The organism is Kitasatospora sp. NPDC041917 (assembly GCF_055589745.1).
On the sequence record NZ_JBVJBI010000001.1, the window covers coordinates 324,486 to 380,612 of the forward strand.

The window sequence follows — 56,127 nt, forward strand, 5'->3', positions numbered from 1 at the left end:
CTGCTGCAACACCGCCGCACCAGGCGCGATTAGCTCAGCGGGAGAGCACTACCTTGACACGGTAGGGGTCACTGGTTCAATCCCAGTATCGCGCACAGTAACGGCCGGGGCCGCGATCCATGAGGATCGCGGCCCCGGCCGTTTGTCGTCTCGTTCCGGTGGTTCCCCGGGCCCGGACGTCCGGGACAACCAGGGCGGCCGGCGGGAGCAGGGGCGGCCGGCGACTCGGCCGGCGGGAGCAGGGGTGGGAAAAGAGAAGAGCCGCGTACGGACGCCCTCACCGACGTCCGTACGCGGCGTCTCCGCCTGCCGGGGCGCTCTGCGCACCGCTCTCGCCCGTCCGCGTGTCATCGCGGCCGCGGCCTCCCCGGCGGCACCGCTCCCCGTCCCCAGGGGATCGGTGCCCGTCTTCGACCGGCCTCGGGCCGGTGTCCTTCTTTCCCCGCTCAGCGGGTGATCAGATCGGCGACGGCCTGGGCCTGGTTCGCCATCTGCTCCCACCCGCCGAACAGCAGCACCAGGAGCACGGCGCACGGCAGGGCCATGGCCAGCGCCACGGCGGGGTGCCGCGTGGGCTGCTCGGTGGACCGGGACTGGACGGAGGCCGGCCGACGGCGGGGGGTTCCCGTGATCTGCGGTGCCATGTCCTTGCTCCTGATCCGGTCGAGTTGGCGCGGTGGACGGCTTACCTCGGGGGACGAGCTCCCCGTCCACCGCTGGACACAACGCTATTGGCCGGAGGGTCCTCCGGGCGTCATGCCGTCGTACTGTTCCTCGGACGTCCGGGAGGATGACGATCCGACTCGGGGCCTACTACCGCAGGGGGACGGAAGGCTCATCCGACCCCCGAGGGAACCCTGAGGGGCAACCCCGAGAAGCCCTTCGACGTCCTTGTGACCTGCAGGTCAACGCAAGATCCGACAATCGCACGGTGGCTTCAGGTGTTGCGTATCAGCACACCGCAGCGGGCAGTCCGTAAGCTGTGCCAGACAGGAACTGACGATGGCCCAACCGACGGGGCCTCACCCACAGGCTGACGGGGAACGAAACATGGCGATGATGCGGCTGAGGCGTGAGGACCCCCGCATCGTCGGGCCGTACCGCCTGCACCGGCGACTGGGCGCCGGCGGCATGGGCGTCGTCTACCTCGGCTCCGACCGCCGCGGGCAGCGCGTCGCCCTCAAGCTGATCCGCGCCGAGCTCGCCGAGGACCAGGAGTTCCGCACCCGCTTCGCCCGCGAGATCGCCGCCGCCTCCCGGATCCGGGGCGGCTGCACCGCGCGCGTGGTCGGCTCGGACATCGAGACCGAACGGCCCTGGCTGGCCACCGCGTACGTGCCGGGGCCCTCGCTCTACAAACGGGTCGGCGACGAAGGACCGCTCAACTGGCCCGAGGCCGCCCGGATCGGGGCCGCGCTCGCCGACGGACTGGTCAAGGTGCACGAGGCGGGAGTGGTCCACCGGGACCTCAAGCCGTCCAACATCCTGCTCTCGCCCCGAGGCCCGCGGATCATCGACTTCGGCATCGCGTGGTCGCGGGGCGCCAGCACGCTCACCCACGTCGGCACCGCGGTCGGCTCCCCCGGCTTCCTCGCGCCCGAGCAGGTGCGCGGGGTCGCCGTCACGCCCGCCACCGACGTCTTCGCCTTCGGGGCCACCCTCGCGTACGCACTCACGGGGGACACCCCGTTCGGCTCCGGGGCGTCCTCCGAAGTGATGCTGTACCGGGTCGTCCACGAGGAGCCCGACCTCTCCGCCGTACCGCCGCAACTGGCGCCGCTGATCCGGGCCTGCCTGGCCAAGGAACCCGCCGAACGCCCCGGAGCCGCCGCGCTGCACGAGCGGCTCAGCGAACTGGCGGCGCGCGGTGCGGCCGCCGGGAACGCCGGCGGCGCCCGCGGCACACGACCCGGACGGGCCGCCCCCGCACCCGCTCCGGCCCAGCAGGAGAACGGGCGGCAGAGCGTGCCGGCCCCCGGACGCCCGCCCGAGCCGCCAGCCGCGGCACGGGCCCGGGCTGCGGCGGGCCGCCCCGGCGCGCAGGCCGCCGGGGCCGCCGGACGGCGACCCCAGGGACCGGCCGCGCCCGCGCCGCGGCCCGAAGCCACGCCGGTGACCCGCCCGCTGCGGGCGCGTCCGGACCGTCCGCAGACCCCGCCCCCGGGCCGCCCCGGCCCCCACGACCGGGCACGCCCCCGGGACCGCCAGCACACCCCCGCCCCCGGCGGGCGACCCGGCACCGCCCGGCAGCGGCTGCTCCGGCAGCGGCTGGTGGTCTTCGTCACCGTGACCATCGGGGTGGCGCTGGCCATCGCGGCGGCGCAGGGCTGCGAGAACCGGGACAACCGGAGCGTGCGGCCACCGAGCGCGGTGGTGGTGAATACGGGCTCCGGCGGCGAACAGGCGGTGCCGGGGACCTCGGCGGACGTCGTGCCGCAGTCCTCGACCGCGCCACAGGCCTCGACCGCGCCGCTCCCGGCGGCGGCGCGCAGTGGCGCGGACAGCGGGCTGACAGCCCCGCAGGCGCCCGTGCCACCCGTGGACTGGCCCAACCGCAGCTACCCCGACGGGGCCGGCGGGCCGGCCGTCGCCCTGCAGAACGGGCACTCGGTCGGGGCCGGACCGCAGGTCACGCTGAGCGCGGTGCTGCCGGCCCGGTACAAGGGCCTGCCGGCCGCGGTGGTCGTCCTGCGGCGGGCGGAGGGTTCGACCCAGGTCGACCTCGTCCAGCTCTACACCTTCACCGGGGACACCCCGGTCGCCACCACCTCCCGCACCTCGGTGGCGGACCCGCAGGCGGCGGCCACCTGGCGACTGGACGGCAGCACGGTCGTCCGCGAGGAACGCTCGGCCGTCACCGGCGCCGTCGCCTCCACCCGCTACACCGTCCGCCCCGACGGCACCCTCGACGAATCCTGGCCCGGCGCCACCACCCCGCCCCCCGCCGCCGCCCCGGCCCCACCCACCTCCCCCACCGGCTGAAGCCACCCGGGCCCCGTCCGCACCACGACGGCCGACGCGAGAAGTCGGGCGGGCCGACTTCCGCGCAGGGCGGTCCCGGAGCCCACTGCGGCCGAGCGCCTGGAAGGCGGTCTCGGCAACGCCGGCGAACTCTGGTGCAGCGCCGCACTGATCCTGCGAGGGTCCGGATCGCCCCGGTTGCGGTGGCTGGGGCGATCCGGTGCAGGTCGGGCGTCAGTTCTGGATCAGCACGGTCGCGTGGCTGGAGAGAGCGGTGTTGACTCAAGACCGGACAACCGTTGCAGGAGCAGCGCGGCGCTGCACGAGAAGTCGGATCGGCCGACTTCTGGCGCGGCTCCGGAGGCCGCTGCGGCCCGGGGGGTCGGTGGGGCTCCGGTGAACCGGGCGTGCGTGAGGAGTCGGGCGGTCAGGGGGTGGGGGTGGTGACGGCGTAGAAGGCCACGGCTGCGGCGGCGCCGACGTTGAGGGAGTCGATGCCGTGGGCCATGGGGATGCGGACGGGGTGGTGGGCGGCGGCGATGGCGCGGGGGGTGAGGCCGTCGCCCTCGGCGCCGAGCATCAGGGCGGCCTTGGGCAGGCCGTGCGGGGTGAGGGTGTGGAGGTCGACCGCGGCCTCGGCGGGGGTGAGGGCGAGCAGGGTGAAGCCTGCCTCGCGGACGGTGTCGAGGGCGGCGGGCCAGGGGTCCAGGCGCGCGTACGGGACCGCGAAGACGGCGCCCATGGAGACCTTGACCGCGCGCCGGTAGAGCGGGTCGGCGCAGTCGGGCGAGAGCAGGACGGCGTCCATGCCGAGGGCGGCGGCGCTGCGGAAGATGGCGCCGAGGTTGGTGTGGTCGACGAGGCCCTCCAGCACGGCGACCCGGCGGGACCCGGCGAGCACCTCGGCGGCGTCGGGGAGGGGCTTGCGCTCCATCGAGGCGAGGGCGCCGCGGTGCACGTGGTAGCCGGTGACGGCTTCGGCGAGCGCGGGCTCGACCACGTGGACGGGGGCGTCGGCCTCGGCGATGACGTCGCCCATCACCTCCAGCCACTTGGGGGTGAGCAGCATCGACCGCATCCGGTAGCCGGCGGCCAGGGCGCGGCGGATGACCTTCTCCCCCTCGGCGATGAAGAGGCCCTCGGCGGGTTCGCGGCGGCGGCGCAGTTCGACGTCGGTCAGGCCGGTGTAGTCGGCGAGGCGGGGGTCGGCCGGGTCGGTGATGGTGCGGGGTTCGGACACCCTGCGATCTTGCCAAGCCCGGGCGGGGAAGGCCAAACGGCGGAGGGAGCGGGGTGGTCCCCGGCTGGTCGTAGTGCAAATATGACCGTATGGCCCGAAATCCGGGCCGATCCTGGGCTCCGTCGGCCTCTGGCGCCACTGGCTCCGCCGGCTCCCCCGGTGGGCGCCCACACGGTCGGCCACAGCTGCCGCACGCGAAGCGGCGGTGGCCGGTGTGGCACCGGTCGGTGGCGGGGCAGGTCTTCGCACTCCAGGTGCTGGTCGTGCTGCTGCTCGTGGTGGCGGCCGCGGTGGCACTGGTGGTGCAGTCACGCAACGACGCCACGCACGAGGCCCGCAACCGTTCGGTGGCGGTGGCGCAGACCTTCGCCAACTCCCCGGGCATCGTCGCCGCGCTGCGCTCCCCCGATCCGACGGCCCTCCTGCAGCCGAGCGCGGAAGCCGCACGGGTCGCCTCGGGCGTGGACTTCATCGTCGTGCTGAACGACCAGGGCATCCGCTACACCCACCCGAACCCGGCCCGGATCGGCCAGAAGTTCGTCGGCGTCTACGAGCCCGCCCTGCACGGTCAGGTGGTGACGCAGCAGGTCTCGGGCACGCTCGGCCGCCTGGTGCAGGCGGTGGTCCCGGTGTACGCGCCGGACGGCTCGGTGGTCGGGGCGGTCTCGGCGGGCGTCACGCTGAAGAACATCAGCAGCGCCAGCCAGCGGCAGCTGCCGGTGGTACTGGGCGCGGCGGCGGCCGCGGTGGGGCTCGCCACGCTGGGGACGGCCCTGATCAGCCGGCGGCTGCGGCGCCAGACGCACGGGCTGGGCCCGGTCGAGATGACCAGGATGTACGAGCACCACGCGGCGGTGCTGCACGCGGTGCGCGAGGGCGTGATGATCATCGGCGGGGACGGGCGGCTGCTGCTCTGCAACGACGAGGCGCGCCGGCTGCTGGACCTGCCGCCGGACGCCGAGGGCCGCCCCGTGACCGGGCTGGGCCTGGAGCAGGCGCCGCTGGAGCTGCTGACCGCCGAGCGCCAGGTGACCGACGAGGTGGTGCTGGCCGGGGAGCGGCTGCTGGCGGTGAACGTCCGGCTGATCGACCGGCCGGGCGGCCTGCCCGGATGCGTCGCCACGCTGCGCGACTCCACCGAGCTGGCGGCGCTGTCCGGCCGGGCCGAGCGCGCGCAGCGGCGGCTGCGGCTGCTGTACGACGCCGGGGTGACGGTGGGCAGCACGCTGGACGTGACGCGGACGGCGGAGGAGCTGGCGCAGGTCACGGTGCCGCGGTTCGCGGACTTCGTCACGGTGGACCTGGCGGACCAGGTGCTGACCGGCGAGGAGCCGCCGCCGGGCCCGTCATTGGGGCGGATGCGCCGCGCCGCGGTGGCGGGCGTACGGGACGACGGGCCGTTCTACCCGGTCGGCACGGTGCTGGACGTGGTGCCCGAGACCCCGCTGGCCGGGGCGCTGCACAGTGGTGAGCCGGGCATCGAACCGCATCTGGCGGAGGTGGACGAGTGGCGGGACCAGGACCCGGAGCGGTCGGCGCAGGTGCTGGCGTACGGGGTGCACTCGCTGGTGCGGGTGCCGCTGCGGGCGCGCGGGGTGCTGCTGGGGGTGGCCCGGTTCTGGCGGGCGCAGCGGGCCGAGCCGTTCGAGGCGGACGACCTGGCGCTGGCGGAGGAGCTGGTCGCGCACGCGGCGGTGTGCATCGACAACGCCCGCCGCTACACCCGGGAGCACACCATGGCGGTGACGCTCCAGCACAGCCTGCTGCCGCGCAACCTGCCGGAGCAGACGGCGCTGGACGTGGCGCACCGCTACCTGCCGGCGCAGGCCGGGGTGGGCGGGGACTGGTTCGACGTGATCCCGCTGCCGGGTGCGCGGGTGGCGCTGGTGGTCGGGGACGTGGTGGGGCACGGGCTGCACGCGGCGGCGACGATGGGCCGGCTGCGCACGGCGATCCACAACTTCTCGACCCTGGACCTGCCGCCGGACGAGCTGCTGGGGCACCTGGACGAGCTGGTGAACCGGATCGACCAGGACGAGGCGACGGGCGGCGAGCGCGCGGAGCTGGCCGGGGCGACCTGTCTGTACGCGATCTACGACCCGGTGTCGCGGCGCTGCACGCTGGCCACCGCCGGTCATCCGCCGCCGGCCGTGGTGGACCCGCAGGGCCGGGTGGTGTTCCCGGAGCTGCCGACCGGGCCGCCGCTGGGGCTGGCGGTGCTGCCGTTCGAGACCGCCGAGCTGGAACTCGCCGAGGGCAGTCGGCTGGTGCTGTACACGGACGGGCTGGTGGAGGACCGGGAGCGGGACATCGACGAGGGGCTGGAGCTGCTGCGGGCGGCGCTGACCGGGCCGCCGCGCACGCCCGAGCAGACCTGCGCGGACGTGCTCGGGGCGATGCTGCCGGTGCACCCGCAGGACGACATCGCCCTGCTGGTGGCCCGGACCAGGGTGCTGGCCCCGGACCACGTGGCGCAGTGGGAGGTGCCCACCGACCCGGCGGCGGTGCGCGAGGTCCGGGCCGCGGTGGCGGAGCGGCTGACGGCGTGGGGGCTGGAGGAGGCCGCGTTCGTCACCGAGCTGATCCTGAGCGAGCTGGTGACCAACGCGATCCGGTACGGCTCCGGGCCGATCCGGGTGCGGCTGCTGCGGGACCGTTCGCTGATCTGCGAGGTGTCGGACGGCAGCAGCACCTCGCCGCACCTGCGGTACGCGGCGACCGAGGACGAGGGCGGGCGCGGGCTGTTCCTGGTCGCGCAGTTCGCGGACCGCTGGGGGACGCGCTACACGGCGACCGGGAAGGTCATCTGGACGGAGCAGCCGCTGGAGTAGCCGCGGAACGGCCGCGGAGTGGGAGGTCGGACCGGCCGACTTCCCGCTCCGGCGCGTTGGCTGCGGCGCGTCCGCTCCGGCACGTTCGCCCCGGCGGGTCCGCCCCGGCCTACGGCTGGAAGGCCGCGGCCAGCACGTTGACGACGTCGCCGATGACGATGACCGCCGGGGGCTTGACGCCCTCGGCCTCGACCACCGCGGCGACGGTGCCGAGGGTGGCGTCCACCCGGCGCTGGGCGGCGGTGGTGCCCTCCTGGACGACGGCGACCGGGGTGTCCGCCGGCCGGCCGTACTCGACCAGCCGGGCGGCGATCGCACCGATCTTGTCCACGGCCATCAGCAGCACCAGGGTGCCGCTCATCCTCGCGGCGGCCTCCCAGTTGGTGAGCGAGCGCTCGTCGTCCGGGCCGACGTGGCCGGAGATCACGGTGAACTCGTGGGTCATGCCGCGGTGGGTGACCGGGACACCGGCCGCCGCGGGGACGCTGATCGAGCTGGAGATCCCGGGCACCACGGTGACCGGAAGCCCGGCCTCCGCGCAGGCCAGCAGCTCCTCGCCGCCGCGGCCGAAGACGTACGGGTCGCCACCCTTGAGCCGGACCACGAACTTGCCGGCCTTGGCGTGCTCGACCAGGGTGCGGTTGATCGCCTCCTGGGCCATGAAGCGGCCGTACGGGATCTTGGAGGCGTCGATCACCTCGACGTGCTCGGGCAGTTCGGCGAGCAGCTCGCGCGGGGCGAGGCGGTCGGTGACCACCACGTCGGCGTCGGCGAGCAGCCGGCGGCCACGCACGGTGATCAGGTCCGGGTCGCCGGGGCCGCCGCCGACCAGGGCCACGCCGGCGCCGTGCGCGCGGTACTGGCGGGCGGCCAGCGAACCGTCCCGCAGGCCGTCGACGATGGCGTCGCGCAGGGCGGCGGAGTGGCGCGGGTCGCCGGTGAGGACGGCGACGGTGGCGCCCGCGTCGCGGCCGCTGGCCGGGGTCCAGGCGGTGGCCGCGGCGGCGTCGTCGCTGCGGGAGCAGAACACCCGCTCGCGCTCGGCCTCGGCGCTGACCGCCGCGTTGACGGCCGGGTCGTCGGTGGCGACCAGGGCGTACCAGGTGCCGGCCAGGTCGCCGTCCCGGTACGGGCGGGCGTGCCAGGTGAGCTCACCGGCGTCGGCCATCGCCTGGACGGCCGGGGTGGTGGCCGGCGATATCAGGTGCAGGTCGGCACCGGAGGCGATCAGGGCCGGCAGCCGCCGCTGGGCGACCTGGCCGCCGCCGACCACGACGACGCGGCGGCCGGCCAGCAGCAGGCCCACCGGGTAGGGGGTACGGCCCTCGGTGCTCGGGTGCGGGGTGGGCGCGCTCATCGGCGGTGCTCCTGATCGGGGGTGAGGGTGTGAGGACGGTACGGCACCGCTCCGCGGTCCGGCGCGCCCTCGGGCCGGTCCGCGGAGCGGTGACGGGGTGCGTCAGGCCTTCTCGGTGACCCCGGCGGAGTCGAAGGTGGCTACATCGTGCATCGCCCGGGCCGCGCTCTGCACCAGCGGCAGGGCCAGCAGGGCACCGGTGCCCTCGCCGAGCCGCAGGTCCAGGTCGATCAGCGGGCGAAGGCCGAGCTTCGCCAGCGCGGCCTGGTGGCCGGGCTCGGCGGAGCGGTGGCCGGCGATGCAGGCGGCCAGCACCTCGGGGGCGATCGCCTTGGCGGCCAGCGCGGCCGAGCCGGCGATGACGCCGTCCAGGACCACCGGGGTGCGCAGCGAGGCGGCGCCCAGCAGGAAGCCGGCCAGGGCGGCGTGCTCCAGGCCGCCGACGGCGGCGAGGACGCCGACCGGGTCGCTCGGGTCGGGCCGGTGCAGGGCCAGCGCGGCGCGGATGACCTCGATCTTGCGGGCGTGGGTCTCGTCGTCGATGCCGGTGCCGCGGCCGGTGACCTCGGCCGGGTCGAGGCCGGTGAACACCGAGATCAGGGCGGCCGAGGCGGTGGTGTTGGCGATCCCCATGTCACCGGTGACCAGTGCCTTGTTGCCCGCCGCGACCAGGTCGCGGGCGGTCTCGATGCCGACCTCGATGGCCTTGAGGGCCTCCTCGCGGGTCATCGCCGGGCCCTGGGTCATGTCGGCGGTGCCGGGGCGGACCTTGCGCGGCAGCAGGCCGGTGGCGCGGCCCTGCTGGACGGCGTCCGGCAGCTCGGCGGCGACGCCGACGTCGACCACGCAGACCTCGGTGCCGATCTGCTTGGCGAAGGAGTTGATCACCGCTCCCCCGGCCAGGAAGTTGGCGACCATCTGGGCGGTCACCTCCTGCGGCCAGGGGCTGACGCCCTGGGCGTGCACACCGTGGTCGCCGGCGAAGATCGCCACGCAGGCGGGCTCCGGGATCGGCGGCGGGCACTTGCGGGACAGCCCGCACAGCTGGGCGGAGATGATCTCCAGCATGCCGAGCGAGCCGGCCGGCTTGGTCATCCGCTTCTGACGGTCCCAGGCCTCGCCGAGCGCCTTGGCGTCCAGCGGCCGGATGCCGCGCAGGGTCTCGGCGAGCAGGCTCTGCGGCTCCTCGCCGGGCAGCGCGCGGTTGCCGTACTGCTCCTCGTGGACGACCCAGGACAGCGGGCGCTTCTTGGCCCAGCCCTGCTGCTCCAGCTCGGGCTCGTCCGGGAACTCGTCGACGAAGCCGACGCACAGGTAGGCGACGACCTCCAGGTGCTCGGGCAGGCCGAGTTCGCGGACCAGCTGCTCGTCGTCGAAGAAGCTCACCCAGCCGACGCCCAGGCCCTCGGCGCGGGCGGCCAGCCAGAGGTTCTCGACGGCCAGGGCGGCCGAGTACGGGGCCATCTGCGGCTGGGTGTGCCGGCCCAGGGTGTGCCGGCCGCCGCGGGTGCGGTCGGAGGTCACCACGATGTTGACCGGGGTGTCGAGGATGGCCTCGATCTTGATTTCCTTGAACTGCTTGGCCCGGCCCTTGGGCAGCGAGTCCGCGTACGCCTCGCGCTGGCGCTCGGCCAGGGCGTGCATCCGCTTGCGGGTCTTCGCCGAGCGGATCACCACGAAGTCCCAGGGCTGCGAGTAGCCGACGCTGGGCGCGGTGTGGGCGGCCTCCAGGACGCGGATCAGCACCTCGTGCGGGATCGGGTCCGGGCGGAAGCCGTTGCGCACGTCGCGTCGCTCGCGGATCACCTGGTGGACGGCCTCGCGGCCGGCCTCGTCGTATCCGGGGGCGGCCGGGCCGCGCGGCTCGGCGGGCTCCTCGGGCTGCTGCTCGGGCTGCTCCTGAGCCTCCTCGGCTGCGGTGCCCTCAGGGGCCTCCGCGGCCTCGGTGACCTCAGCGGCCTCGGCGGCGGGCTGCTCGGTCTGCGGCTGCTCGACGGCTTGGGCGGTCGCCTCGCCGGCCTGCTCCCGGGCGGGCTCCGCCTCCGGAGCGACGGCGGTCTCCGCGACGGCGGCGGCCTGCGCGACGGCGGCGGCTTCGGCCTCGGCCGGCACCTGCGCCGGCTCGGCGGCCGGCTCCGCGGGGGTCTCGGCCTCCGCGACGGCGGCGACGGGCTGCTCGGCGGCGCCCTCGGCAGGGACGGCCTCCTCGGCCTCCTCGGCCTCTCCGGCCGGCGCGACGGCCTCGGCCACGGGCTGCTCGGCGGCTTCGACGGGCTGCGCCGCCGGAGCCTCGGGAGCGGCCTCGGCCGGAGCCTCGGGGGCCGGCTCGACGGCTTCGACGGCTTCGGCGGCCTCGGCCACCACGGGCGCCTCCACGGCCTGCCCTGCGGGTGCCTCGGCCTGGACCTCGGCCTGCTGCTGCGGCTGCTCGGCCTCCGCCGCGGCCTCGACGACGGCCTGGCCGGAGGGCATCTCACCGGTGCCCGCGGCGGTCTCCGCGACCGGCTCGGCGACGGCCTCCGGCGCGGTCTCCGCCGGGTGGGCCTGCTCGGCGGCCTCGGCCACCACGGCGACCGGGCCGGACTCGGCGCCCGCGACGGCCTCGGCGGGCTGCGCGGAACCAACAGCCTCAACGGCTTCGACGGCTTCGACGGCTTCGACGGCTTCGACGGCCTCGGCCGCGGGCTGCGGCGCGTCGGCGGCCGCTATCGGCGCGGGCTGCTGCGGAGCCGTCTCCTCGACGACCTGGGCCTGCCCGGCCTTCTCGACCTTGGGCAGGCCGTGCGGGGTGGGAGCGGCCAGGAAGGCGGAGATCCGGCGCGGCTGGCCGGCCGGGGCCGCGGCCTCGGCCTGCTCGACGGGCACGGCGGCAGCACCCTCGGCGGCGACGGCCTCGGCGGCAACGGGCTCGACAGCGACGGGAGCGTCGGCCGTCCCGGCCACCGGCTGGGCGGACTCGGCCGGGGCGGCCTGCGCCGCCACGGCGACGGCCTCCACGGCGGGCGCGGTGGCCTGGGTGGCCTGGGTGGCCTGGGTGGCCTGGGTGGCCTGGGTGGCCTGGGTGGCCTGGGCCGTCACGTCCTGCGCGGGCTGGACCGGGTCGGCGTGGACGGCCTCCGGCGCCTCGACGACCTCGATCACCTCGATCGCCCCGACCGTCTCCACGGCCAGCACGGCCTCGACCGGCGGCCCGGCCAGCGGCACCTGCTGGGCGTGCTGGACCTGCTGGACCTGCTGGACCTGCTGGAAGTCCTGCGCCTGCGGCAGCTGCTGCCCGTCCACGACCGGAACCCCGGCAGCCGCCGGGACGACCGGCGCCGTCGGGACGGCCTGCGGGGCGGCGGCGTGCGCCGGGGCGACGGCCTCGGCCATCGGCGGGCGGCCGACCACCGGGATGCCGTGCGCGGGCGTTCCGCCCTGCGAGGGGCCGCGGTCGGCCAGCGAGCGGACCGGCACCTGGCCGGTCATCAGCGACGGGTCCGGGATCGGCGGGCCGGCGTGCAGCGGCCGGCGCGGCTGCTGAGCCTGCGTCATCGGCTGCTGCGGCTGCGTCTGGACGGGCTGCTGCGGAACGGCGTGCTCGGCGCCGAGCACCGGCGGGTCCACCGGCGGCCAGGACGGCTCGACCGGCGTGCCGTCCTGCTGCGGCGCGAGCGGCATCTGCTCGGTCGGCACGGCCGGCTCGCCCCAGGAGCCCTGCGGGCCGGGCATCAGCAGCACGTCGTCATCGTCGTCCAGGCCGTCCGGCGTGTCGGGCTGGTCGAGGAAGTGGAAGGCCGGCCGCGGGGCGCCCTGGTCGACGGCCCAGCCGTCGCCGGGGTGGCCGGGCTGGGGCACGCCGTAGCCGTGCTGGCCCTGCGGCGGGATGACGCCCGCACCCGGGGGCATCGCGCCGGGGACGCCGCCGACCGGAGCCGGGTTCGGGATCGCACCGCCGTCCGTCGCGACGCCCTGGAGGGGTGCAACGCCCGCGACGCCCTCCGGTCCGCCGAGCGGGTCATGCCCGGCGTGCAGGTGCTCCGGCAGTCCCTCGCCCGGGACGTGGCCGCCATCGGTCATTGTCAAAGCTCCTTCCAGGCCGCTGCCGCGCCCTCGGCGACACGATCACCGATCGCAGCGCCCATCCGCACGGGCCGCACCAGCACCGGCCCGCCCCTAACCACACGCGGCCGCCGCGCCGTGGCGCTGCGGCCCAAGTCCATCCGGCGCACTGCGGCACCCCGGCCCGGCGCGCCGCCCGTACGGGGCGGCACATCGTCTGAAACAACGACAACCCGGAGCAACCGGCACGACCGCACCGGACCCTACGGCATTCTCCAGGTCCGGCACGCGGCCCGTCGAATTGCCCACACTCCGAGCGGAATCGGATTGCACCGCGTCAAAAAGGTGACAAACCGACCGAATCAGGTGGGTCGCCGACCGATACGGCCGTCCAGGACGTCACACTACCGGCACGGCGCGGTCACCTCTCGAATCGGTGTCCGGATGCGACCTGGATCACCGTCGGCGCCACCGGACGGCCCGGCACGCGCCCACGGCCTTCACACGATCTGCTCACCCCAGAGCACCAGCGCGCCGGTTCCGCCGGTCCCCAGCGCCAGACCGTCGCCCTCCCCCACCGGCCGCAACGGGGTCGCCTGGAGCAGCGCGCCGTCCGCCCGGTAACCGGCCCCGGCGATCGCCCGGTGGACCTCCTGCGCCTCGGCGAGGGTCCGGGGCAGCGCGACGAACCGCTCGGGCCGGCGGGCCAGGACGGCGCGCACCACGTCGAGTCCGCCGGACTCCACCACCGCCGCGTCCGGCTCCGGCAGGCCGCCCAGCACCTCGGGGCCGCTCCCGTACACCGTCTCCACCTCGACGCCGTAGCGGCGGGCGTTGACGGTCAGCCGGGCGCAGGCCGAGCGGGAATCCTCGACCGCGACGACGGCGGCGCCGAACCGGGCCGCCTCCACCGCGAGGGCGCCGCTGCCGGCGCCGACCGACCAGACCAGGTCCCCGGGGCGTGCGCCCAGACGGGCCAGTACCAGGGCGCGCACGTGGGCGGGGAGCGCCTCCGGTGCGCCCGGCTCACCCTCCGTGCGCCGGGCGCCCGCATAGGCGTCACCGGGGAGCGCCCAGCCGCGTTCCGCGCCGGGGTAGCCGACCGGGCGCCCCGCGAGCCAGCCGGCCGCCTCGTCCACGGCGGAGGCCTGGGCGCCGCCGCCGATCACCAGCACCACGTTGGGGTCGCGCCACACGTGGTCGGCGATCCGGTCGGAGGTGAGGACGGTGACGTCCTCGTCCGGGGTGCCGAGGGCCTCGCAGACCACGAAGGTCCGGTGCACCCCGCGCAGCATCAGGGCGAGTTCGGCGGGCCCGGCGCCGGGCGCGGTGAGCACCGCGACCTTGGGGTGGGCCCGGCAGATGTTGGCCGCACGGCGCAGCCGTCCGCCGTGGACGCTGACCACCTGGGCGTCCTCCCAGGGCATGCCGGCCCGGGCGAAGGCGGCGGCCACCGAGGAGACGGCGGGCAGCACCTCCAGTTCGAGGCCGTACTCGGGGCGGCGCAGGGTGCGCACCACCCCGAAGAAGCCCGGGTCGCCCTCGGCGACCACGACGGCGGCGCCGCGGTGCTCGGCGATCCGGCGGGCGGCCTGCCTGACGTTGCCGAGGGTGATCCGCTCGGCGGCCTCCGGCACCGGGAGGGCGTTCAGTTGGTAGGGGGCTCCTGCCACCAGGGTCGCCGCGGCCAGGGCCGCGCCGGCGGCCTCGGTCAGCGGTGTGCCGTCCCACCCGATGACCGTGATCCGGTCAGCCATCTGCGGCCGTTCTCCCTCGCCTCGGTGCGCCACTCGATCCGCCGTCGTGCGGTGCCGGTCCAGAGGCTACCGGGTGCGGTACCCCGGACCCCGACATCTCGCACACATGTCCACGCCGGGTCAGGGGCTTCGGCGCTCAGTCGCGGAGCACGTAGCGCTGGTCGCCGTGCCAGCCCCCGCGGAGCGGCTCGGGCGACTCCAGGTCCTCCGGGAGCAGGCTCCACAGAATGAGGTCGCTGCGGCTCTCTCCCCCGGTCCGGCCGCCGGGAGATGCCTCCGGCACCGCCTCGCCGGACTCTCCCCGGACTATCCAGGCGCTGCGCAGCACGCCCTCGCTGATGCCGCCGATCTTCTGGGCGACCTGCTGGGCGGCGGTGTTCCCGGCGGCGGTGCGCAGCTCCAGGCGCAGGAAGCCGCGGTCCTCGAACAGCCACTGGGCGACGCCGAGGACGGCCTCCGGGGCGTAGCCCTCGCCGCGCGCCCAGACGGCGGTGACGTAGGAGATCTCGGTGCTGCGCAGCCGCCAGTCGGTGTTGCGCAGCTCGACCAGGCCGACCAGGCGCTGGGTCAGGTTCTCGGTGACGGCGAAGACGATGCCGCGCCCGGCGGCCCGGTGGGCGGGGGCGAGGGTGCGGGCGAGCTCGGCCGCGTACTCCTCGGTGAAGGGGTGCGGCAGGTCCGTCCAGGCGAGGACGAGGTCGTCGGCCATCATGGTGGCCAGCCCGGGGGCGTCGTCCTCCGCCAGGGGCCGAAGCAGCAGCCGTTCGGTGCTGATGGCGGTCTCGGGGAAGCTCGCTGCCATGCCGTCTCTCCTCGCCGGGTCGTGAACACAACACCGTACGCCTCCGTCGTGCCCCGGGTGCCACGCGGTGCGCTGCCCGCACGACGGTACGTCAGAACGCGGTCGGCCGGAGTGTCCCTGCCGCATACTGCCCGACCGGGCCCCCGCCGAGGTGCGGCGGGGGCCCGGTCGGGATCAGGGTGTCGAGCGGACCGCGGCTCAGAAGGCCGGGACGACCGAACCCTGGAAGGTGTCGTTGATGTACTTCTTGACCTCGTCGGAGTGCAGCAGCTCGGCCAGCTTCTTGACCCGCGGGTCGTTCTCCTTGCCCTTCTTGACGGCCAGGATGTTGGCGTACGGGTTGCCCTCGGCCTTCTCCAGCACCAGGGCGTCGGTGGCCGGCTTCAGGCCGGAGTCGATCGCGTAGTTGCCGTTGATGACGGCGGCGTCGAGGTCGGCGACGGAGCGGGGCAGCTGGGCGGCCTCCAGCTCCTTCCACTTGAAGTTCTTCGGGTTGCCGGTCACGTCCGCCGGGGTGGCGGCGGTGGTGACGCCGTCCTTGAGGGTGATCAGCTTGTTGTCGGCGAGCAGCTTGAGCGCGCGGCCCTCGTTGGTGGCGTCGTTCGGCAGACCGATGGTGGCGCCGTCCGGCAGGTCGGCGATCGCCTTGACCTTCTTGGAGTAGACGCCCAGCGGCTCCAGGTGCACGGGCTCGACCGACACGATGTCGGTGCCGCGCTTCTTGTTGAAGTCCTCCAGGTACGGGACGTGCTGGAAGTAGTTGGCGTCGGCCGAACCGTCCTGCACCGCCGTGTTGGGGGTCACGTAGTCGGTGACCTCCTTGATGTCGAGCTTGAGGCCCGCCTTCTCCGCGAGGTTGTCCTTGACGAACTTCAGGATCTGACCGTGCGGGGTGGGGCTGGCCACGACCTTGAGCGGCGCGTTCGCGTCCGACGAGGAGGAGGACCCGGAGCTGCCGCAGGCGGCGAGCGAGAGGGCGACGCCGGCGGTGGCGAGGATGCTGGTGAACTTCAGAACGTTGCGCACGAAAAGTGCCTTTCTGCGTGGAACGGGGAGCCGCGCCCGGGTCGGACGGGGGAGGTCTAGGAGGCGACGAGGTCCTCGTCGGGAGTCGTCCGGGAGCGGCCGAGCAGCCGGGTCCGGCCGCCGGTGCGCCCGCGGTGGGAGAGCCGCTGGACGACGAAGTCGCCGATCAGCTGGACGGCGGTGACGATGATCACCAGCTCGGCCACGATGACCCACATGAAGGTGGTCTCGAAGCGCTGGTAGCCGTAGTTGACGGCGAGGGTGCCGAGGCCGCCGCCGCCGACCGTGCCGGCCATCGCGGAGTAGCTGATCAGGGTGATGACCGTGGTGGTGACCGAGGCCACGATGCCGGGCAGGGCCTCGGGCAGCAGGGTCTTGCGGACGATCGTCCAGGTGCTGCCGCCCATCGACTGGACCGCCTCGACCAGGCCCCGGTCGACCTCACGGACGGAGGTCTCGACCAGGCGGGCGAAGAACGGGATGGCGCCGATGGTCAGCGGCACGGTCGCCGCCTGCCAGCCGATGGAGGTGCCGACCAGCCAGCGGGTGAAGGAGATCAGCGCGATCATCAGGATGATGAACGGCACCGACCGGGCGAGGTTCACGACGAAGCCGATGCTCTTGTTGACGGCCCGGTTGGCCAGCAGGCCGCCCTTGTCGGTGAGCACCAGCAGCACGCCCAGCGGCAGGCCGAGCAGGACGGTGACGACCGCGGACACCCCGACCATCTGGAAGGTCTCCTGCGTGGCGGGCCCCATCAGGGCCCACATCTCGTCCCAGGTCATGCCACCGCTCCGTCCGTCGCACCGATCACGTCCACCTGCAGGCCCTGCTCGCGCAGGTAGCCGATCGGCACCACGTTGTCCTGGTGGCCGCCGGACAGCTCGACCCGCATCCGGCCGACCATCCGGCCGGCGATGGTCTCCACCGCGGCGCCGAGGATGTTGATGTCGATCTGGTAGGTGCGGGCGAGCTGGGAGACGAAGGGCTGGGCCGAGCTGTCGCCCTGGAAGGTGATCTCCAGCACGGTGGAGCCGGGGTGGCCGGTGCCGAACTCGCTGAGCGGGAACAGCTCGCGGGCCAGCTCGGAGCCGGGCCTGGCGAGCAGGTCGGTGAGCTCGCCGGACTCGACCACCCGGCCGCCGCGCATCAGGGCGGCGGAGTCGCAGACGGACTTGATGACGTCCATCTCGTGGGTGATCAGCAGGACGGTGAGGCCCAGCTGCTGGTTGAGCTCGCGCAGCAGCTTGAGGATCGAGCGGGTGGTCTCCGGGTCGAGCGCCGAGGTGGCCTCGTCGGAGAGCAGCACCTTGGGGTCGCCGGCCAGCGCCCGGGCGATGCCGACGCGCTGCTTCTGGCCGCCGGAGAGCTGGTTGGGGTAGCTGCGGGCCTTGTCGCCCAGACCGACCAGGTCGAGCAGCTCGGCGGCCTTGCGGCGGCGCTCGGTGCGGTCCAGGCCGATGATCTCCAGCGGGAGCTCGACGTTCTGCTGCACCGTCCGGGAGGAGAGCAGGTTGAAGTGCTGGAAGACCATGCCGATCCGGCGGCGGGCCTCGCGCAGCTCCTTGCCGGCCCGGTTCTCGCCGCCGGCCAGCGCGGTCAGCTCGACCCCGTCCACGGTGACCGTGCCGGAGGACGGGCGCTCCAGCATGTTCACGCAGCGGATGAGGGTGGACTTGCCGGCACCGCTGGTGCCGACGACTCCGTAGACCTCGCCCGGGCGGACGTGCAGGTCGACACCGGCGAGGGCGGTCACCTCGCGGCCTCGGGAACGGTAGACCTTCGTCAGGTCCGTGGTGGTGATCACAGCGGCTTTCCGTGGGTCGGGGGCGGGCGGCGCGGGTCGACCGCCCGACCTGCTTGCGGTCGGCGGGGCGACCTCACGGCGCTGCGCCAGGAGGGTCCGGACCTGGCGTCCCTCGATCGTGGCCGTTGGACGCCGGGGCCGCGCGACGGCGTGGCCCTAACGGGTCAACGCACCCGCGCGGATGCGGGCACGACCGGGGAAGGGGTCCGGGAGGAGGGGCGCGCTCGCACGGGCGGGAGCGCTGCCGGAGTCTCGCTTCGGGGCGCGAGGGGGAGGCGCCCTCAGCGGGGCGCCGGGGGCGGTGGCCCTCAGCAGTGACACATTCGACGACACATGGCACGCTCACCTGCCGGCAGGGTGCCGGTGGGGGTCCAGTTCGTCGTCGCAGTCATGTGAGCCAGTAAAACAGATGGGTCGAATTCCGCCCAATTGTTTGGCGGAGCTGTCCGCAATGCGGACACATACCCCTGTGACCTGCATGGATACGGCTCGGCGCCGCCACCGGTGGTCCGGATGGTGGCGGCGCCGGGAAACGTGCGCGGGGCGGCGGACTCAGGCCGTCGCCGCGAGCGGCGTCGCGGCGGGCTTCTCCAGGTGGACGTAGCTCAGCCGGCTGGTGATCTGCTCGACCCCGGTCTGGCGATACCCCTGTCGAGCGTACAGCCGCAGGTTGCCGAGGCTGCGGTGGCCGGTGGACAGCCGGTAGGCGCTCACCGGGCCCTCCTGGGCCATGCGGCGCTCCAGCGCGTCCAGCAGGCGGCCGCCGAGGCCGTGGCGCTGCATCCGCGGGTGGACGACCAGGCGCCCTATCCGGGCGACGCCGTCGTCGCCGACGCGGCCACGGACGGTGCCGACCACCTCGTCGCCCAGCCGGGCGACCAGGAAGTGGTCCTCGGACAGTTCGGCGCGCAGGCTCTCCAGGCTCTGCGTCAGGGGCTCGATCGCCCAGTCGCCGTACAGCTCGGCCTCGGGCTGGTAGCCGAGGTACTGGAGCTTGAGGATCTGCTCCGCGTCCTCGGCCTCCGCAGCCGAGATGATCACGCTCATGCCCATGTGGAGGGGCCTCCCCAGTCGTCGTGCCCGGCGCGCAGAGGGTGGCGCGCTCACGCTCAGTATCCGAGTGATCGCACCACCGTCAAGAGCTGCGTTCGCCAGCGCTCTACCCGGGTGTCAGCTCCGCTCAACCTTCGCGGGGGCGGACGTGAGCAGGGTCACCTCCCGTGCCGCACGGGTTCCGCCCGGTCGCACGGGCTGCTCAGGGGTGGCGCTCAGGGGTAGCGCTCCGCGTGGAGCAGCATCCGCAGGCAGGCCAGGCAGCGCGAGCGGGTGGGGCCGATCGAGCCGCGCGGCATGCCGAGCCGCTCGGAGAGCTCACGGTACGTGGGCGGCGGGTCCTCGGCGAGCGCGGCGATCAGCTGCGGACAGCGGCCGGGCAGGGCGGCGACGGTCTCGCGGACCGCGCGGCGGCGGGCTTCGGCGAGGTAGACGTCCTCGGCGGAGGGGGCGGGCGGGAGGGGGGTGCACACACCGTGCATGACGGCCCGGGGCGGGGCCGGTTACGCCCGGGCCGGGGCGCGGACACGGGAGGGGCGCGCCGGTCGGACCGCCGCGCCCCTCCCCCGTCGCACCGGGGGTCGATCCCGACCGTGCCGGGGGTCGACCCCTCGTCGGCGGACCGGCCGCCGGCGAGGGGTCAGCCCTGGACCCACTCCTGCTGCCGCGCCAGGTCCGCCTTCACCTCGGCGAGCTGGACCGCGACCGCCGAGGGGGCCGTTCCGCCGCGCCCGTTGCGGGCGGCGATGGCGCCGTGGACGCTGAGCACCGAGCGCACCTCGGGCGTCAGATGCTCCGAGATCGCGGCGAACTGCCCGTCCGTCAGGTCGGACAGTTCGATGCCCTCGGCCTCGCAGACCTTGACGCAGGCGCCGGCCACCTCGTGCGCGACCCGGAACGGCACGCCCTGCTTGACCAGCCACTCGGCGATGTCGGTGGCGAGCGAGAAGCCGGCCGGGGCCAGCTCCTCCAGCCGCTCCCGGTGCACGGTGAGGGTGGCCATCATCCCGGTGAACGCGGGCAGCAGCACCTCCAGCGTGTCGCAGGAGTCGAAGACCGGCTCCTTGTCCTCCTGGAGGTCCCGGTTGTAGGCGAGCGGCAGCGCCTTGAGGGTGGCCAGCAGGCCGGTCAGGTTGCCGATCAGCCGGCCGGACTTGCCGCGGGCGAGCTCGGCGATGTCCGGGTTCTTCTTCTGCGGCATGATCGAGGAGCCGGTGGAGAAGGCGTCGTGCAGCGTGATGAAGCCGAACTCCTTGGTGTTCCAGATGATCACCTCCTCCGCGATCCGGGAGAGGTTGACGCCGACCATCGCGGTCACGAAGGCGAACTCGGCGACGAAGTCGCGCGAGGCGGTGCCGTCGATGGAGTTGCCGACCGAGCCGCCCTCGAAGCCGAGCTCGGCTGCGACGGCCTGCGGGTCGAGGCCGAGCGAGGAGCCGGCCAGCGCGCCGGAGCCGTACGGCGAGACGGCGGTGCGGGCGTCCCACTGGCGCAGCCGCTCGGCGTCCCGGCCGAGGGCCTGCACGTGCGCGAGGACGTGGTGGGCGAAGAGCACCGGCTGGGCGTGCTGGAGGTGGGTGCGGCCCGGCATCGCGGTGTCCGGGTGCGCCTCGGCGAGGCCGACGAGGGCCTGCTGGAGGTCGAGCAGCAGGCTGCCGATGGTCTTCGCGTGGTCCCGCAGGTACATCCGGAACAGGGTGGCGATCTGGTCGTTGCGCGAGCGTCCGGCCCGCAGCTTGCCGCCGAGGTCGGGGCCGAGGCGCTCCAGCAGGCCGCGCTCCAGGGCGGTGTGCACGTCCTCGTCGGCGACGGTGCCGGTGAAGGTGCCCGCCCGGACGTCGGCCAGCAGCCGGTCCAGGCCGCCCAGCATGCCGGCCAGCTCCTCGTCGGAGAGCAGACCGGCCTTGTGCAGGACCCGGGCGTGGGCCTTGGAGCCGGCGATGTCGTACGGCGCGAGGCGCCAGTCGAAGTGGACCGAGGCCGAGAGCCGGGCGAGCGCCTCGGACGGGCCGTCGGCGAAGCGCGCGCCCCAGAGGCGGACGTCGGAGGGCTGCTCGGCGGTCATCGCGTGACTCCTTCATGCATGTGCAGTGGACGGCATAAGTATGCACGACGCCGTATGAAACACAAAACCCCGGCCGGAGGGTTCTCCGTCGGCCGGGGTTCGTCGGGGTCAGGCGCTGCGCGGCGCTACTGGGCCTTCGCCTGGGCGAGTTGCATGAGGTGGTCGGCGAGCGCCTGGCCGCCGGCCGGGTCACGGCTGATCAGCAGCACGGTGTCGTCGCCGGCGATGGTGCCGATGATCTCGAAGACCTCGGCCTGGTCGATCGCCGAGGCCAGGAACTGGGCGGCGCCCGGCGGGGTGCGCAGCACCACCAGATTGCCGGAGGCCGTCGCGGAGACCATGAGTTCGCCGGCCAGCCGGGCCATCCGGCCCTCACTGGCCGACTCCCCCATCGGCGCGCGCGGCGTGCGGTCGCCGCCCTCGGCCGGGACGGCGTAGATCAGCGCGCCGTCCCGGTTGCGGATCTTGACCGCGCCCAGCTCGTCCAGGTCCCGGGAGAGGGTGGCCTGGGTCACCACGAGTCCATCGTCGGCGAGCAGCTTGGCGAGCTGGCTCTGCGAACGCACGGGCTGGCGGGTGAGCAGGTCCACGATCCGCCGGTGGCGCGCGGTGCGGGTCTGCGGGACCTGCGGCGTCGGGCCGGCGGCGGACGAGCCGGAGCGGGAAGCGGTCATGTGATTATTCTCCCGGACGACGGTCAACTCGCATCGGCCGGGGCACTCTCGCGCACCGTCCGGAGGATGCCCGGCAGCGCGGCCAGGAAGGCGTCCGCCTCCTGCTCGGTCAGCACCAGCGGCGGGGCCAGCCGGACGGCGTCCGGGACGGCCGCGTTGACCAGGTAACCCGCCTCCTGGGCGGCGGCCTGGACCCGCGCCGAGACCGGCTCGGTGAGCACGATGCCGAGCAGCAGGCCCGCCCCGCGCACGTGCGAGACCAGCGGGTCGCCGAGCGCCTCGATTCCGTGCCGCAGCCGCTCGCCCAGCTTGCGGGTGTGCTCCAGCAGGCCCTCGGACTCGATGGTGTCCAGCACCGCGAGCCCGGCCGCGGCGGCCACCGGGTTGCCGCCGAAAGTAGTGCCGTGCTGGCCCGGGGTGAGCAGTTCGGCGGCCGGCCCGAAGGCGAGCACCGCGCCCATCGGCAGACCGCCGCCGAGCGCCTTGGCCAGGGTGACCACGTCCGGCTCCACGCCCTCGTACGCCTGGTGGGCGAACCAGTGGCCGGTGCGGCCGACACCGGTCTGGATCTCGTCCAGGACCAGCAGGGTGCCGGTGGCCCGGGTGATCTCGCGCGCCGCCCGCAGATAGCCCTCGGGCAGCGGGACGGCGCCGTTCTCGCCCTGGATCGGCTCCAGGAAGACGGCGGCGGTCCCGGTGGTGACGGCCGCGCGCAGCGCCTCGACGTCGCCGAACGGGACGTGGGTGACGTCGCCGGGCAGCGGCCGGAACGGGTCCTGCTTGGCGGGCTGGCCGGTGAGCGCGAGGGCGCCCATGGTGCGGCCGTGGAATGCGCCCTGGAGGGCGACGAGGTGGGTGCGGCCGGTCCGCCGGCTGATCTTGAAGGCGGCCTCGTTGGCCTCGGCGCCGGAGTTGCAGAAGAACACCCGCCCGCCCGGGCGGCCGTCCAGCTCCAGCAGCCGCTCGGCGAGGGCGATGGTGGGCTCGGCCATGAAGAGGTTGGAGACGTGGCCGAGGGTGGCGATCTGCCGGCTCACGGCCTCGACGACGGCCGGGTGGGCGGTGCCGAGGGCGTTGACGGCGATGCCGCCGAGCAGGTCGGTGTACTCCTTGCCGTCGGCGTCCCAGAGCTTGCTGCCCTCGCCGCGCACCAGCGGGATGCGGGGGGTGCCGTAGTTGTCGGTGAAGGAGTGCTGCCACCGCTGGGCGAGCTGCTCGTTGTGCGTCACGTCGGTCATGTCGGTCCCGCCGGTCATGCCAGTCCCCCGGTCACGGTCGCCTCGTCGTCCGGCACGACCATCGTGCCGATGCCCTCGTCGGTGAAGATCTCCAGCAGCAGGCTGTGCTGGACCCGGCCGTCCAGCACGCGGGCGGTGCCCACGCCGGAGCGGACGGCGCGCAGGCAGCCCTCCATCTTGGGGAGCATGCCGCTGGCCAGGTCGGGCAGCAGCTCCTCCAGCTCGCTCGCGGTGAGCTGGCTGATCACGTCGTCCGAGTTCGGCCAGTCCTTGTAGAGGCCCTCGACGTCGGTGAGGACGACGAGCATCTCGGCGCCCAGCGCGACCGCGAGGGCGGAGGCGGCGGTGTCGGCGTTGATGTTGTAGACGTGGCCGTCGGTACCGCGGGCGATCGAGGAGATGACCGGGATGCGGCCGTCGGCGATCATCGCCTTCACCGCGCCGGCCTCGATGTTGACGATGTCGCCGACCAGGCCGATGTCGACCTGCTCGCCGTCCACCACCGCGTAGCGCTTGACCGCCGTCATGGTGTGGGCGTCCTCGCCGGTCATGCCGACCGCGAACGGGCCGTGCCCGTTGAGCAGGCCGACCAGCTCGCGCTGCACCTGGCCGGCGAGCACCATCCGGACCACGTCCATGGTCTCCGGGGTGGTGACCCGCAGGCCGTTGGTGAAGCTCGACTCCAGGCCCAGCCGGTCGAGTTGGGCGCTGATCTGGGGGCCGCCACCGTGCACCACGACGGGGTGCAGACCGGCGTAGCGCAGGAAGACGACGTCCTGGGCGAAGGCGGCCTTGAGGCTCTCGTCCACCATCGCGTTGCCACCGAACTTGATCACGACGGTCTTGCCGTGGAAGCGCTCCAGCCACGGCAGCGCCTCGATCAGCGTCATGGCCTTGGGCAACGCGGTGTTGTTGCGGGCCTGTTCGCCCTTGGGTGCGATCTGCACGGGATTCCCTCGTCGATGGGGCTCCCCCCGGCCGCAGGCTGGGGGAGGATGTCGCGGATCAGGTGTCGCGGCTCGGGGTGTCGTGGCTCAGGGTGTCGCGGACGAAGTGACGCGGATCAGGTCGAGTAGGCGCTGTTCTCGTGAACGTAGTCGGCCGTCAGGTCGTTGGTCCACAGCGTGGCGCCCGCCGTACCGGCGTTGAGGTTCGCGGTGATGACGACCTCGCGGCCCTTCATGTCCACCAGGTCGCGGTCCTCGCCCACGCCGCCGGCCCTGCAGACCCAGACGCCGTTGATGGCGACGTCCAGCTCGTTCGGGTCGAAGGCGGCGGAGGTGGTGCCGATCGCGGCCAGCACCCGGCCCCAGTTGGGGTCCTCGCCGTGGATGGCGCACTTGAGCAGGTTGTTGCGGCTGATCGTCCGGGCGACCTCGACCGCCTCGTCCTCGGTGGCGGCGCCGGTGACGTCGATCCGGATCTCCTTGCTCGCGCCCTCCGCGTCGCCGATCAGCTGGCGGGCCAGGTCGGCGCTGACCGTGCGGACGGCCTCGGCGAACTCGGCCTGCTCCGGGGTGGTGCCGGAGGCGGCGGAGGCCAGCAGCAGCACGGTGTCGTTGGTCGACATGCAGCCGTCGGAGTCGATCCGGTCGAAGGTGGTGCGGGTGGCGCCGCGCAGCGCGGCGTCCAGGGCGGCGCTGTCCAGGTCGGCGTCGGTGGTGAGGACGACCAGCATGGTGGCGAGGCTCGGGGCGAGCATGCCCGCGCCCTTGGCCATGCCGCCGACCGTCCAGCCGGCCGGGCTGGTGTACTGGGCGGTCTTGTGCACCGTGTCGGTGGTCTTGATGGCGATCGCGGCGGCCTCGCCGCCGTCCTCGCCGAGCTCGCCGGCGGCCAGGGCGACCCCGGGGAGCAGGATGTCCATCGGCAGCCGCACCCCGATCAGGCCGGTGGAGGCGACGGCGACCTCGCCCGCGCCGAGGCCCAGCTCCGCGGCGACCTTCTCCGCGGTGGCGTGGGTGTCCTGGAAGCCGAGCGGGCCGGTGCAGGCGTTGGCGCCACCGGAGTTGAGGACGACCGCGGAGACCCGGCCGCCCTTGAGGACCTGCTCGGACCAGAGCACCGGCGCGGCCTTGACCCGGTTGGCGGTGAAGACGCCGGCGGCCGCGAGCGAGGGGCCGTCGTTGACCACCAGGGCGAGGTCGGGAGTGCCGGAGGCCTTGATGCCGGCGGTCACACCGGCGGCGCGGAAGCCCTTGGCTGCGGTCACTCCGACGTTGGTGGTCGTGCTCACGGTGCGACTCCGTTCACGGGAAGGCCGAGCTCCTCGGGCAGGCCGAGGGCGATGTTCATGCTCTGCACCGCGCCGCCGGCGGTGCCCTTGACCAGGTTGTCGATCGCGCTGATCGCGATGATCCGCCCGGCGGCGGCGTCCAGGGCGACCTGGACCAGGGCGGTGTTGGCGCCGTAGACGCTGCTGGTCTGCGGCCACTGGCCCTCGGGCAGCAGGTGGACGAAGGGCTCGTCCGCGAACGCCTCGGTGTAGGCGGCGCGCAGGCTCTGCGCCGTCACCCCCGGCCGGGCCTTGGCCGAGCAGGTGGCGAGGATGCCGCGCGGCATCGGGACGAGGGTGGGGGTGAAGGAGACGGAGACCGGCTCGCCCGCGAGCGGGGTGAGGTTCTGCGCCATCTCCGGGGTGTGCCGGTGGACGCCGCCGACGCCGTACGGGCTGACGCTGCCCATCACCTCACTGCCCAGCAGGTGCGGCTTGGCGGCCTTGCCGGCGCCGGAGGTGCCGGAGGCGGCGACCACCACGGCCTCCGGCTCGGCGAGCTGCGCGGCGTAGGCGGGGAACAGCGCCAGGGAGACGGCCGTCGGGTAGCAGCCGGGCACGGCGATCCGGTTGCTGCCCTTCAACGCGGCGCGGTGGCCGGGGAGTTCGGGCAGGCCGTAGGGCCAGGTGCCGGCGTGCGCGGAGCCGTAGAACTGCTCCCAGTCGGCGGCGGCCCTGAGCCGGAAGTCGGCGCCGCAGTCGATCACCAGGACGTTCGGGCCGAGCTCCTCGGCGACGGCGGCGGACCGGCCGTGCGGCAGCGCCAGGAACACCACGTCGTGGTCGGCCAGCACCTCGGGGGTGGTGGCCTCCAGGACGCGGTCGGCGAGCGGGAGGAGGTGCGGCTGGAGCGCGCCCAGTCCGGTGCCCGCGTTCGAGCCGCCGGTAAGCGCCCCGATCTCCACCTCCGGATGGCCGAGCAGCAGGCGCAGCACCTCGCCGCCCGCGTAACCGCTCGCGCCGGCGACGGCGACTCGCAATGCCATGGCGTTCCTCCTTAGTCGTGGCATGAATATACGCGTGGCGGAAAATTCATGCAAGGAGTGCGTGCCGGACCCCGTCGGGGCGAGGCGGCCCGGTCAGCGCTTGACGGCCCGCAGCACCACGAACTTGGGGTTACCGGCGACGAGTTGGCAGTTGCCGAAGAGGCGGCGCAGCTTGACGTGGTAACCGAGGTGGCGATTGCCGACCACCCAGAGTTCCCCGCCGGGCCGCAGCGCCCGCTTGGCGCCGGTGAACATCCTCCAGGCGGTGGCGTCGGTGGTGGCCTGGTGGGAGTGGAACGGCGGGTTGTTGAGCACCAGGTCCACCGAGCCGGCGGCGACCACGTCCGGCGCCAGGGCGTCGGCGGTCAGGAACCCGGCCGGGGCGTCCGGGCCCAGGTTGGTGCGGAAGGTCTCCTCGGCGGAGGCCACCGCCTGGTGCGACTCGTCCACGAAGACCAGCTCCGCGCCGGGCCCGGCCAGCGCGGCGGCCGTACCGACCACCCCGTTGCCGCAGCCGAGGTCCACCACCCGGGCGCCGGGGGCGGGCACGGGCAGGTGGGCCAGGAAGAAGCGGGTGCCGATGTCCAGCCGGTCGGCGCAGAAGGTGCCCGCGTGGTTGACGACCGTACGGCCGGAGGCGGCGCCGATGTCCGACGGCAGCGCGTAGCGGTGCGGCCACGGGTTGGGACCGGCGTCGAGCGCCCGGTCCGGGGTGCAGAGGATCAGCCGGGCCTTGCGCACGGCCAGTGAGGTGCGGGTCGGCCCGAGGATCCGCTCGAAGAGCTGGAGCGTGGAGGTGTGGATCTCGGTGACCATGCCGGAGCCGATCACCACGGTGCCCTCGTGGAGCGCGGGGGCGAGCCGGTGCAGCTGGTCCTCCAGCAGGGCCAGGCTCTTGGGGACGCGCACCAGCAGCACGTCGATCCGCTCCGGCGGGGCGTCCCGGGTGGTGAGCAGCCGGGTCTCGTCGACGGCGGCGCCGGCCCGGGCCAGATTGGCCAGGGTGGCCTGCCGGCCGAGGTGGGAGTCGGTGATCTGGACCGGCCGGTACTCGGCCAGCGCGGTGGTCAGCGCGCCCCAGCGGTCGCCGAGGACGGCGACCGTACGGCCGGCCAGCTCCGTCGCGGCGCCGGCCGCGCTGTCGGCCTCGCCCGCCAGGTGGCGCAGCAGGTACTCGTCGGCGGCGTCCCAGGCCCGCAGCCGCTCGCGCGGGTCCACGGGGAAACGGGTGAGCTCGAAGGCGCCCCACGGGGTGGCCAAGGCGGTGTCCGGCGGGGTCGCGGCGGGCGTGGTCTGGGGATTCATCGTGTTCTCAGGCTATCCGACGGCCCCCGGGAGCGATGACGGACGGATACTGGAAGAGCCCGACCGAGAGGGGTGAGGGCGATGGAGTGGAAACTCGAAGTCGTGGTGGTCCCGGTGTCGGACGTGGACCGCTCGAAGCTCTTCTACGAGGAGCAGGCCGGGTTCACCGTCGACCACGACACCCTGCTGCGGGACGGGATCCGGGTGGTCCAGCTGACGCCCCCCGGCTCGTCCTGCTCCATCGTGGTGGGCAAGGGGGTGATCGACTCTCCGCCCGGATCGGTCAAGGGGCTCCAGCTGGTGGTGCCGGACATCGAGAGGGCGCACGCCGAACTGGCGGCGCGGGGCGTGGCGGTCAGCCCGGTCCAGCACTTCGTGGCGGGGGGCCGGGCGGACGGGCACGGCGAGGCGTGGAACAACTTCGTGTTCTTCAACGACCCGGACGGGAACGGCTGGGCGGTCCAGGAGGCGCCGCGCGCCGCCCAGGGCTGACCGGCGGCCGGCCTTGGGTAGGCTCCGGGGATGGCTGAACACGAGGGAAGCGTGCGGGTGGACAGCTGGATCTGGTCGGTCCGGCTGGTCAAGACGCGGGCGCTGGCGGCGGCCGCCTGCCGGGCCGGGCACGTCAAGGTGAACGGCGAGCGGGCCAAGCCGGCCCAGGCGCTGAAGCCCGGGGACGAGGTGCGGGTCCGCGAGGAGGGCCACGAACGGGTCGTGGTGGTGCAGAAGCTGATCCGCAAGCGGGTCGGCGCCGAGGTCGCGGCGCAGTGCCTGGTCGACAACAGCCCGCCGCGGCCGCCGCGCGAGTTCGTCGCGGCGGCCGGGACGCGGGACCGGGGGGCCGGGCGGCCGACCAAGCGGGAGCGCCGCGAGCTGGACCAGCTGCGCCGGACCTGAGCCGCGCGGGCACCGAACCGTACGGGCGCCGGGCCGCGCGGGCACGGACAGGCCCGGGCACGGAGAGGCCCGGGCACGGAGAGGCCCGGGCACGGAGAGGCCCGGGCACGGAGAGGCCCGGAGCCGTTACACGGCAGCGGTGGCGAGCACCTTGGCGAGGAAGCCGCCGAGGTTGCCCACCGTCCGGTCGATCTGCAGCTCCAGCGGCAGCGATTCGTCGGGCCGGGTGACCAGGGTGGACTTCTTCAGCCCGCGCACGTAGAGGGAGCAGGCGAGGTCGGCGCAGATGTAGGTGCCGACCGTGTTGCCCTCGCGCCCGGCCGCCCCGGCCCGGCGGGCGGCGAGCAGCGCGACCCCGGACCCGGCGTGCGCGGTGATGCACAGCGAGCACACGTTGGTCTTGGTCAGGCTGCGCCGGATCACCGGCGAGCGCAGCGTCAGGCCGACCGGCTCGCCCTGGTACGGCGCCACCAGGTACGCCCGGTCGGGCGCGCCCTGGTCCCGCCAGCCGAGGAAGTCCAGGTGCTCCCAGGGCAGCTCCGCCAGGCCCCGGGGCAGGTTGAGCCGGCGGGCCTCGCCCTTGGAGCAGTTGACGAAGGACGCGCGGATCTCGTTCTCGCTCAGGGGTTCCATGTCGCGGAAGCTAACACCGGCCCGCCCGTCGTGTCGCGCCGATTTTCACCCGGTCCGCACCGGGTGGGCGGCCTGGACGGCGAGCCGCCGCGGGGCGTCCTCGCCGATCCGGGTGAGCAGGTCGTCCAGGGCGAGGAAGGCTTCCCAGCGTTCCTGCCCGCCGGCGGCGGCGAGGCGCTCGACCACCAGGTCCTCCAGGTCCGGGACCCGCTTGTTCTTCCAGGCCTTGTCGGCCAGGCTGACCAGCAGTGACTCGACGGTGACGCCGGGTCCGTCCCAGCTCGCGTGGCCGCGGGCGAAGCGGGCGAGGTGCTCGGGGACGCCGCGGGCGAGCAGCAGGGCGTATCCGGCGGGCTCGTGCAGGGAGCCGGGGGCGGAGAGCTCCTCGGGGTGGACGGTCTTGCCGATGTCGTGGGTGGCGGCGCCGTACAGGACGGCCTCGTGGTCGAAGGCCAGGCCCGCGCGGGCGCAGAAGCCGACGATCTCCCCGGCCACCTCGTGCACCAGGGCGAGGTGGGCGACCAGGCGGGGCGGGGCGTCGACGGCCCGCAGCAGTTCGGCGACGCCGGGGGGCAGCGGAGGCAGGTCGATGGTGGTCACGCCGCAGGGTACCCACGACGGTGAGGGACTGTCAGTGGCGGTCCCTAGGCTTCGACGGTCCGGTCCCGGCGCAGGAGGGAGGCACCGGGACCGGACCCCGAGGGACGCTCGGGGCTACTTCTTGAAGGCGACACCGGCGTACGCCGAGACGTCCTGCCAGCCCTCGGGGAGTTCGGAGGTGGGCACGTGGCCCGCGACGGGGCGCCAGAGCGGGAGCTGGACGAGCCCGGGGCCGGCGAACTCGAAGTCGCCGAAGAAGGGTTCGACGCCGGACCGCGGGCGCAGCACGAGCGGGGCGCTGGCGCTGCGGTAGATGCGGGTGCCCTCGGAGGCGCTCTCGCGGGAGGCGAAGTCGGGGCTGCCGTGGGAGAGGATCAGCGCGCTGCCCGGGGCGAGCGCGTCGCGCAGGGTGCGGACGATCTGCTGCGCACCCTCCTCGTCGCGGATGAAGTGCAGCACGGCGACCAGCATCAGCGCGACCGGCCGGGAGAGGTCGACGGCGTCGGCCAGCGCGGGGTGGCCGAGGATGGCGGCCGGGTCGCGCAGGTCGGCCTCGATCACCGAGGTGTGCCCGGTGGGGTGGCCGGCCAGCAGGGCGCGGGCGTGGGTGGCGACGATCGGGTCGTTGTCCACGTACACCACCCGGGCGTCCGGGGCGACCCGCTGGGCGACCTCGTTGGTGGAGCCGACCGCCGGGATGCCGGTGCCGATGTCGACGAACTGGCGCACGCCCCGGCTCGCGACGAACTCCACGGCGCGGCCGAGGAACTGCCGGTTGGTGCGGGCCAGCAGCGGCAGCGCGGGGTAGGCGGATATCGCGGCCTGGGCGGCCTTGCGGTCGGCCTCGAAGTTGTCCTTGCCGCCGAGGTAGTAGTCGTACATCCGGGCGGTGTGCGGGACACCGGTGTCCAGCTCGCTCGGGGGCTGCCAGTCCTCGGCTCTGGCCCAGTCCCACTCGGTGTCCGTGCTCCGGCCGGTCGCCGCGCCGTCCTCGTACATCCTGTCCGCCCCCAATGCGCAATGCCGGAAGAGTTTGGCCACCGCCGGTCAACTCACGGTGCGCGGTGATCGTATCCAAGGACACACCGCGGAAACAGCGGGAGTTCAGGTTTACGCAACACCCGGTCGCAGGGTGTGTGCACGTCAAAGCCGGTGCGGGCCCGGTCGGGTCGGATCGCCCGCCGGAGCCGTCCTCTCTATGCTGGCTGCCGATGACTGCCGACCGCCGCACCGTACTGCGCGCCACCGCCCGGATCGCCGCCCTCGCCGCCACCGGCGGCCTGCTCACCGCGTGCGGCACCGGAACGCTCCGCCGGGCCGACCCGGGGGCACTCGCCGCGCACCCCGGGACCGTGGACCCGCAGCACACCACCGACCCGGCCTGGAACGGCGCGGAGGGCCCGGCCTCCCCCGCGCCCACCGCCCCGGCGGAACCCGGGCCCGACGGTGGGCCGACCGCCGCCGCGGCCGCCGCCCAGCCCTCCGCCCCGCCGGCCCCGCCCGTGCTGCCGCCGCTCGCGCCCGGCACCCCGGCCGAGGTCGCGTACGGGCCGCGCACCGGGAGGAACGTGGCGCTCACCTTCCACGGCAGCGGCGACCCGAAGCTGGCCACCGCCCTGCTGGAGGCCGCCGAGCAGCGCGGTGCCAAGGTGACCGTGATGGTCGTCGGCAGCTGGTTCGACCAGCAGCCGCAGATGGCCCGGCGGATCCTGGACGGCGGCCACGAGCTGGGCAACCACACCCAGAACCACCTCAACATCTCGGCCATGGCGCCCGACCAGGCGCGCGCCGAGATCGCCCAGTGCGCCGAGCGCCTGCAGCGGCTCACCGGCTCGATCGGCCGCTGGTTCCGCCCCTCCGCCGCGCAGTACGCCACCCCGATGGTGCGCGAGCAGGCCAGGGCGGTCGGGTACGAGCACGTGCTGTCCTTCGACGTCGACCCGCGCGACTACAACGACCCCTCGGCCGCCGAGTTGCAGCGCCGGGTGCTGAACTCGGTGCGCGGCGGCTCGGTGGTGGCGCTGCACATGGGGCACCAGTGCACGGTGGACGCGCTGCCCGGCATCCTGGACGGCCTGGCCAAGGCGGGACTCACGCCGGTGACCGCCAGCCGGCTCTGCGCCTGAAAGCCCTGGTCAGACCATCGGGTCGTCGTCCTTGTACGGGCGCAGCCGCAGCGTGCGGGCGTCCGCGGCGCAGATCGCGTCGGCCCGGTTGACCAGTTCCTCCAGGTCGTCCCGGCCGGCGTGGATGAAGCGCCCGTGCAGCCCGTCGAAGCGGCCGCGGGCCGCGTCCACGGTGACCGCGACCATGTACGGGATGGAGCCCCAGTCCGTGGTGCCCTTGAACATCGGCATCCCGGCGGTCATGTCGGTGGCCACCGCGCCCGGGCTGATGTCGAGGACGACGATGCCGTTGCGGGCCAGCGAGTCCGCCATGTTGTCGGAGAGCTGGAGCAGCGCGCCCTTGGAGGTGGCGTACGCGGTGTAGTCGCCGTCCGGGCGCAGGGCGAAGCCGGAGTTGAGGTTGATCACCCGGCCGCGCCGGCGGGCGACCATGCCGGGGAGCACGCAGCGCAGCAGGTTGTAGGGGCCGCGCAGGTTGGTCTCGATCACCTGCCACCACTGGTTGGCGTCGGTCTCCCAGAGCGGCACCTCGGCGCGGTCGACCAGGCCGGCGTTGTTGACCAGCAGGTCGATCGGCCCGAGGTCGCGCTCGACCAGCCGGACCGCCTCGCGCACCGAGCCGGGGCGGGTCACGTCGGCGGTCACGGCGACACCCCGGGAGCCGCGCCTGACGCACTCCTTGAGGGTGTCGGTCAGTGTCTCGTGGGTGCGGCCGACCAGGCCGACGGACATCCCCTCGGCGGCCAGGCCGATGGCGAGTTCCCGGCCGATGCCCCGGCCGGCCCCGGTGATCAGGGCAACCTGTCCTGCGAGCGATCCCGTCGACACCCCGTACTCCCTTCGCGTGCCCGGCCCTGTCCTCTTCCGCCCCCGGCCCCCGTCTGCGGCATTCTGTCGGGCGCCGGGCGGAGCCGGGCCCGGGCACACGGGTCCGGGGTCGCCGCCTCACTCGTTCGGGGGACTCCCGGCCGTGGCACCCTGCCGGGGAGGGGGTGACCTACTGGCCGGTACGGAGTAGTAACGTCGTCGGGGCGGTGACCGGTGCACCCATTCCGGCGCACCGGCCCGTTGTCCAGCAGCTCGCTGGGCCACCCGCTGGCTGGGCGACCCCCAGCACCGTCGAAGGGCAACTGAGTGAGTGACATCGCGCGCGTCGGAGTGATCGGCTGCGGCCTGATGGGGTCGGGAATCGCCGAGGTCTTCGCCCGGGCCGGGCTGGACGTCCTGGTGTCGGAGGCCAGCGGTGAGGCGCTGGAGTTCGGCCGCACCCGGCTGACCAACTCCCTGGAGACGGCCGTCAAGCGGGGCAAGCTGACGCCCGAGGAGCGGGACGAGGCGCTGGCCCGGCTGTCCTTCACCGTCGAGCTGTCCGACTTCGCCGACCGCGACCTGGTGGTCGAGGCCGTCGCCGAGCGCGAGGACATCAAGGTCCGGATCTTCGAGACCCTGGACCGGGTGGTCGAGCGCCGCGACGCGATCCTCGCCTCCAACACCTCCTCGATCCCGATCGTGAAGCTGGCCGCCGCCACCAGCCGCCCGGAGCAGGTGATCGGCCTGCACTTCTTCAACCCGGCGCCGGTGCAGAAGCTGGTCGAGGTCATCCCGACCCTGACCACCTCGGCGACCACCACCGAGCGGGTCGAGGCCTTCGCCTCCCAGGTGCTCGGCAAGGAGCCGATCCGCGCCCGTGACCGGGCCGGCTTCGTGGTCAACGCGCTGCTGGTGCCGTACCTGCTGTCCGCGGTGCGGATGTTCGAGACGGGCGTGGCCACCGCCTCGGACATCGACAAGGGCATGGAGGCCGGCTGCGCCCACCCGATGGGCCCGCTGCGGCTGTGCGACCTGATCGGCCTGGACACCATCGTCTCGATCGCCGAGTCGATGTACGACGAGTACAAGGAGCCGCTGTACGCCGCTCCCCCGCTGCTCTCCCGGATGGTCGACGCCGGCCTGCTGGGCCGCAAGTCCGGCCGGGGCTTCTACGACTACACCGCGAGCGCCTGACACCCGCGGCGGGACGGACGGCGGGGCCCGGCGGCCGGTTCACGGCCGCCGGGCCCTTTCGCCTGTCGGGGCGTCAGCTGTTGATGGCGTAGCTGTCGCCGTAGACCTTCCACTTCAGCGGCGGGTTGAGGTCGAAGTTCTTGGCGTTGAGGAAGACCAGCTGCTCGGTGTCGACCCGGCTGGTGTCCGAGTGCGCCTCCTCCTTCTTCATGACCACCTTGCGGGCGTCCAGGAAGGCCTTGAGGTAGGTGGCCTCGTCGCCGCCCTGGGCGGGCGTCCTGGCCTTCTTCATGGCGGCGGCGCGGATGCCGCCGAAGCTGTCCGAGCTGTTGCCCGGGCCGTGCATGACGATGGCGTCGTAGTAGGCGAACTGGCCGAGCGCGCGCAGGCCGTCGCTCTTCGCCTGGTTGACGGCGGGGTTGAAGTACACCCGGTCGCGCTCGTCGTTCTGGGCCTGCTGGAAGACGGTGTCCTTGGCGGCGGTGGCCCAGTCCTTCTCGAAGGCGGAGCCGAGGCCGGCGTGCGATTCGCTGCCGTTGACCTTCTTCAGGGCCGGCAGGTACTTGGCCAGGATGTTGCCGGGCTTGAGGTCGGTGTAGTGCTGGACCAGGTCCAGCATGTCACCGGTGCCGGAGCAGAAGCCGATGATGCCGGCGGTGTAGCCGCGGCCGTCCTTGATGTCCTCGATGTACTTGTACTGGGCCTTCCAGTCCAGCGACGAGTTCTCCGCGCTGGACACCAGCTGCATGGCGATGTCCTTCTTGTGCGGGTCGTCCAGCCCGACCCCCTTGAACTGGACGGCGGCGGCCGGCGACGGGGCGGCCTGGGCCGCCGAGGTGGCCGCGACGGTCAGCGGCGCGGCCACCAGGGCGGCGGCGAGGGCGATGCGGAGGGCACGACGGGGCTGAGGGCGCATGGGACGCTCCGATTCCTCGTGGGTTAGGAAACTTTCCTAACGAGAAAAAGGAAAAGCCCTGACGCCGCACTCCCGCAAGGGTTTTGACGGAACCTCTTCAAGAGATCTTGGCGGCCGGGGCTCAGAACGCCCGGCGCCGCACCCACCAGACCGCCGCCGCGCACAGCGCCACCGCGAGCAGGAGCGTCCAGCCGAACTCGATGAACTGGAACGGCCAGAACCTGCTCGCCGGCTGGTACACCTCGTGCGCGGTGTAGCCGCCGTCGCGCACCAGCTCCTGGAGGTGGGCGAAGTCCCCGCCGATGTCGTAGAAGGCGCCGGTCGGGATCCGCTTCCCGGCCGGGTCGGAGAACCAGACGTTCAGCACCCAGCGGTCGTCCAGCGCCATGGGCTTCATGGAGTGCACCGCGTCCTCCAGCGGAGGCAGGTAGTGCGCGCGCACGGAGTGGGCGAGGAACGGCAGCGCGACCGAGGCCAGCAGGCCGGCCCCCACCGCGACCACCGTACGGCGGAGCACCGCACCGGCCAGCACCGCGACCCCGAAGGCCACCAGCACCCGTCCGACCAGCACCGGCGGAGTCTGCACGAAGACCTCCGGGCCGAACCCCCCGACCCGGAGCGTCAGCGGCCCGCTCCACCAGCGCAGCAGCAGCCCGAACAGCGCCGCCACGACGGCCAGCACCGCGCCGCCCATGACCAGGCCGCCCACCGTCCAGCGGGTCCGCCCGGCGCCCTGGGTCCAGGCGAAACGCACCGTGCCGTGCTCGAACTCCCGTGCCAGCAGCGGGCCTCCGAGGAAGGCCCCGAAGGCCCCGCCGAGGACGTAGAACACGGAGTCGAGCGCCAGCAGGCCGTCGCCGTACTCGCGCAGGAACTGCTTGTACATGGCCATGCAGGCGTCGGTGGCCGGGTCGCAGGAGGCCGCGCCGGTGCGGGCCAGGCCGTCGTGCAGGTACCAGCCGTGGACCAGCAGCCCGAGGGAGATCGCGGCCATCACCGTCAGCAGGGTCAGCAGCGCGGGCCGGTGCCGCAGCCCGGCCGCCCGCAGGACGGCGGAGCGGGGCGGGGCGAGGGACAGGGAGCTCACGGCAGCAGCACCTTCTCGTTCGGGTGGACGGCCCCGCGCGGGCCGGGGAGGGCGGAGGCGGCCGGCTCGCGCAGGTAGGCGAGCACCAACTCCGTCAGCCCGACGCGCTGCTGGTGCCAGGAGCCGGAGACCGGGGCGTCCACGCCGCCGGTGCGGACCAGCAGGTGGGACTGGGCGCCGGCCCGGCGGTCGCGGACCACCGGCAGCTGTCCGGCCACCCGGTCGGCCTCGGCGGTCGGGCCGGTGAGCATCCGGTGGCCGGCCAGCAGGTCGTCCACCTCCCCCGCGACCTGGACCCGGCCGGCGCCGAGCACCACCAGGTAGTCGCAGCTCTGCTCCAGTTCGTTGACGGCGTGCGAGGAGAACACCACCGACATCCCGTCCTCGGCCACCGCGGTCAGCAGCACGGCCATGAAGTCGTGCCGCGCGAGCGGGTCGAGAGCGGCCAGGGGCTCGTCCAGCAGCAGGAGTTCGGGGCGCTTGGCGAGTGCCAGCGCGAGCGAGACCTGGGCCTGCTGACCGCCGGAGAGGCGGCCGTACTTGCGGTCCAGCGGGATGCCCAGGCCGTCCAGGTGGGTACGGGCCCGGGCGTCGTCCCAGCGGCGGTTGAGGTGACGGCCCATCGCCAGCAGGTCGCGCACGGGCACGCCGGGGTAGAGCGCGGCGTTCTGGGCGACGAAGCCGATCCGGTCCAACGCGCGCGGGGAGCCGGGCAGCTGGTCGCCGAGGACGGTCAGCGCGCCCTCGCTCGGCAGGGTCAGTCCGGCGGCCAGGCTGAGCAGCGTGGTCTTGCCGGCGCCGTTGGGGCCGACCAGGGCCACCACGTGCCCGGCGGGGAGGGCGAGCCGGCAGTCCCGCAGCGCCCAGGAGCGCCGGTAGCGCTTGCCGAGCCCGGCGCAGTCGATCACCGTGTCCACGGCCATCAGGCCACCACCCCGTCCCGGTCCTCGCGCAGGTCGCGCAGCGCGTCCTCGAACACCGCGGCCATCCCCTCCTCGTCCAGCCCGGCGGTCCGCGCCGAGCGCATCCAGTCCAGCAGCCCGCGGCGCAGCGCGGCCCGCTCGCGCAGCGGCACCACCCCGGCGGGCAGGCCCCGCACGAAGGTGCCCTGGCCCCGGCGGCCGGCCGCGAGGCCGCGGTGCTCCAGTTCGCGGTACGCCTTGAGCACGGTGTTCGGGTTGATCGCCAGCCCGGCCACCACCTCGCGCACCCGGGGCAGCCGGTCCCCCTCGGTCAACCAGCCCATCCGCAGCGCCTGTTCGACCTGCTGCACGAGCTGCAGGTAGGTCGGGACGCCGGAGGCCGGGTCCAGGCGGAACTCGATCGGGGAGGGCTGGTCGGCATCGTCTTTATCTACTTCCATAGGTAAAGAGATAAACGATGGACCGACGCACCGTCAACCCGGGGCAGTGTCAACCCGGGGAAGTGGAAAGGGCCCCGCCCCGGACTCGTGGTCCGGGGCGGGGCCCTCCTGGGTACTACGGCCGCGTCAGACGCCGCGCAGCACCGCGCCGGTGCGGGCGACAGCCTCGGCGACGGCCGCCTCGCGGGCGGCGGTCGCCTCGTCGGCGGTCAGGGTGCGGTCGGTCGCGCGGAAGCGCAGCGCGTACGCCAGCGACTTCTTGCCCTCGCCGACCTGCTCACCGGTGAACACGTCGAACAGCCGGATGGCCTCCAGCAGTTCGCCCGCGCCGGAGCGCAGCGCGGCCTCGACCTCGGCGGCCGGGACAGCGGTGTCGACGATCAGCGCGACGTCCTGGGTCGCCACCGGGAAACCGGAGACGGTCGGACCGCCGACCCGCTCGGCGCCGTCGGCGGTGAGCAGGTCGATGTCGATCTCCATCGCGGCGGTGCGGGCCGGCAGCCCGAGCGCCTTGACCACCCGCGGGTGCAGCTCACCGGCGTGGCCGACCACCCGGTCGGTGCCGGCCACCAGCAGCTCGGCGCAACGGCCCGGGTGCCACGGGGCCAGCTGGCCCTGCCGGACGGTCAGCTCGATGCCGGCCGCCCGGGCCACCGTGCGGGCCGCCTCGACGGCGTCCGCCCAGGAGGCCTGGGCGCCCTTGCCCCACCAGCCCGACGGCAGCCGCTCGCCCGCGAGGGCGACCGCGATCCGGCGCGGCTGGTCCGGCAGCGCGGCGTCCAGCGCGGCCAGCTCCTCGTCGCTGGGCCGGTGGTCGACCGCCGGACGCGGGGCCACGCTCAGCTCGTCCTTGGGCAGGAAGACGGTGCCGGTCTCGAAGATCGCCAGGTCGGTGTTGCCCCGGCCGACGTTGCGCCGCAGCGCGCCGAGCAGGCCCGGCAGCAGCGTGGTGCGCAGCGCCGGCTCCTCGTCGTTCAGCGGGTTGACCAGCTTCACCGTGCGGCGGCGCCGGTCGTCCGCCTCCAGGCCGAGCGCCTCGAAGGCGGTCTCGCCGAGGAACGGGTAGTTGTTGACCTCGACGTAGCCGGCCCCGGCCAGCGCGACGCCGATCCGGCGGTGCACCCGCTGGGCCTCGGTCAGGCCCTTGCCCGGGGGAACGTCGGGCATCCGGGCGGGGACGTTGTCGTAGCCCTCCAGCCGGATGACCTCCTCCGCGAGGTCGTACGGGTCGGTGAGGTCCGGGCGCCAGGTCGGCGGGGTGACCTCCAGGACGTCGGCGCCGGAGACCGAGCAGCCGATCTCCTGCAGGCGCCGGGTGACGGTCTCGCGGCCGTACCCGGTGCCGGCCACCCGGTCGGGCAGGTCGGCGGCGATGGTGATGGTGCGCACCGGGTGCGGGGCCGCGATGTCGGTGACCCCGGCCTCGGCGGTGCCGCCGGCGATCAGGACCAGCAGGTCGACGGCGCGCTGCGCGGCGGCGCGGGCGGCCTCCGGGTCGACGCCGCGCTCGAAGCGCTTGGACGCCTCGGAGGGCAGCTTGTGCCGCTTGGCACTGCGGGCGATGGCGACCGCGTCGAAGTGCGCCGCCTCGATGATCACCTCGGTGGTGCCCGGGCCCGCGGCCGGGTCGAGGATCTCGGTGGAGGCGCCGCCCATCACACCGGCCAGGCCGATCGGGCCGCTGTTGTCGCAGATCAGCAGGTCCTCGGCGGAGAGCTTGCGCTCGACCCCGTCGAGGGTGGTGAGGCTCTCGCCCTGCTCCGCCCGGCGGACCGTGATCGGGCCCGACACGCGCTGCTTGTCGTAGGCGTGCAGCGGCTGGCCGACCTCCAGCATCACGTAGTTGGTGATGTCGACGGTCAGCGAGATCGGGCGGATGCCCGACTTCTGGAGCCGGCGCTGCAGCCAGATCGGGGACTTGGCGTTCGGGTCGACGCCGACGACCGTACGGGCCACGAAGCGGTCGCAGCCGGCCTGGTCGTTGACCTTCACCAGGTAGCCGAAGGAGTTCGCCGGCGGCACGTCGAGCAGCGCCGGGTCGGCCAGCGGCAGCCCGTACGCGGCGGCGGCCTCACGGGCCACGCCGCGCATGGACAGGCAGTAGCCGCGGTCCGGGGTGACGGCGATGTCGAGCACCTCGTCGACGAGCTGGAGCAGCTCGATGGCGTCGGTGCCGGGCTCGAACTCCGGCGGGAGCACGATGATGCCGTCGTGGTCGTCGCCCATGCCCAGCTCGCGGGCGGAGCAGATCATGCCGGCCGAGGTGTGGCCGTAGGTCTTGCGGGCCGCGATCGGGAACGGGCCGGGCAGCACGGCGCCCGGGAGCACGACCACGACCTTGTCGCCGACGGCGAAGTTGGTCGCGCCGCAGACGATCTCCTGCGGCTCGCCGGTGCCGTTGGCGTCGCCGACGTTCACGAAGCAGTGCCGGATCGGCTTCTTGAAGCCGGACAGCTCCTCGATGGAGAGCACCTCGCCGACCACCAGCGGACCCTTGAGGTCCGTGCCGATCTGCTCGACGGTCTCGACCTCCAGGCCGGCCCGGACCAGGCGCTCCGCGACGTCACGGCCGGTCTCGCCGGCCGGCAGGTCGACGTACTCGCGCAGCCAGGAAAGCGGGACGCGCATCAGATCTCCATCCCGAACGGGAGGGTGAAGCGGACGTCACCCTCGACCATGTCGCGCATGTCGGCGACGTTGTGACGATTCATCAGGATCCGCTCCAGGCCCAGGCCGAAGGCGAAGCCGCTGTAGCGGTTGGGGTCGACGCCGCAGGCGACCAGCACCCGCGGGTTGACCACGCCGCAGCCGCCGAGCTCGATCCAGCCCTCGGAGGAACAGGTCCGGCACGGCCGGTCCGGGTTGCCGACGCTCGCACCGCGGCACACGAAGCACTGGAGGTCGATCTCCGCGCTCGGCTCGGTGAACGGGAAGTAGGACGGGCGCCAGCGCAGCTCCAGGCCGCCACCGATCAGCTTCTCGACCAGCACCTCGATGGTGCCCTTGAGGTCGGCGAAGGTGATGCCCTCGTCCACCGCGAGGCCCTCGACCTGCCGGAAGACCGGGGTGTGGGTGGCGTCCAGCTCGTCGGTCCGGTAGACCCGGCCCGGGCAGACCACGTAGACGGGGGGCTCGCGGTCGAGCATGGTGCGGGCCTGGACCGGGGAGGTCTGGGTGCGCAGCACCACGCCGGAGTCGGCGGAACCGTCCGGGGCCTGGACGAAGAAGGTGTCCTGCATCGAGCGGGCCGGGTGGTCCGGGCCCAGGTTGAGGGCGTCGAAGTTGAGCCACTCGGCCTCGACCTCGGGGCCCTCCGCGACCTGGTAGCCCATCGCGACGAAGGTGTCCTCGATGAGCTCGGCCATCGTGGTCAGCGGGTGCCGGGCGCCGCGCGGGGCGCGGTCGTACGGCAGCGTGACGTCCACCGCCTCCTCGACCAGCACGCGGGCGTCGCGCTCCGCCTCCAGCTCGGCCTGCCGCTTGGCGAGGGCCTGGTTGACCGCCCCGCGGGCCTGGCCGATCAGCTTTCCGGCCGCCGCCTTCGCGTGCGGGGGCAGAGCGCCGATCTCGCGATTGGCGAGCGAGAGCGCGGAGCGGTCGCCGGTGTGGGCGACCTTGGCCTGCTTCAGTTCGTCCAGGGAGCCGGCGGCGGCGAACGCGGCGATCGCCTCGTCCCGCGCCTGCTCCACCACCTCGGGCTTGAGGGCCTCGACCTCGACCGGGTCGTACGACTTGTTGGGTGCCGACATCTCTATCTTTCCCGTGCTCCTGCTCGTCCGTGCTCAAGGTCTTTGGGCCAACGCCAAAGGTCGAGTGTAGTCGCAGCGGGTATCACCGCTGCCGCGAAGCCCGTCCGGGGAGACGACGCCCGACCTGCTCGGGAACTCCGAGCACGCGGTGCGCTTGCCGTGCATGCTCCTTCAGAGCATGCCGTGCTTGTCGTTCATGCTCCTTCAGAGCATGCCGTGCTTGTCGTTCATGCTCCTTCAGAGCATGAAGTCGGGCACCCCGGCGGGCAGGATAAATCGGAACCGGGCGCCGCCGCCGGGCGCGCGGTCGACGCGGATCGAGCCGCCGTGGGCCTCCACGATGCCCTTGACGATGTAGAGGCCCAGGCCCGTGCCGCCGCGCTTGGAGCCGCGCCAGAAGCGGGTGAAGACGCGGGGCATCGACTCCTCGGGGATGCCGCTGCCTTCGTCGCTCACGGTGACCGCGGTGCCTTCCACGATGCGGGGCGGGGTGCCGCTGCGCTCCCAGACGGGCGCCTCGACGACCTCCTTGGCCGGTGCCACCTCGATGGTGACAGTTCCCTCGCCGTGCCGCACCGCGTTTTCCAGCAGGTTGGCCAGCACCTGGTCGACCTTGTCCGGGTCGGCCCACAGGACGGTCAGCGGTTCGCCGATCCGGATGTCGAAGCGGTCCTCGGGGATGCCGGTGGCGACCTTGCGCTCGACGTGCCGGCGCACCGCCGCGGCCAGGTCGACCACCTGCTTGCGCAGCTCCAGCCGGCCGGAGTCGATCCGGGAGATGTCCAGCAGCTCGGCGATCAGCCGGGTGACCCGGTCGGCGTCCGCGTCCACGGTCTCCAGCATCAGCCGCTTCTGCCCGTCGGTGAACCGCTCCCACTTGGCCAGCAGCGTCGCCGTGAAGCCCTTGACGCTGGTCAGCGGGGAGCGCAGCTCGTGCGCCACGGTGGCGATCAGCTCGGCGTGGCTGCGCTCGGTGCGGCGCCGGGCCTCGGTGCCGCGCAGGGCGATCACCAGGCGCTCCAGCGGCCCGCCCGGCGCGCTGCGCACGTACCGGGCGGAGACCAGCACCTCGCGCCCCCCGGGCAGCAGCAGGTTGCGCTCCGGCTGGCGGGTGCGGGTGGCCAGGCCGCCGTACGGGTCGGTCAGCGGCCACCAGCGGCGGCCGTCCAGGTCCTCCAGCGGGAGGACGTCCTCCAGCCCGCTGCCGAGCGCGGCCTGCGGGAGCACGCCGGTGAGCCGGGCCGCGGCCCGGTTGAAGCAGACCACCCGGCCCAGCGCGTCGGCGACCACCAGGCCGTCCGGCAGGTCGTCCGGGTCGAGCTCGGGTCCGCTGCCGACCATGGGTTGCCTCCCCGATTACCCACCGTGCCGTTCCCCCCACCGAGGCAGACCCTAGCGCCTCCCAGGCCCGCGCAGTAGGGCTTGCCGCGTGGATCCTGACGCGCCCCCGGGTGCGTCAGGCGTTCGAGCGGCAGCCGCCGGGCGAGCGCTGGGCGCGGGCGGAGGCGTACAGGCAGACCGCCGCCGCGGTGGCCAGGTTGAGGCTCTCGGCGTGGCCGTGGATCGGGACGCGCACGACCTCGTCGGTGAGCGCGCGGGTCTCCTCCGGAAGCCCCCAGGCCTCGTTGCCGAACACCCATGCGCCGGGCGCCCCCAGGGTGCCCTCGTCGAGCTCCTGGTCCAGGTCGCGCTCCCCCGCGCCGTCCGCGGCGAGCACCCGGACGCCGGCCTCGCGCAGCCTGCCGACGGCCTCCTCGACCGGTACCCCGACCGCCACCGGCAGGTGGAACAGGCTGCCCACGGAGGCCCGGACGGCCTTCGGGTTGTAGAGGTCCACCGAGGCGTCGGTGAGCACCACGGCGTCCGCACCGGCCGCGTCGGCGGTGCGCAGCACCGTGCCGGCGTTCCCGGGGTCGCGCACGTGGGCGAGGATCGCGACCAGCTTCGGACGGGCCTTGAGCACCTCGGCGAACGGGGTGTCGATGAAGCGGCAGAGCGCCACGATGCCCTGCGGCGTCACCGTGTCGCAGATCTCGGCGATCACCTCGTCGGTGGCGGTCAGCACCGGCAGTCCCTCGACCAGGGCGGCCTCGACGATGCCGGCGTGCCGCTCGGCGGCCTCCGGGGTCGCGTAGACCTCGACCACGGCGTGCTCGCCGCTGCCCGGCAGCCTGCCGAAGGCGATGGCCTCCCGGACGGCCTGCGGGCCCTCGGCCAGGAAGCGGCGCTCCTTGGTGCGCTGGTTGCGCTTGGCCAGCCGGCGGGCGGCCACGACGCGCGGCGAGCGCAGGGAGGTCAGCAGGGGGGTGTCGGTGCTCGGCATGGTCTCGTTCTCCGGAGGCGCTGAAGGAGGGGGAAAGCAGGACCGGACCCGCAGGCGAGCCTGCGGGTCCGGTCAGAGCTCAACCGATCTCGGAAGATCAGGCGGCGTCGGCGGCGGCCTTCGGGGCGTTCACGTCGGCCGGCAGCGCCTTCTGGGCGACCTCGACCAGGGAGGCGAACGCACCCGGGTCGTTGACGGCCAGGTCGGCCAGCATCTTGCGGTCGATCTCGACGCTGGCGGCCTTCAGGCCCTGCACGAAGCGGTTGTAGGTGATGCCGTTGGCACGGGCCGCAGCGTTGATGCGCTGGATCCACAGCTGACGGAAGTCGCCCTTGCGCTTCTTGCGGTCGTTGAAGTTGTAGACCAGCGAGTGGGTGACCTGCTCCTTGGCCTTGCGGTACAGGCGCGAACGCTGGCCACGGTAGCCGCTGGCGCGCTCCAGGATGACCCGGCGCTTCTTGTGGGCGTTGACTGCCCGCTTGACGCGTGCCACTTGATTACTCCTTGGGTTGGACCACGGACTACTTCACGTGGTCCGTCATTCGAATGGGTCGGGAAGGATCAGCTGCCCCGCTCGCGGCTCGCGCCGGGCGGGAGGGCGATCACTTGCCGAGAAGCTTCTTGATCTTCTTGGCGTCAGCGGGGGCCAGCTCGACGGTCCCGGCCAGCTTGCGGGTCAGCGTCGAGGGCTTGTGCTCCAGGAGGTGGCGGCGGCCGGCGCGCTCGCGCAGCACCTTGCCAGAGCCACTGATCTTGAAGCGCTTGCTGGCGCCACTGTGCGTCTTCTGCTTCGGCATTTCGCCGTATCTCCTCGTCAGTCCCGTCCGCGCCCGCGCGACGTGCGCCGCGCGGGCGTGAACTGGATGGATCTGCGGTGACCGGGCGGGCCGCCCCGTCACCCTGGGGGCCGGTCTCCCGGGCCTCCTGGCCGGTGAGGGCTCAGGCGCCCTGGGAGGCGGCCGGCTGCTCGACCGGAGCGTCGGCCTCGACGGCCGGCGCCTCGGCCGGGGCGTCCTGCGCCTCGGTCGCGACGTCCTCGTCCTCGGTCACGACGTCCTCGACCTCGACGTCCTCGACCTCGGTCACAACGTCCTCGTCCTCGGTGTCCGCAGCGGCGTCGGAGCCGGCGGTGCGGCCCTGACGCTCGGCCTTGCGGGCGTCCGCGAGGGCGCGGGCCTCGGCCATCGCCTCGGTCTTCTTCTTGTGCGGGCCAAGGACCATGATCATGTTACGGCCGTCCTGCTTGGGCGAGGACTCCACGAAGCCCAGGTCCTGGACGTCGTCGGCAAGCCGCTGAAGCAGACGGAAGCCCAGCTCGGGGCGGGACTGCTCACGACCGCGGAACATGATCGTGATCTTGACCTTGTCGCCCTGCTTGAGGAACCGGACGACGTGACCCTTCTTGGTGTCATAGTCGTGCGGGTCGATCTTCGGCCGGAGCTTCATCTCCTTGATGACCGTGTGCGCCTGGTTCTTGCGCGCCTCACGGGCCTTCATGGCCGACTCGTACTTGAACTTGCCGTAGTCCATGAGCTTGCACACCGGCGGCCGGGCGGTCGCCGCGACCTCGACCAGGTCGAGGTCGTACTCCTGCGCGAGCTCCAGCGCCTTGGCAAGCGGCACGATGCCGACCTGCTCGCCGCTGGGACCGACGAGTCGCACCTCGGGGACGCGAATCCGGTCGTTGATGCGGGGCTCGGTGCTGATGGGGCCTCCTCGGTTGCACCTTCTGCGATGCGGCCGTCGGACGGCGGTCGCACGTAGTGGACTCGACCACTGGGCGGGGCTTCATTCGTGCTGCGCTGTCCGGTACGTACACCGCCACACGAAAAAAGCCCCGCTCGGTACAAGCGGGGCTCCACACAACCGGGGGCGACGCCCGGTGAGGGGCGCTGCGGCGACTCGGCGCCAGGGGCGCCCGTCGCGGACCGGGACCCGTCGACCCTGAGGCCGACCAGGTGGGAGACTTTCGCGGTTGCCCTCTCGGGCCTCCTCAGTGGAGCCTCCACTTGCTGGCCGAGTGCCCATACGGGATCCCGGCCGGTCAGTCTCGAAGCTTACAGCGTCGGGGGGGCGAACGCCATTCCGCCCCTTCGCGCGGCCGCCTCCCGGCGCGGGGAACGGCCGCCTCCCGGCGCGGATACGGCCTCGTCCTGGTACCGAAGGGGCCCTTGTACGCTCCATGGGTACGGACAGACCGAACACGATGGAACGAGCCCACCTTGAGCAGCGAGCCCACCCAGAACCCCGGCGCGGACGACGACGCGATCGGCTTCGACGACCTCACCCGCGACATCGCCGAGGTCCCGGCCGTCGAGGTGATCACCACCGTCGCGGTGCACCTGATGAGCGCCGCCGCCGTCAAGTGCGGTCTCGCCGAGGGCGGCGACAAGGACAAGGACCTGGACGAGGCCCGCAAGCTGATCACCGCACTGGCCGGGCTGGTCACCGCCGGCGCCCCGGAGATCAGCAACTTCCACGCCGCGCCGCTGCGCGACGGGCTGCGCTCGCTCCAGCTCGCCTTCCGCGAGGCCTCGATCGTCCCGGACGCCCCGGGCGCGGGCCCGGGCGAGAAGTTCACCGGGCCGGTCTACTCCTGAGACCGCTCGCGGGAGGTCCGGCACGCGCGTGCCGGACCTCCCGCTCCGTCAACGCCTGTAGAGCGGCTCCCCCGGCAGCTCCGCACTCGCCGGCAGCACCGCGAGGTCCAGCCCCCGGTCCAGCCGCACCCGCAGCAGCGGGTCCGCGGCCACCGCCCGCCCGACCCGCTGCGCGGCCGCCTGCAGCCCCGCCTGGTCCAGCGCCGGGTCGAACACCACCGCGAGCACCCCGTCGGAGCCCTCCGAGCCCGCCAGCAGCCCGGTAACCACCTGCGGCTCCGCCGCCAGCAGCCCGCGGACCGCCTCGCGCACCTCCGGGTCCAGGGCCGGCGGCAGGAACGGCCGGTTCTCCGCCAGCGCCCGCAGCCGGGCGCCGCTCAGCCGGAACGGCACCGGCCCGGCCGGGTCGATCAGCAGCGTGTCGGCCCGCTCCGAGAAGGCGACCATCGCGGCCTGCGGGGCCGCCGTCGGCGCCGGACGGGCGTCGGCGCGCCAGCGGGCCAGCGCCTCCAGCGACGTGAAGGCCGGCAGCGCGCGGCGCCCGTCCGGGGCCTCCAGCACCGGGACGGCCATGTCGCTGGTCTTCTCGTGCCGGTGCCCGTGCGCGTCCACCTCGACCTCGCCGAGGATCGCGACGATCGGGACCATCAGCCGGGTGGGGGTCAGCGCCGCCAGCACCTCCGACTCGGCCGCGCCGTCCTGCGACCAGCGCGCGAGGGCCTCGGTGAGCGCCGGGTCGGCGGTGCCGTCGTCGTCGGAGAAGCCGGGGTTCGGGATGCTCTTGCCGACGAACGCCGGGTTGGAGAAGTCTTTGCGGTCCACCCGCCCGACCCTATGCCACCGCGCGCGAGCGGCCCCATTTCCCTGCACGTTCCCCGTACGCGGGGCCTACCCACCGGTAGCGCGGTGTGGCACCCTGCGCCCATGGTGATCCTCGACGCACCCGCGACCGCTCCCGCCCCGGTCTCCGACCGCCTCCGGTACGACCGCGCCACCGCCCACCTGGACGGGCCGGTGGCCGTCGTGGACCTCGCCGCGTTCGACGCGAACGCCGCCGACCTGGTCCGCCGGGCGGGCGGCAAACCGATCCGGCTGGCCAGCAAGTCGATCCGCTGCCGGGCGCTGCTGGAGCGGGCGCTGGCCGTGGACGGCTTCCTCGGGGTGATGAGCTTCACCCTGGACGAGTCGCTCTGGCTGGCCCGCACCGGCGTCCGCGACATCCTGCTCGCCTACCCCTCCGCCGACCGGGCCGGCTTCGCCGATCTCACCGCCGACCCCGGGGCCGCCCGCGAGATCACCGTGGTGCTGGACGACCCGGCCCAGCTGGACCTGATCGACCGGGCCCGCGGCGGCGACGCCGAGGTGCGGGTCTGCCTGGAGCTGGACACCTCTCTGCACCTGCTCGGCGGCCGGGTCCGGGTGGGCGCCCGGCGCTCCCCGCTGCGCACCCCCGAGGACCTCGGCGCCTTCGCCGAGCTCGTCCAGCGCCGCCGGGGCTTCCGGGTGGTCGGCCTGATGGCGTACGAGGGGCACGTCGCCGGGGTGGGCGACCGGGTGCCCGGCCGGCCGGTGCGCTCCGGGCTGATCCGGCTGATGCAGGCCAAGGCCCGGGCCGAGCTGGCCGAGCGGCGCGCGGCGACGGTCCGGCGACTGCGACAGGTGGCCGACCTGGAGTTCGTCAACGGCGGCGGCACCGGCAGCGTGGAGTCCACCGTGGCCGAACGCGCCGTCACCGAGGTCGCGGCCGGCTCCGGGCTGTACCAGCCGCAGCTGTTCGACAACTACCGCACGTTCCGGGGCCGCCCGGCCGCGCTCTTCGGCCAGCCGGTGGTACGCCGCCCCGGCCTCGGCGTGGTGACCGTCCTCGGCGGCGGCTACCCGGCCTCCGGCGCGGCCGGCCCGGACCGCTCGCCGGTGCCGTACCTGCCGGCCGGGCTGCGCTACGACCCGATGGAGGGCGCCGGGGAGGTGCAGACCCCGCTGCTCGGCTCCGCGGCGGACGACCTGCTGATCGGCGACCGGGTCTGGTTCCGGCACGCCAAGGCGGGTGAGCTGTGCGAACGCTTCGCCGAGCTGCACCTGATCGAGGACGACCGGATCGTACGGACCGTGCCGACGTACCGGGGCGAGGGCAGGACGTTCCTCTGACGCTTCGTCCGGCTCTGCCCTACCGTGGTACCGACACTGAAGCTGGAACCGGGAGGGGCCGCATGGATGCCGAGCTCGTGCAGGAGATGGTGAGGTCCGGAGCGGCCTCCGTGGCCGGCCTGATGGCCACGGCCGCCTGGAATCAGGCCGGTTCACGGATCGCCCGGCTGTTCGGGCGCGGCGAGCGGGACGAGGAGGCGAGCGCCGAGCTGGAGGTGATTCGCGCCGAGGTGCTGGAGGCCGACGGCGACCAGGAGGTCCTGGCCGACCAGGCCGCGGCCCTGCGCAACCGGCTGCGCACACTGTTCCGGACGGAGCCGCAGGCGGCCGAGGAACTCTTCGAGATCCTCGCGGAGTTCGCCCCCGGGCGGTTCAACAAGGTGGGCGGGACGTACATCATCAACACCATCGACGGGAACTCGACCGTCAACAGCGACCTCGTGATCCAGGCCGGCATCATCCACGACATGCGGCGCTGACCTTTCCGGAGCCTTAACGGGGCCCGATGGAACGGCTAACCGCGGCCGTCCGTCGGGCCTTTGCGCTGCTCGGGGGCCTACAGTCCGTCAACAAGCACAGTACGCGCGGCTATTGCCATCTGGTCCAGACCAATCCTACGCTCTGGCCGGGGGCCGTGCGCCGGGCCGGCGGCCCCCGAACGGGCAGGCGTGCCCGCTCCTCCCCCACACGTGCCCGGAACGACGGTCAAGGAGTCCCCACCCCATGTCCATCAAGCGCAATGCCCTGTCCGTCGGCGTGATCGGCGCCGCGCTCCTCGCGGTGGCCGGTGCCACCGCCGGCACCGCCAGCGCCCACGGCACGATGACCAATCCCGTCAGCCGGGTCGCCGCCTGCTACGCCGAGGGCCCCGAGCACCCGGTGTCCCAGGTCTGCAAGGACCTCGTCGCCGCGAGCGGCACCCAGCCGCTGTACGACTGGAACGAGGTCAACATCGCCAACGCCAACGGCAACCACCAGGCGCTGATCCCGGACGGCAAGCTCTGCTCGGCCAACCGCGACAAGTACGCGGCGCTGGACTGGCCGCGCACCGACTGGCCGGCCACCGCGGTGAAGGCCGGGACCTTCACCTTCCAGTTCCGCACCACCGCGCCGCACGTCGGCACCCAGACCGTCTACATCACCAAGGCGGGCTACGACCCGACCAAGCCGCTGAAGTGGTCGGACCTCGACCAGACCCCGGTGGCCAAGGTGCAGGTCGACCGCAACGCGGTCAACGGGTCCTACACCTACTCCGGTACCCTGCCGCAGCGCACCGGCCGCCAGGTCCTCTACACGGTGTGGCAGCGCAGCGACAGCCCGGAGGCCTTCTACTCCTGCTCCGACGTCGACTTCGGCGCCTCCACCACGGCCGTGTCGGCGCTCGCCGCCCAGGCCCCGGCCGCTCCCAGCGACGCCCAGATCGCGGCCGACGCGTCCAAGTCCACGGTCGCCCACCACGGCCACGGCGGGGACCCGGACTCCCCGGCCGGCCAGGTGATCCCGACCGCCTCCGCGGCCGTGGGCGGCACCTCGGCCACCGGTCCGCTGCTGCTCGCGGGCGCTGCCGCGATCGGTGTCGGCTGGGCCGGCATGGTGCTCCGGCGCCGTCGCGTCGAGGCTGTTCGACGCGACTCCTGACGCCGGGCACGGGAGCCGGGCCGGCGCACCCCCGTCCGGCCCGGCTCCCGTGGCACCACCCGTACGACGACGAACGGCGGCCCACCCGGAGGGTTCCCTCCCGGGTGGGCCGCCGTGTGAGGAGCGCGGTGCTCAGGTGGTGGTGCCCCCGACGCCGCCGTCCGCACCGGACCCGCCGGAGCCGGAGCCCGTCCCGGGCAGCCCGGGGATGCTCGGGATCTTGCCCTTGTAGGCGGAGATGCCCTGGATGACGGTGTCCATCACCGCGACGTCGGGCGACTTGTCGGCGATGTCGAAGCCGAAGTGCACCGAGACCAGCGTCTTCCCGTCGGCGGACGGGAAGACCACGGTCTGCACGTAGCCGTTGTTGCCCTTGGGCGCGTCCACCTTCCAGCGGACCAGGTAGCCGTCCTGGCCGTTGACCTTCACGGCCTCGGACTTGAGCTCCTGGTGCCCGGTGACGTCGCCGTACGCGGCCTTGGCGGCCGTCGCGATGTCGGCCTTGGCCGCCGCCTGGGCGTCGGTTCCGCCGCCGTCGATCCGGCCGGTGTTCACGCCGCCGAGGGAGCAGCTGCCCTTGCCGTCCGCGCAGGTGTACGAGCCGACGCTGAGCGAGGCGTACCCGTCCGGGGTGGTGCCGGCCTCCCAGCCGTCCGGGACCGGCAGGGTGAGCCGGTTGACCACGTCGATCGCCTTGTCGGCGTTCGGGCTGGTCCGGCCGCCGCCGTTGCCGCCCCCGTTCCCGCCCTTGCCGCCGTTTCCGCCCTTGCCGTTCCCGCTCCCGCCGTTGCCGCCGTTGCCGGGGTCCCCGAAGTCCGGGGCGCCGCCCCACGGGCCGTAGCCGCCCTGCGGGACCGGGCGGGCGCTGCGCGGGGCGCGGTCCCCGTGGCCGTCCGTCGCGAGGTAGGTGACCCCGGCGCCGACACCCAGGCCGAGCAGGGCGGCCACGGTGGTCGCCAGCACCAGCTTGGAGGGCTTGCGCCGGGCCTTGCGCGGCGGCCCGCCGGGCGTGCCGTAGGCGGCGCCGAAGGGCGGCGGCTCCGGGTAGCGGACGGTCGGGCCGCTCTCCAGCACCTCGCCCTCCAGCACCGTGGGCTGCTCGGCCGCTCCCGGCGCAGGGGCGTCCGAGGCGGGGGCGTCCGAGGGTGCGGGCCGGGTGTCGGCCGTCCAGCCCTTGCCGTCCCACCACCGCTGCGGCCTCGGGTGGCTCGTGGTGTCCTTGGGATCCGGGTACCACCCGGCGGGAATCTGCTCGCTCACAGAAGAGAATCTAAAGGCAGCCGGATAAACGCGAAATCAGCGCAGCCGGGAATTCCCGCCGTTTTCGATGAGATTCCGGTGAGAACCCCGTCCGGCGCGGCCGGCGCGGCCGGGATTCCCACCGGCGGCGGCTACAGCGGGGTGACGTACGCGCCGGAGATGCCGCCGTCCACCAGGAACTCGCTCGCCGTGATGAAGGAGGAGTCGTCGCTGGCCAGGAAGGCCACCGCGGCGGCGATCTCCTCGGCCCGGGCGAACCGGCCGAGCGGGATGTGCACCAGCCGGCGGGCGGCCCGCTCCGGGTCCGCGGCGAACAGCTCGCGCAGCAGCGGGGTGTCCACCGGTCCGGGCGAGAGCGCGTTGACCCGGATGCCCTCCCGGGCGAACTGCACGCCCAGCTCGCGGGACATCGCCAGCACCCCGCCCTTGGAGGCGGTGTAGGAGATCTGCGAGGTGGCCGCGCCCATCCGGGCCACGAAGCTGGCGGTGTTGATGATCGAGCCGCGCCCGTGCCGGCGCATGTACGGCAGCGCGGCCTTGCAGCACAGGTAGACCGAGGTCAGGTTGACCTCCTGGACCCTGCGCCAGGCGTCCAGGCCGGTGGTCAGGATCGAGTCGTCCTCGGGCGGCGAGATGCCCGCGTTGTTGAACGCGACGTCCACGCTGCCGCAGGTCTCGTACGCCTCGTCGAACAGCGCCTCCACCATGTACGGGTCGGTGACGTCGGTGTGCACGAACAGCCCGCCGACCTCCTTGGCGGCGGCCCGCCCGGTCTCCTCGTCGAGGTCGGCGCAGACCACCTTCGCCCCCTCCGAGGCGAGCCGGCGGGCGGCGGCCAGGCCGATCCCGCTGCCCGCGCCGGTGACCACGGCGGTGCGGCCGACCAGCCGGCGGCAGACGACCTCGTCCCGCGCGGCGTGCTTCTCGCTCATCGGGCTGTCACTCCTCGCTGTGGATGAAGACGTTCTTGGTCTCGGTGAAGTGGCGCAGCGCGTCCGGGCCCAGCTCGCGGCCGACCCCGGACTCGCCGTAGCCGCCGAAGGGCGTCCAGTAGCGCACCGAGGAGTGCGAGTTGACCGACAGGTTGCCCGCCCGTACGCCGCGGGCCAGGCGCAGCGCCCGGCCGACGTCCCGGGTCCAGATCGAGCCGGCCAGGCCGTAGCGGGTGGCGTTGGCCAGGCGCACCGCGTCGGCCTCGTCGGTGAACGGCAGGACGGCGGCGACCGGGCCGAAGATCTCCTCGGTGACGGCCGGGACCTGCGGGTCCTCGGGGCCGACGACCGTCGGCGGGTACCAGTAACCGGGCCCGTCCGGGACCTTGCCGCGGGCCAGCACCGGCAGGTCGGGGGTGAGGTAGGAGGCCACCCGGCGGACCTGGGCGGCCGAGATCAGCGGGCCGAGCTCCGTCTGCGGGTCGGTCGGGTCGCCGGTGCGCAGGCTCTCGACGGCGGGCAGCAGCAGGGCGAGGAAGTCCTCGTACACCTCGCGCTGGACCAGGATCCGGCTGCGGGCGCAGCAGTCCTGGCCGCTGTTGTCGGCGAAGGACATCGGGTCGGCGGCGCGGGCCAGGTCGGCGTCGGCGAAGACGATGCTGGGGCTCTTGCCGCCGAGTTCCAGGGTGACCCGCTTGGCGCGGGCGGCGCAGCGGGCGGCGACCTCCTTGCCGACGACGGTCGAGCCGGTGAAGACGATCTTGCGGACGGCCGGGTGGTCCACCAGGGCCCGGCCGGTGGTGGTGCCCGCGCCGGGGACGACCTGGAACAGGCCCTCGGGCAGGCCCGCCGCGAGGCCGAGTTCGGCCAGCCGCAGAGCGGTCAGCGGAGTGGCCTCGGCGGGCTTGAGCAGGACGGCGTTACCGGCCGCGAGGGCGGGGGCGACGCCCCAGGCGGCGATCGGCATCGGGAAGTTCCACGGTGCGATCACCCCGACCACGCCGACCGGCTCGTGGAAGGTCACGTCCAGGCCGCCGGCCACCGGGATCTGCCGGCCGGTCAGCCGCTCCACTCCCCCGGCCGCGTACTCCAGCAGGTCCCGGACGTTGCCGGCCTCCCAGTGGGCGTTGGCCGGCAGGTGGCCGGCCTCCGCCACCTCCAGGGCCGCCAGCTCGGGGACGTGCGCCTCGACCTGGTCGGCGAACCGGCGCAGCAGCCGGGCACGTTCGCCGGGGGCGAGCGCCGCCCAGCCGGTCTGGGCCCCAGCCGCCCGCCGGACGGCCGCGTCCAGCCGTTCGGGGGCGGTGTCGGGGACGGTGGCGAGCACCTCGCCGGTGGCGGGATTGCGGACGGTGCTGCTCCCGGCGCTCGCGTCGGGCTCGGTCATGCGTCACATCCGTTCGAAGGATCGATAGCGCTCCCAGTCGGTGACCGCCCCGTCGTAGGCGGCCTGCTCGACCCGGGCCATGTTCAGGTAGTGCTCGACCACGTCGTCGCCGAAGGCCTCGCGGGCCAGTGCGCTGCCCGCCCACAGCTCGGCCGCCTCGCGCAGCGATCCGGGCACCCGGACGTACTCCTCGACCGCGTAGGCGTTGCCGAGGCAGGGCGCGGGCAGGTCCAGCTTGCGCTGCAGCCCGTGCAGGCCGGCCGCGATCATCCCGGCCACCGCGAGGTACGGGTTGACGTCGCCGCCGGGCACCCGGTTCTCCATCCGCAGGCCGGGGCCGTGGCCGACCACCCGGTAGGCGCAGGTGCGGTTGTCCCGGCCCCAGGCGACCGCGGTCGGGGCGAAGGAGCCGGGGCGGTAGCGCTTGTAGGAGTTGATGTTCGGCGCGTACAGCAGGCTGAACTCGCGCAGCGCGACCAGCTGGCCGGCCAGGAAGTACCGCATGGTGTCCGTCATCCGGCCGTCCCGGTCGGCGAAGGCGGGGGCGCCGACGGCGTCGCGCAGCGAGAGGTGGATGTGGCAGCTGTTGCCCTCGCGCTCGTCGTACTTGGCCATGAAGGTGAGCGCGCAGCCGAGCTGGGCGGCGATCTCCTTCGCGCCGGTCTTGTAGACGCTGTGCTGGTCGCAGGTGGTGAGGGCGTCGGTGTAGCGGAAGGCGATCTCGTGCTGGCCGAGGTTGCACTCGCCCTTGGCGGACTCCACCACCAGGCCGGCGCCGGCCATCTCGGTGCGGATCCGGGACAGCAGCGGCTCGACCCGGGCGGTGCCCAGCATCGAGTAGTCCACGTTGTAGAGGTTCGCCGGGGTCAGGCCGCGGTAGCCGCCCAGCCAGGCCTGCTCGTAGGTGTCGCGGAAGACCAGGAACTCCAGTTCGGTGCCGATGTCGGCGGCCAGGCCGTGCTCGGCGAGCCGGGCGATCTGGCGGCGCAGCAGCTGGCGCGGGGCGGCGTCCACCGGGTGGCCGCCGTGCCGGGCGAGGTCGGCGGTGACCTGGGCGGTACCGGGCTGCCAGGGGGTCAGCCGCAGGGTGCCGAGGTCGGGGCGCATCGCGAAGTCGCCGTAGCCGGTGGCCCAGGAGGAGAAGGCGTAGCCGTCCACGGTGTTCAGGTCGACGTCGACGGCCAGCAGGTAGTCGCAGGCCTCGGCGCCGTGCTCGGCGACCTCGTCGAGGAAGAACCGGGCGGCGAAGCGCTTGCCCTGGAGGCGGCCCTGCATGTCGGTGAAGGCGAGCGCGACGGTGTGCACCTCGCCGGAGTCCACCAGGGTGCGCAGCCCGTCCAGGGTCAGCGGCGGCCGGGCCGGCGAGCCGGCGGCGGCCTGTTCGGGCAGTTCGGACATGCCGAACCCTCCTCCTCGATCACTCTTCGAGATCAAGCGGTCACAGCGAACCGTACGGCCTGCGACTCGCGGGGCGGAAGAGGGCGGGTGGGTGTCGGGTGCCCGTGGCGCGCCGACGCGCGTGGCTGACGGTGGATCAGGTGCCCCGGGGGGAGAATGCGCGCCATGGATCGCAGGCCTTTGATCGGCGTCAGCACCTACCTGGTGGACGCGAGTTGGAGCGATTGGCGGGGCCGCCGGGTGGCCCTGCTGCCCGAGCGGTACACCGCGCAGGTCCGGGACTCGGGCGGGATCGCGGTCCTGCTGCCGCCGGACGTCCCGGAGCGCGCCCCGGAGGTGCTGGCCCGGCTGGACGGCCTGGTGATCGCGGGCGGGCCGGACATCGACCCGGCGTACTACGGGCAGCCGGCCCATCCGGCGACCGAGATCGAGTCGCCGGAGCGGGACGCCTGGGAGGTCGCGCTGCTGCGGTCGGCGCTGGCGGCGGGGATGCCGCTGCTGGCGGTCTGCCGGGGCATGCAGATCCTGAACGTGGTGTGCGGCGGGACGCTGGTGCAGCACCTGCCGGACGTGGTGCCGGCGGACGTACACGGCGGTTCGCCCGGGCTCTACGGCTCGCACCCGGTGCGGCCGGTGCCGGGGACGCTGCTGGGCGGGCTGCTGCCGGAGAGCGAGCTGGAGGTGCCGACCTTCCACCACCAGGCCGTCGACCGGCTGGGGGCCGGCCTGCGGGTGAGCGCCCACGCGCCGGACGGGACGGTGGAGGCGGTGGAGGGTCCGGGGTTCACGCTCGGGGTGCAGTGGCATCCGGAGCAGGGGGAGGACCTGCGGCTGATGCGGGCCCTGGCCCGGGCGGCCACCGCGGCGGTCCTCGACCCGCTGGCACTGGGGTAGCACAACTGGGCATGAGGGAACGGGAGTTCGGCCCGCTGGGCGGCTGCGGAGTGCGCCGGGTCCGGCCGCCCGGACGGGAACGACAACGGTCACCAGTACAACCTTTGGATCTTTGTCGATTCTGCGGTTCACTTCGGTTGCGGGGCGGTCGCGCCACGCCCCCTTTCCCACCCGTGCGCCCAGAGAGGACCTCCATGGCCGGGCACGAGCATTCGCACGATGATCATGCGCATGACCAGAAGCACTCGCACGGCTCCGGCGGACACTCCCACGGCCCCGGAGGGCACGGGCACGGCGGCCACTCGCACGGCGTAGCCGCCGACGCGGACCGCCGCTGGCTGCTCAGCGCCCTCGCCCTGATCGTCGTCTTCATGGCCGGCGAGGTCGTGGTCGGCTTCGCCGCCCAGTCCCTGGCGCTGATCTCGGACGCGGCCCACATGCTCACCGACGCCGCCTCGATCGTGCTCGCGCTGATCGCCATGCGGCTCGCCGCCCGCCCGGCCCGCGGCGGCTACACCTACGGCCTCAAGCGCGCCGAGATCCTCTCCGCGCAGGCCAACGGGGTCACCCTGCTGGTGCTGTCGGCCTGGCTGGGCTACGAGGCGATCACCCGGCTGCTCGAACCGCCGGAGGTCACCGGCTCACTGGTGCTGATCACCGCACTGGTCGGGATCGTGGTCAACCTGGCCGCCACCTGGTGCATGTCCAAGGCCAACCGCAGCTCGCTGAACGTCGAGGGCGCCTTCCAGCACGT

General features: G+C 73.8%; 49 protein-coding genes, 1 tRNA gene and 1 pseudogene (1 of these 51 cut by a window edge). 13 read left to right on the forward strand and 38 right to left on the reverse strand.

Annotated features, from left to right (window positions below; genetic code table 11):
• The first annotated feature begins 23 nt into the window (after positions 1-23).
• A tRNA-Val gene (locus ACZ6EM_RS01490) sits at positions 24-95 on the forward strand.
• Positions 96-446: 351 nt separating this feature from the next.
• On the opposite strand, the gene ACZ6EM_RS01495 is transcribed toward ACZ6EM_RS01490, so the two are convergent.
• On the reverse strand, positions 447-644 hold the full coding sequence (locus ACZ6EM_RS01495; RefSeq protein ID WP_359915397.1) for a hypothetical protein: 198 nt from the start codon (positions 642-644) through the stop codon (positions 447-449).
• 406 nt (positions 645-1,050) lie between these two features.
• On the opposite strand from ACZ6EM_RS01495, the pseudogene ACZ6EM_RS01500 reads away from it, so the two are divergent.
• A pseudogene (locus tag ACZ6EM_RS01500) lies at positions 1,051-2,307 on the forward strand (serine/threonine-protein kinase); the annotation flags it as partial.
• A gap of 1,081 nt (positions 2,308-3,388) precedes the next feature.
• On the opposite strand, the gene ACZ6EM_RS01505 reads toward ACZ6EM_RS01500, so the two are convergent.
• Positions 3,389-4,201, reverse strand: coding sequence for a TrmH family RNA methyltransferase (locus ACZ6EM_RS01505; RefSeq protein ID WP_465771353.1), 813 nt, complete (start codon positions 4,199-4,201; stop codon positions 3,389-3,391).
• An 89-nt stretch (positions 4,202-4,290) separates the two neighbouring features.
• Between ACZ6EM_RS01505 and ACZ6EM_RS01510 the strand changes: the two genes are divergently transcribed.
• Positions 4,291-7,032, forward strand: coding sequence for a SpoIIE family protein phosphatase (locus ACZ6EM_RS01510; RefSeq protein WP_401053550.1), 2,742 nt, complete (start codon positions 4,291-4,293; stop codon positions 7,030-7,032).
• A 109-nt stretch (positions 7,033-7,141) separates the two neighbouring features.
• Here ACZ6EM_RS01510 and cobA read toward each other — a convergent pair whose 3' ends face one another.
• From cobA to ACZ6EM_RS01590, 16 genes are all read right to left on the reverse strand, one after another.
• A complete protein-coding gene (gene cobA / locus ACZ6EM_RS01515) occupies positions 7,142-8,389 on the reverse strand; it encodes a uroporphyrinogen-III C-methyltransferase (RefSeq protein ID WP_359906002.1) in 1,248 nt (415 codons plus the stop codon).
• 102 nt (positions 8,390-8,491) lie between these two features.
• The gene (cobT, locus tag ACZ6EM_RS01520) at positions 8,492-12,448 is read right to left on the reverse strand and encodes a nicotinate-nucleotide--dimethylbenzimidazole phosphoribosyltransferase (protein WP_465771354.1); all 3,957 of its coding nucleotides are present in this window, start codon (positions 12,446-12,448) and stop codon (positions 8,492-8,494) included.
• Positions 12,449-12,930: 482 nt separating this feature from the next.
• Positions 12,931-14,187, reverse strand: a complete 1,257-nt coding sequence (gene cbiE, locus ACZ6EM_RS01525; protein WP_465771355.1) for a precorrin-6y C5,15-methyltransferase (decarboxylating) subunit CbiE — start codon at positions 14,185-14,187, stop codon at positions 12,931-12,933.
• 136 nt (positions 14,188-14,323) lie between these two features.
• A complete protein-coding gene (locus ACZ6EM_RS01530) occupies positions 14,324-14,989 on the reverse strand; it encodes a GNAT family N-acetyltransferase (RefSeq protein WP_359905994.1) in 666 nt (221 codons plus the stop codon).
• A gap of 198 nt (positions 14,990-15,187) precedes the next feature.
• Positions 15,188-16,015, reverse strand: coding sequence for a MetQ/NlpA family ABC transporter substrate-binding protein (locus tag ACZ6EM_RS01535; RefSeq protein ID WP_401050890.1), 828 nt, complete (start codon positions 16,013-16,015; stop codon positions 15,188-15,190).
• Between the two features lie 56 nt (positions 16,016-16,071).
• The gene (locus ACZ6EM_RS01540; protein WP_359905988.1) at positions 16,072-16,800 is read right to left on the reverse strand and encodes a methionine ABC transporter permease; all 729 of its coding nucleotides are present in this window, start codon (positions 16,798-16,800) and stop codon (positions 16,072-16,074) included.
• The gene (locus tag ACZ6EM_RS01545; RefSeq protein WP_359905985.1) at positions 16,797-17,822 is read right to left on the reverse strand and encodes a methionine ABC transporter ATP-binding protein; all 1,026 of its coding nucleotides are present in this window, start codon (positions 17,820-17,822) and stop codon (positions 16,797-16,799) included. Before ACZ6EM_RS01545 ends, ACZ6EM_RS01540 begins: the two co-directional genes overlap by 4 nt.
• 552 nt (positions 17,823-18,374) lie before the next feature.
• Complete coding sequence (locus ACZ6EM_RS01550; RefSeq protein ID WP_359905982.1) at positions 18,375-18,875, reverse strand: GNAT family N-acetyltransferase; 501 nt, start codon at positions 18,873-18,875, stop codon at positions 18,375-18,377.
• A 215-nt stretch (positions 18,876-19,090) separates the two neighbouring features.
• Positions 19,091-19,348 (reverse strand): sigma-70 RNA polymerase sigma factor region 4 domain-containing protein, encoded by a 258-nt coding sequence (locus ACZ6EM_RS01555; RefSeq protein WP_359905979.1) that lies wholly within the window; start codon positions 19,346-19,348, stop codon positions 19,091-19,093.
• A 167-nt stretch (positions 19,349-19,515) separates the two neighbouring features.
• Positions 19,516-20,940 carry an argininosuccinate lyase gene (gene argH, locus ACZ6EM_RS01560; protein ID WP_401049014.1) on the reverse strand — a complete coding sequence of 475 codons (1,425 nt, stop codon included), beginning with the start codon at positions 20,938-20,940 and terminating at the stop codon, positions 19,516-19,518.
• A gap of 125 nt (positions 20,941-21,065) precedes the next feature.
• Entirely contained in the window at positions 21,066-21,614 is a 549-nt protein-coding gene (locus tag ACZ6EM_RS01565; RefSeq protein WP_359905973.1) for an arginine repressor, read from the reverse strand.
• Positions 21,615-21,637: 23 nt separating this feature from the next.
• Entirely contained in the window at positions 21,638-22,852 is a 1,215-nt protein-coding gene (locus ACZ6EM_RS01570; protein ID WP_401049016.1) for an acetylornithine transaminase, read from the reverse strand.
• Positions 22,853-22,866: 14 nt separating this feature from the next.
• Complete coding sequence (argB, locus tag ACZ6EM_RS01575; RefSeq protein WP_380549385.1) at positions 22,867-23,742, reverse strand: acetylglutamate kinase; 876 nt, start codon at positions 23,740-23,742, stop codon at positions 22,867-22,869.
• A 173-nt stretch (positions 23,743-23,915) separates the two neighbouring features.
• Positions 23,916-25,088: a bifunctional glutamate N-acetyltransferase/amino-acid acetyltransferase ArgJ gene (gene argJ, locus ACZ6EM_RS01580; protein WP_401049011.1), complete on the reverse strand. Its 1,173-nt coding sequence runs from the start codon at positions 25,086-25,088 to the stop codon at positions 23,916-23,918.
• Positions 25,085-26,113 (reverse strand): N-acetyl-gamma-glutamyl-phosphate reductase, encoded by a 1,029-nt coding sequence (gene argC, locus ACZ6EM_RS01585; protein WP_401049009.1) that lies wholly within the window; start codon positions 26,111-26,113, stop codon positions 25,085-25,087. Before argC ends, argJ begins: the two co-directional genes overlap by 4 nt.
• A gap of 93 nt (positions 26,114-26,206) precedes the next feature.
• Positions 26,207-27,373: a methyltransferase gene (locus ACZ6EM_RS01590; RefSeq protein WP_359906020.1), complete on the reverse strand. Its 1,167-nt coding sequence runs from the start codon at positions 27,371-27,373 to the stop codon at positions 26,207-26,209.
• A 126-nt stretch (positions 27,374-27,499) separates the two neighbouring features.
• Here ACZ6EM_RS01590 and ACZ6EM_RS01595 point away from each other — a divergent pair, with 126 nt between their 5' ends.
• Positions 27,500-27,910: a VOC family protein gene (locus tag ACZ6EM_RS01595; protein ID WP_452177299.1), complete on the forward strand. Its 411-nt coding sequence runs from the start codon at positions 27,500-27,502 to the stop codon at positions 27,908-27,910.
• A 30-nt stretch (positions 27,911-27,940) separates the two neighbouring features.
• Positions 27,941-28,315: an RNA-binding S4 domain-containing protein gene (locus ACZ6EM_RS01600; protein ID WP_359905959.1), complete on the forward strand. Its 375-nt coding sequence runs from the start codon at positions 27,941-27,943 to the stop codon at positions 28,313-28,315.
• A 126-nt stretch (positions 28,316-28,441) separates the two neighbouring features.
• Here ACZ6EM_RS01600 and ACZ6EM_RS01605 read toward each other — a convergent pair whose 3' ends face one another.
• The 3 genes from ACZ6EM_RS01605 to ACZ6EM_RS01615 all read right to left on the reverse strand — a co-directional run bounded on the left by ACZ6EM_RS01605 (position 28,442) and on the right by ACZ6EM_RS01615 (position 30,547).
• On the reverse strand, positions 28,442-28,948 hold the full coding sequence (locus ACZ6EM_RS01605) for an FBP domain-containing protein (protein WP_387736205.1): 507 nt from the start codon (positions 28,946-28,948) through the stop codon (positions 28,442-28,444).
• Positions 28,949-28,993: 45 nt separating this feature from the next.
• A complete protein-coding gene (locus tag ACZ6EM_RS01610; protein WP_465771356.1) occupies positions 28,994-29,548 on the reverse strand; it encodes an HD domain-containing protein in 555 nt (184 codons plus the stop codon).
• A gap of 114 nt (positions 29,549-29,662) precedes the next feature.
• Complete coding sequence (locus tag ACZ6EM_RS01615; protein ID WP_452177298.1) at positions 29,663-30,547, reverse strand: SAM-dependent methyltransferase; 885 nt, start codon at positions 30,545-30,547, stop codon at positions 29,663-29,665.
• 212 nt (positions 30,548-30,759) lie between these two features.
• Between ACZ6EM_RS01615 and ACZ6EM_RS01620 the strand changes: the two genes are divergently transcribed.
• On the forward strand, positions 30,760-31,674 hold the full coding sequence (locus tag ACZ6EM_RS01620) for a polysaccharide deacetylase family protein (RefSeq protein ID WP_401043840.1): 915 nt from the start codon (positions 30,760-30,762) through the stop codon (positions 31,672-31,674).
• Positions 31,675-31,683: 9 nt separating this feature from the next.
• Here the strand turns inward: ACZ6EM_RS01620 and ACZ6EM_RS01625 are convergent, their stop codons facing one another.
• The gene (locus tag ACZ6EM_RS01625; protein ID WP_401043837.1) at positions 31,684-32,502 is read right to left on the reverse strand and encodes an SDR family NAD(P)-dependent oxidoreductase; all 819 of its coding nucleotides are present in this window, start codon (positions 32,500-32,502) and stop codon (positions 31,684-31,686) included.
• A 306-nt stretch (positions 32,503-32,808) separates the two neighbouring features.
• On the opposite strand from ACZ6EM_RS01625, the gene ACZ6EM_RS01630 reads away from it, so the two are divergent.
• Positions 32,809-33,678, forward strand: coding sequence for a 3-hydroxybutyryl-CoA dehydrogenase (locus tag ACZ6EM_RS01630; RefSeq protein ID WP_359905942.1), 870 nt, complete (start codon positions 32,809-32,811; stop codon positions 33,676-33,678).
• Positions 33,679-33,751: 73 nt separating this feature from the next.
• Here ACZ6EM_RS01630 and ACZ6EM_RS01635 read toward each other — a convergent pair whose 3' ends face one another.
• The 11 genes from ACZ6EM_RS01635 to infC form a co-directional block, all read right to left on the reverse strand.
• Complete coding sequence (locus tag ACZ6EM_RS01635; protein ID WP_359905939.1) at positions 33,752-34,594, reverse strand: chitosanase; 843 nt, start codon at positions 34,592-34,594, stop codon at positions 33,752-33,754.
• A 121-nt stretch (positions 34,595-34,715) separates the two neighbouring features.
• A complete protein-coding gene (locus ACZ6EM_RS01640; RefSeq protein WP_465771357.1) occupies positions 34,716-35,681 on the reverse strand; it encodes a hypothetical protein in 966 nt (321 codons plus the stop codon).
• Positions 35,678-36,604, reverse strand: coding sequence for an ATP-binding cassette domain-containing protein (locus ACZ6EM_RS01645; protein ID WP_401043829.1), 927 nt, complete (start codon positions 36,602-36,604; stop codon positions 35,678-35,680). Before ACZ6EM_RS01645 ends, ACZ6EM_RS01640 begins: the two co-directional genes overlap by 4 nt.
• Positions 36,604-37,044: a GntR family transcriptional regulator gene (locus ACZ6EM_RS01650; protein ID WP_359905930.1), complete on the reverse strand. Its 441-nt coding sequence runs from the start codon at positions 37,042-37,044 to the stop codon at positions 36,604-36,606. Before ACZ6EM_RS01650 ends, ACZ6EM_RS01645 begins: the two co-directional genes overlap by 1 nt.
• Before the next feature lie 126 nt (positions 37,045-37,170).
• Positions 37,171-39,672, reverse strand: a complete 2,502-nt coding sequence (gene pheT / locus ACZ6EM_RS01655) for a phenylalanine--tRNA ligase subunit beta (protein ID WP_359905927.1) — start codon at positions 39,670-39,672, stop codon at positions 37,171-37,173.
• Positions 39,672-40,793: a phenylalanine--tRNA ligase subunit alpha gene (pheS, locus tag ACZ6EM_RS01660; RefSeq protein ID WP_401043820.1), complete on the reverse strand. Its 1,122-nt coding sequence runs from the start codon at positions 40,791-40,793 to the stop codon at positions 39,672-39,674. Before pheS ends, pheT begins: the two co-directional genes overlap by 1 nt.
• A gap of 237 nt (positions 40,794-41,030) precedes the next feature.
• Positions 41,031-42,134, reverse strand: a complete 1,104-nt coding sequence (locus tag ACZ6EM_RS01665) for a sensor histidine kinase (RefSeq protein ID WP_359905924.1) — start codon at positions 42,132-42,134, stop codon at positions 41,031-41,033.
• Between the two features lie 115 nt (positions 42,135-42,249).
• On the reverse strand, positions 42,250-43,116 hold the full coding sequence (locus ACZ6EM_RS01670) for a TrmH family RNA methyltransferase (RefSeq protein WP_359905921.1): 867 nt from the start codon (positions 43,114-43,116) through the stop codon (positions 42,250-42,252).
• Between the two features lie 97 nt (positions 43,117-43,213).
• On the reverse strand, positions 43,214-43,609 hold the full coding sequence (rplT, locus tag ACZ6EM_RS01675; protein ID WP_030055649.1) for a 50S ribosomal protein L20: 396 nt from the start codon (positions 43,607-43,609) through the stop codon (positions 43,214-43,216).
• Between the two features lie 109 nt (positions 43,610-43,718).
• A complete protein-coding gene (gene rpmI, locus ACZ6EM_RS01680) occupies positions 43,719-43,913 on the reverse strand; it encodes a 50S ribosomal protein L35 (RefSeq protein WP_030055648.1) in 195 nt (64 codons plus the stop codon).
• 142 nt (positions 43,914-44,055) lie between these two features.
• A complete protein-coding gene (gene infC, locus ACZ6EM_RS01685; RefSeq protein WP_401043852.1) occupies positions 44,056-44,823 on the reverse strand; it encodes a translation initiation factor IF-3 in 768 nt (255 codons plus the stop codon).
• A gap of 515 nt (positions 44,824-45,338) precedes the next feature.
• Here infC and ACZ6EM_RS01690 point away from each other — a divergent pair.
• Positions 45,339-45,716: a DUF1844 domain-containing protein gene (locus ACZ6EM_RS01690; protein WP_329928691.1), complete on the forward strand. Its 378-nt coding sequence runs from the start codon at positions 45,339-45,341 to the stop codon at positions 45,714-45,716.
• 48 nt (positions 45,717-45,764) lie between these two features.
• Here the strand turns inward: ACZ6EM_RS01690 and ACZ6EM_RS01695 are convergent, their stop codons facing one another.
• Entirely contained in the window at positions 45,765-46,538 is a 774-nt protein-coding gene (locus tag ACZ6EM_RS01695) for an SseB family protein (RefSeq protein WP_452177295.1), read from the reverse strand.
• Positions 46,539-46,640: 102 nt separating this feature from the next.
• On the opposite strand from ACZ6EM_RS01695, the gene ACZ6EM_RS01700 reads away from it, so the two are divergent.
• The 3 genes from ACZ6EM_RS01700 (at position 46,641) to ACZ6EM_RS01710 (ending at position 49,502) form a co-directional block, all read left to right on the forward strand.
• Positions 46,641-47,864, forward strand: a complete 1,224-nt coding sequence (locus ACZ6EM_RS01700; RefSeq protein ID WP_465771358.1) for an amino acid deaminase/aldolase — start codon at positions 46,641-46,643, stop codon at positions 47,862-47,864.
• Positions 47,865-47,926: 62 nt separating this feature from the next.
• Complete coding sequence (locus tag ACZ6EM_RS01705; protein ID WP_380552978.1) at positions 47,927-48,343, forward strand: hypothetical protein; 417 nt, start codon at positions 47,927-47,929, stop codon at positions 48,341-48,343.
• A 244-nt stretch (positions 48,344-48,587) separates the two neighbouring features.
• Positions 48,588-49,502 (forward strand): lytic polysaccharide monooxygenase auxiliary activity family 9 protein, encoded by a 915-nt coding sequence (locus ACZ6EM_RS01710; RefSeq protein WP_465771360.1) that lies wholly within the window; start codon positions 48,588-48,590, stop codon positions 49,500-49,502.
• A 132-nt stretch (positions 49,503-49,634) separates the two neighbouring features.
• On the opposite strand, the gene ACZ6EM_RS01715 is transcribed toward ACZ6EM_RS01710, so the two are convergent.
• From ACZ6EM_RS01715 to ACZ6EM_RS01730, 4 genes are all read right to left on the reverse strand, one after another.
• Entirely contained in the window at positions 49,635-50,762 is a 1,128-nt protein-coding gene (locus ACZ6EM_RS01715) for a DUF2510 domain-containing protein (RefSeq protein ID WP_465771361.1), read from the reverse strand.
• Between the two features lie 131 nt (positions 50,763-50,893).
• Positions 50,894-51,694 carry a 3-oxoacyl-ACP reductase gene (locus tag ACZ6EM_RS01720; RefSeq protein WP_380455629.1) on the reverse strand — a complete coding sequence of 267 codons (801 nt, stop codon included), beginning with the start codon at positions 51,692-51,694 and terminating at the stop codon, positions 50,894-50,896.
• 7 nt (positions 51,695-51,701) lie between these two features.
• Positions 51,702-53,081, reverse strand: coding sequence for an aldehyde dehydrogenase family protein (locus tag ACZ6EM_RS01725; protein WP_465771362.1), 1,380 nt, complete (start codon positions 53,079-53,081; stop codon positions 51,702-51,704).
• A 3-nt stretch (positions 53,082-53,084) separates the two neighbouring features.
• A complete protein-coding gene (locus ACZ6EM_RS01730) occupies positions 53,085-54,479 on the reverse strand; it encodes a glutamine synthetase family protein (RefSeq protein WP_452177290.1) in 1,395 nt (464 codons plus the stop codon).
• A gap of 165 nt (positions 54,480-54,644) precedes the next feature.
• On the opposite strand from ACZ6EM_RS01730, the gene ACZ6EM_RS01735 reads away from it, so the two are divergent.
• Both ACZ6EM_RS01735 and ACZ6EM_RS01740 read left to right on the forward strand, forming a co-directional pair.
• Positions 54,645-55,373 carry a gamma-glutamyl-gamma-aminobutyrate hydrolase family protein gene (locus tag ACZ6EM_RS01735; protein WP_465771363.1) on the forward strand — a complete coding sequence of 243 codons (729 nt, stop codon included), beginning with the start codon at positions 54,645-54,647 and terminating at the stop codon, positions 55,371-55,373.
• A gap of 194 nt (positions 55,374-55,567) precedes the next feature.
• Positions 55,568-56,127, forward strand: partial view of a cation diffusion facilitator family transporter gene (locus tag ACZ6EM_RS01740; RefSeq protein WP_465771364.1) — the 5' portion only. Its footprint extends 511 nt past the window's final position; 560 of the gene's 1,071 nt are visible here — the first part of the coding sequence; its start codon is at positions 55,568-55,570; its stop codon lies beyond the right edge, outside the window.

Bases quoted from the DNA above. Each gene is read 5' to 3' on its own strand.
- cobT (WP_465771354.1), bottom strand. From the start codon at position 12,448: ATGACCGATGGCGGCCACGTCCCGGGCGAGGGACTGCCGGAGCACCTG.
- ACZ6EM_RS01635 (WP_359905939.1), bottom strand. From the start codon at position 34,594: ATGCGCCCTCAGCCCCGTCGTGCCCTCCGCATCGCCCTCGCCGCCGCC.
- argB (WP_380549385.1), bottom strand. From the start codon at position 23,742: ATGACGCTGATCGAGGCGCTGCCGTGGCTGGAGCGCTTCCACGGCAAG.
- ACZ6EM_RS01710 (WP_465771360.1), top strand. From the start codon at position 48,588: ATGTCCATCAAGCGCAATGCCCTGTCCGTCGGCGTGATCGGCGCCGCG.
- rpmI (WP_030055648.1), bottom strand. From the start codon at position 43,913: ATGCCGAAGCAGAAGACGCACAGTGGCGCCAGCAAGCGCTTCAAGATC.
- argC (WP_401049009.1), bottom strand. From the start codon at position 26,113: ATGGCATTGCGAGTCGCCGTCGCCGGCGCGAGCGGTTACGCGGGCGGC.
- argH (WP_401049014.1), bottom strand. From the start codon at position 20,940: ATGACCGCCGAGCAGCCCTCCGACGTCCGCCTCTGGGGCGCGCGCTTC.
- ACZ6EM_RS01700 (WP_465771358.1), top strand. From the start codon at position 46,641: ATGGTGATCCTCGACGCACCCGCGACCGCTCCCGCCCCGGTCTCCGAC.
- ACZ6EM_RS01705 (WP_380552978.1), top strand. From the start codon at position 47,927: ATGGATGCCGAGCTCGTGCAGGAGATGGTGAGGTCCGGAGCGGCCTCC.
- ACZ6EM_RS01495 (WP_359915397.1), bottom strand. From the start codon at position 644: ATGGCACCGCAGATCACGGGAACCCCCCGCCGTCGGCCGGCCTCCGTC.
- ACZ6EM_RS01620 (WP_401043840.1), top strand. From the start codon at position 30,760: ATGACTGCCGACCGCCGCACCGTACTGCGCGCCACCGCCCGGATCGCC.
- ACZ6EM_RS01645 (WP_401043829.1), bottom strand. From the start codon at position 36,604: ATGGCCGTGGACACGGTGATCGACTGCGCCGGGCTCGGCAAGCGCTAC.
- pheS (WP_401043820.1), bottom strand. From the start codon at position 40,793: ATGTCGGCACCCAACAAGTCGTACGACCCGGTCGAGGTCGAGGCCCTC.
- ACZ6EM_RS01605 (WP_387736205.1), bottom strand. From the start codon at position 28,948: ATGGAACCCCTGAGCGAGAACGAGATCCGCGCGTCCTTCGTCAACTGC.
- pheT (WP_359905927.1), bottom strand. From the start codon at position 39,672: ATGCGCGTCCCGCTTTCCTGGCTGCGCGAGTACGTCGACCTGCCGGCC.
- ACZ6EM_RS01595 (WP_452177299.1), top strand. From the start codon at position 27,500: ATGGAGTGGAAACTCGAAGTCGTGGTGGTCCCGGTGTCGGACGTGGAC.
- ACZ6EM_RS01615 (WP_452177298.1), bottom strand. From the start codon at position 30,547: ATGTACGAGGACGGCGCGGCGACCGGCCGGAGCACGGACACCGAGTGG.
- ACZ6EM_RS01540 (WP_359905988.1), bottom strand. From the start codon at position 16,800: ATGACCTGGGACGAGATGTGGGCCCTGATGGGGCCCGCCACGCAGGAG.
- ACZ6EM_RS01730 (WP_452177290.1), bottom strand. From the start codon at position 54,479: ATGTCCGAACTGCCCGAACAGGCCGCCGCCGGCTCGCCGGCCCGGCCG.
- ACZ6EM_RS01725 (WP_465771362.1), bottom strand. From the start codon at position 53,081: ATGACCGAGCCCGACGCGAGCGCCGGGAGCAGCACCGTCCGCAATCCC.
- ACZ6EM_RS01570 (WP_401049016.1), bottom strand. From the start codon at position 22,852: ATGACCGACGTGACGCACAACGAGCAGCTCGCCCAGCGGTGGCAGCAC.
- ACZ6EM_RS01565 (WP_359905973.1), bottom strand. From the start codon at position 21,614: ATGACCGCTTCCCGCTCCGGCTCGTCCGCCGCCGGCCCGACGCCGCAG.
- ACZ6EM_RS01510 (WP_401053550.1), top strand. From the start codon at position 4,291: ATGGCCCGAAATCCGGGCCGATCCTGGGCTCCGTCGGCCTCTGGCGCC.
- ACZ6EM_RS01600 (WP_359905959.1), top strand. From the start codon at position 27,941: ATGGCTGAACACGAGGGAAGCGTGCGGGTGGACAGCTGGATCTGGTCG.
- ACZ6EM_RS01530 (WP_359905994.1), bottom strand. From the start codon at position 14,989: ATGGCAGCGAGCTTCCCCGAGACCGCCATCAGCACCGAACGGCTGCTG.
- cobA (WP_359906002.1), bottom strand. From the start codon at position 8,389: ATGAGCGCGCCCACCCCGCACCCGAGCACCGAGGGCCGTACCCCCTAC.
- ACZ6EM_RS01550 (WP_359905982.1), bottom strand. From the start codon at position 18,875: ATGGGCATGAGCGTGATCATCTCGGCTGCGGAGGCCGAGGACGCGGAG.
- ACZ6EM_RS01665 (WP_359905924.1), bottom strand. From the start codon at position 42,134: ATGGTCGGCAGCGGACCCGAGCTCGACCCGGACGACCTGCCGGACGGC.
- ACZ6EM_RS01735 (WP_465771363.1), top strand. From the start codon at position 54,645: ATGGATCGCAGGCCTTTGATCGGCGTCAGCACCTACCTGGTGGACGCG.
- ACZ6EM_RS01650 (WP_359905930.1), bottom strand. From the start codon at position 37,044: ATGGAAGTAGATAAAGACGATGCCGACCAGCCCTCCCCGATCGAGTTC.
- ACZ6EM_RS01670 (WP_359905921.1), bottom strand. From the start codon at position 43,116: ATGCCGAGCACCGACACCCCCCTGCTGACCTCCCTGCGCTCGCCGCGC.
- ACZ6EM_RS01720 (WP_380455629.1), bottom strand. From the start codon at position 51,694: ATGAGCGAGAAGCACGCCGCGCGGGACGAGGTCGTCTGCCGCCGGCTG.
- cbiE (WP_465771355.1), bottom strand. From the start codon at position 14,187: ATGGCTGACCGGATCACGGTCATCGGGTGGGACGGCACACCGCTGACC.